Annotated in this window: 55 protein-coding genes and 1 tRNA gene (2 of these 56 cut by a window edge); 17 read left to right on the top strand and 39 right to left on the bottom strand. The window is 68.1% G+C overall.

What is annotated here, in order from left to right; genetic code table 11:
* The 16 genes from ADE01S_RS10975 to ADE01S_RS10900 form a co-directional block, all read right to left on the bottom strand.
* A protein-coding gene (locus ADE01S_RS10975) for a class II glutamine amidotransferase (protein ID WP_062681725.1) crosses the window boundary here: on the bottom strand, window positions 1-298 show its 5' end (the start). It extends 557 nt beyond the left edge of the window; the window shows 298 of its 855 coding nt (coding positions 1-298); the start codon lies at window positions 296-298; its stop codon lies off the left edge, out of view.
* A gap of 132 nt (window positions 299-430) precedes the next feature.
* Window positions 431-2,494, bottom strand: coding sequence for a UvrD-helicase domain-containing protein (locus ADE01S_RS10970; RefSeq protein ID WP_062681724.1), 2,064 nt, complete (start codon window positions 2,492-2,494; stop codon window positions 431-433).
* 206 nt (window positions 2,495-2,700) lie between these two features.
* Window positions 2,701-4,788, bottom strand: a complete 2,088-nt coding sequence (locus ADE01S_RS10965) for a primosomal protein N' (RefSeq protein WP_062681723.1) — start codon at window positions 4,786-4,788, stop codon at window positions 2,701-2,703.
* A gap of 303 nt (window positions 4,789-5,091) precedes the next feature.
* A complete protein-coding gene (gene hemE / locus ADE01S_RS10960) occupies window positions 5,092-6,165 on the bottom strand; it encodes a uroporphyrinogen decarboxylase (protein ID WP_062681722.1) in 1,074 nt (357 codons plus the stop codon).
* A gap of 151 nt (window positions 6,166-6,316) precedes the next feature.
* Entirely contained in the window at window positions 6,317-7,204 is an 888-nt protein-coding gene (locus tag ADE01S_RS10955) for a hypothetical protein (RefSeq protein ID WP_228468393.1), read from the bottom strand.
* 178 nt (window positions 7,205-7,382) lie between these two features.
* Window positions 7,383-7,808 carry a F0F1 ATP synthase subunit epsilon gene (locus ADE01S_RS10950; protein WP_062681720.1) on the bottom strand — a complete coding sequence of 142 codons (426 nt, stop codon included), beginning with the start codon at window positions 7,806-7,808 and terminating at the stop codon, window positions 7,383-7,385.
* A 9-nt stretch (window positions 7,809-7,817) separates the two neighbouring features.
* Window positions 7,818-9,218: a F0F1 ATP synthase subunit beta gene (gene atpD, locus ADE01S_RS10945; protein ID WP_013391133.1), complete on the bottom strand. Its 1,401-nt coding sequence runs from the start codon at window positions 9,216-9,218 to the stop codon at window positions 7,818-7,820.
* A 37-nt stretch (window positions 9,219-9,255) separates the two neighbouring features.
* Window positions 9,256-10,161, bottom strand: a complete 906-nt coding sequence (gene atpG / locus ADE01S_RS10940; protein WP_062681719.1) for a F0F1 ATP synthase subunit gamma — start codon at window positions 10,159-10,161, stop codon at window positions 9,256-9,258.
* A gap of 98 nt (window positions 10,162-10,259) precedes the next feature.
* Window positions 10,260-11,801, bottom strand: coding sequence for a F0F1 ATP synthase subunit alpha (atpA, locus tag ADE01S_RS10935; protein ID WP_054455187.1), 1,542 nt, complete (start codon window positions 11,799-11,801; stop codon window positions 10,260-10,262).
* 28 nt (window positions 11,802-11,829) lie between these two features.
* Window positions 11,830-12,369 carry a F0F1 ATP synthase subunit delta gene (locus ADE01S_RS10930; RefSeq protein WP_062681718.1) on the bottom strand — a complete coding sequence of 180 codons (540 nt, stop codon included), beginning with the start codon at window positions 12,367-12,369 and terminating at the stop codon, window positions 11,830-11,832.
* 12 nt (window positions 12,370-12,381) lie between these two features.
* A complete protein-coding gene (locus tag ADE01S_RS10925; RefSeq protein ID WP_013391129.1) occupies window positions 12,382-12,852 on the bottom strand; it encodes a F0F1 ATP synthase subunit B in 471 nt (156 codons plus the stop codon).
* A gap of 144 nt (window positions 12,853-12,996) precedes the next feature.
* Entirely contained in the window at window positions 12,997-13,239 is a 243-nt protein-coding gene (gene atpE, locus ADE01S_RS10920) for a F0F1 ATP synthase subunit C (RefSeq protein ID WP_003815363.1), read from the bottom strand.
* A 119-nt stretch (window positions 13,240-13,358) separates the two neighbouring features.
* Window positions 13,359-14,240, bottom strand: coding sequence for a F0F1 ATP synthase subunit A (gene atpB, locus ADE01S_RS10915; protein ID WP_062681717.1), 882 nt, complete (start codon window positions 14,238-14,240; stop codon window positions 13,359-13,361).
* A gap of 83 nt (window positions 14,241-14,323) precedes the next feature.
* Window positions 14,324-14,791, bottom strand: a complete 468-nt coding sequence (locus ADE01S_RS10910; protein WP_062681784.1) for an ATP synthase subunit I — start codon at window positions 14,789-14,791, stop codon at window positions 14,324-14,326.
* A 302-nt stretch (window positions 14,792-15,093) separates the two neighbouring features.
* Window positions 15,094-16,638: a DUF1254 domain-containing protein gene (locus ADE01S_RS10905; RefSeq protein WP_062681716.1), complete on the bottom strand. Its 1,545-nt coding sequence runs from the start codon at window positions 16,636-16,638 to the stop codon at window positions 15,094-15,096.
* A 317-nt stretch (window positions 16,639-16,955) separates the two neighbouring features.
* Window positions 16,956-17,732 (bottom strand): enoyl-CoA hydratase, encoded by a 777-nt coding sequence (locus ADE01S_RS10900; RefSeq protein WP_062681715.1) that lies wholly within the window; start codon window positions 17,730-17,732, stop codon window positions 16,956-16,958.
* 38 nt (window positions 17,733-17,770) lie between these two features.
* On the opposite strand from ADE01S_RS10900, the gene ADE01S_RS10895 reads away from it, so the two are divergent.
* Window positions 17,771-19,543, top strand: a complete 1,773-nt coding sequence (locus ADE01S_RS10895) for a M61 family metallopeptidase (RefSeq protein ID WP_062681714.1) — start codon at window positions 17,771-17,773, stop codon at window positions 19,541-19,543.
* 24 nt (window positions 19,544-19,567) lie between these two features.
* Here ADE01S_RS10895 and ADE01S_RS10890 read toward each other — a convergent pair whose 3' ends face one another.
* The gene (locus tag ADE01S_RS10890) at window positions 19,568-20,455 is read right to left on the bottom strand and encodes a LysR substrate-binding domain-containing protein (RefSeq protein WP_062681713.1); all 888 of its coding nucleotides are present in this window, start codon (window positions 20,453-20,455) and stop codon (window positions 19,568-19,570) included.
* A 119-nt stretch (window positions 20,456-20,574) separates the two neighbouring features.
* Between ADE01S_RS10890 and ADE01S_RS10885 the strand changes: the two genes are divergently transcribed.
* Both ADE01S_RS10885 and ADE01S_RS10880 read left to right on the top strand, forming a co-directional pair.
* On the top strand, window positions 20,575-21,534 hold the full coding sequence (locus tag ADE01S_RS10885; RefSeq protein WP_062681712.1) for a Bug family tripartite tricarboxylate transporter substrate binding protein: 960 nt from the start codon (window positions 20,575-20,577) through the stop codon (window positions 21,532-21,534).
* Between the two features lie 82 nt (window positions 21,535-21,616).
* Window positions 21,617-22,378, top strand: a complete 762-nt coding sequence (locus ADE01S_RS10880) for a maleate cis-trans isomerase family protein (protein WP_062681711.1) — start codon at window positions 21,617-21,619, stop codon at window positions 22,376-22,378.
* 22 nt (window positions 22,379-22,400) lie between these two features.
* On the opposite strand, the gene ADE01S_RS10875 is transcribed toward ADE01S_RS10880, so the two are convergent.
* Window positions 22,401-23,315: a LysR family transcriptional regulator gene (locus ADE01S_RS10875; RefSeq protein WP_062681710.1), complete on the bottom strand. Its 915-nt coding sequence runs from the start codon at window positions 23,313-23,315 to the stop codon at window positions 22,401-22,403.
* Window positions 23,316-23,415: 100 nt separating this feature from the next.
* On the opposite strand from ADE01S_RS10875, the gene pcaD reads away from it, so the two are divergent.
* On the top strand, window positions 23,416-24,213 hold the full coding sequence (gene pcaD / locus ADE01S_RS10870) for a 3-oxoadipate enol-lactonase (protein WP_062681709.1): 798 nt from the start codon (window positions 23,416-23,418) through the stop codon (window positions 24,211-24,213).
* 4 nt (window positions 24,214-24,217) lie between these two features.
* Here the strand turns inward: pcaD and ADE01S_RS10865 are convergent, their stop codons facing one another.
* The 5 genes from ADE01S_RS10865 to ADE01S_RS10845 form a co-directional block, all read right to left on the bottom strand.
* Window positions 24,218-25,180 (bottom strand): Bug family tripartite tricarboxylate transporter substrate binding protein, encoded by a 963-nt coding sequence (locus tag ADE01S_RS10865; protein WP_062681708.1) that lies wholly within the window; start codon window positions 25,178-25,180, stop codon window positions 24,218-24,220.
* A gap of 35 nt (window positions 25,181-25,215) precedes the next feature.
* Window positions 25,216-25,914: a 3-oxoacid CoA-transferase subunit B gene (locus ADE01S_RS10860; protein ID WP_062681707.1), complete on the bottom strand. Its 699-nt coding sequence runs from the start codon at window positions 25,912-25,914 to the stop codon at window positions 25,216-25,218.
* 1 nt (window position 25,915) lies between these two features.
* A complete protein-coding gene (locus ADE01S_RS10855; RefSeq protein ID WP_062681706.1) occupies window positions 25,916-26,581 on the bottom strand; it encodes a 3-oxoacid CoA-transferase subunit A in 666 nt (221 codons plus the stop codon).
* The gene (locus ADE01S_RS10850) at window positions 26,582-27,550 is read right to left on the bottom strand and encodes a Bug family tripartite tricarboxylate transporter substrate binding protein (RefSeq protein WP_062681705.1); all 969 of its coding nucleotides are present in this window, start codon (window positions 27,548-27,550) and stop codon (window positions 26,582-26,584) included.
* 133 nt (window positions 27,551-27,683) lie between these two features.
* Window positions 27,684-28,586 carry an NAD(P)/FAD-dependent oxidoreductase gene (locus ADE01S_RS10845; RefSeq protein WP_062681704.1) on the bottom strand — a complete coding sequence of 301 codons (903 nt, stop codon included), beginning with the start codon at window positions 28,584-28,586 and terminating at the stop codon, window positions 27,684-27,686.
* Window positions 28,587-28,710: 124 nt separating this feature from the next.
* On the opposite strand from ADE01S_RS10845, the gene folB reads away from it, so the two are divergent.
* Window positions 28,711-29,070: a dihydroneopterin aldolase gene (gene folB, locus ADE01S_RS10840; RefSeq protein WP_062681703.1), complete on the top strand. Its 360-nt coding sequence runs from the start codon at window positions 28,711-28,713 to the stop codon at window positions 29,068-29,070.
* Between the two features lie 2 nt (window positions 29,071-29,072).
* The gene (gene ttcA, locus ADE01S_RS10835; RefSeq protein ID WP_062681702.1) at window positions 29,073-30,044 is read left to right on the top strand and encodes a tRNA 2-thiocytidine(32) synthetase TtcA; all 972 of its coding nucleotides are present in this window, start codon (window positions 29,073-29,075) and stop codon (window positions 30,042-30,044) included.
* Window positions 30,045-30,228: 184 nt separating this feature from the next.
* Here the strand turns inward: ttcA and ADE01S_RS10830 are convergent, their stop codons facing one another.
* The 5 genes from ADE01S_RS10830 to apaG form a co-directional block, all read right to left on the bottom strand.
* Complete coding sequence (locus ADE01S_RS10830; RefSeq protein WP_062681701.1) at window positions 30,229-31,185, bottom strand: D-2-hydroxyacid dehydrogenase family protein; 957 nt, start codon at window positions 31,183-31,185, stop codon at window positions 30,229-30,231.
* Between the two features lie 64 nt (window positions 31,186-31,249).
* Complete coding sequence (locus ADE01S_RS10825; RefSeq protein ID WP_062681700.1) at window positions 31,250-32,047, bottom strand: DsbC family protein; 798 nt, start codon at window positions 32,045-32,047, stop codon at window positions 31,250-31,252.
* A 132-nt stretch (window positions 32,048-32,179) separates the two neighbouring features.
* A complete protein-coding gene (locus tag ADE01S_RS10820; protein ID WP_062681699.1) occupies window positions 32,180-33,349 on the bottom strand; it encodes a UbiH/UbiF family hydroxylase in 1,170 nt (389 codons plus the stop codon).
* A complete protein-coding gene (gene mltA, locus ADE01S_RS10815) occupies window positions 33,346-34,650 on the bottom strand; it encodes a murein transglycosylase A (RefSeq protein WP_062681698.1) in 1,305 nt (434 codons plus the stop codon). The genes ADE01S_RS10820 and mltA overlap by 4 nt, the downstream gene beginning before the upstream one ends.
* A 36-nt stretch (window positions 34,651-34,686) precedes the next feature.
* The gene (gene apaG / locus ADE01S_RS10810) at window positions 34,687-35,061 is read right to left on the bottom strand and encodes a Co2+/Mg2+ efflux facilitator ApaG/CorD (RefSeq protein WP_039882644.1); all 375 of its coding nucleotides are present in this window, start codon (window positions 35,059-35,061) and stop codon (window positions 34,687-34,689) included.
* Window positions 35,062-35,151: 90 nt separating this feature from the next.
* On the opposite strand from apaG, the gene rpe reads away from it, so the two are divergent.
* The 6 genes from rpe (at window position 35,152) to trpC (ending at window position 40,871) form a co-directional block, all read left to right on the top strand.
* Window positions 35,152-35,880: a ribulose-phosphate 3-epimerase gene (rpe, locus tag ADE01S_RS10805; RefSeq protein ID WP_062681697.1), complete on the top strand. Its 729-nt coding sequence runs from the start codon at window positions 35,152-35,154 to the stop codon at window positions 35,878-35,880.
* A gap of 14 nt (window positions 35,881-35,894) precedes the next feature.
* Window positions 35,895-36,602 carry a phosphoglycolate phosphatase gene (locus ADE01S_RS10800; RefSeq protein ID WP_062681696.1) on the top strand — a complete coding sequence of 236 codons (708 nt, stop codon included), beginning with the start codon at window positions 35,895-35,897 and terminating at the stop codon, window positions 36,600-36,602.
* A 290-nt stretch (window positions 36,603-36,892) separates the two neighbouring features.
* The gene (trpE, locus tag ADE01S_RS10795; protein ID WP_062681695.1) at window positions 36,893-38,413 is read left to right on the top strand and encodes an anthranilate synthase component I; all 1,521 of its coding nucleotides are present in this window, start codon (window positions 36,893-36,895) and stop codon (window positions 38,411-38,413) included.
* A gap of 62 nt (window positions 38,414-38,475) precedes the next feature.
* The gene (locus ADE01S_RS10790; RefSeq protein ID WP_062681694.1) at window positions 38,476-39,042 is read left to right on the top strand and encodes an aminodeoxychorismate/anthranilate synthase component II; all 567 of its coding nucleotides are present in this window, start codon (window positions 38,476-38,478) and stop codon (window positions 39,040-39,042) included.
* 12 nt (window positions 39,043-39,054) lie between these two features.
* Window positions 39,055-40,086 (top strand): anthranilate phosphoribosyltransferase, encoded by a 1,032-nt coding sequence (gene trpD, locus ADE01S_RS10785; RefSeq protein WP_062681693.1) that lies wholly within the window; start codon window positions 39,055-39,057, stop codon window positions 40,084-40,086.
* Window positions 40,083-40,871, top strand: a complete 789-nt coding sequence (gene trpC, locus ADE01S_RS10780; RefSeq protein ID WP_062681692.1) for an indole-3-glycerol phosphate synthase TrpC — start codon at window positions 40,083-40,085, stop codon at window positions 40,869-40,871. The genes trpD and trpC overlap by 4 nt, the downstream gene beginning before the upstream one ends.
* 10 nt (window positions 40,872-40,881) lie before the next feature.
* Here the strand turns inward: trpC and ADE01S_RS10775 are convergent, their stop codons facing one another.
* Window positions 40,882-42,768: a sigma-54-dependent Fis family transcriptional regulator gene (locus ADE01S_RS10775; protein WP_062681691.1), complete on the bottom strand. Its 1,887-nt coding sequence runs from the start codon at window positions 42,766-42,768 to the stop codon at window positions 40,882-40,884.
* A gap of 217 nt (window positions 42,769-42,985) precedes the next feature.
* Between ADE01S_RS10775 and adh the strand changes: the two genes are divergently transcribed.
* Window positions 42,986-44,515 carry an aldehyde dehydrogenase gene (gene adh / locus ADE01S_RS10770; protein ID WP_062681690.1) on the top strand — a complete coding sequence of 510 codons (1,530 nt, stop codon included), beginning with the start codon at window positions 42,986-42,988 and terminating at the stop codon, window positions 44,513-44,515.
* Between the two features lie 57 nt (window positions 44,516-44,572).
* Window positions 44,573-44,950: a DUF779 domain-containing protein gene (locus ADE01S_RS10765; protein ID WP_062681689.1), complete on the top strand. Its 378-nt coding sequence runs from the start codon at window positions 44,573-44,575 to the stop codon at window positions 44,948-44,950.
* A gap of 12 nt (window positions 44,951-44,962) precedes the next feature.
* On the opposite strand, the gene ADE01S_RS31790 is transcribed toward ADE01S_RS10765, so the two are convergent.
* From ADE01S_RS31790 to ADE01S_RS10755, 3 genes are all read right to left on the bottom strand, one after another.
* Complete coding sequence (locus tag ADE01S_RS31790) at window positions 44,963-45,121, bottom strand: hypothetical protein (protein WP_165695660.1); 159 nt, start codon at window positions 45,119-45,121, stop codon at window positions 44,963-44,965.
* A gap of 44 nt (window positions 45,122-45,165) precedes the next feature.
* Complete coding sequence (locus tag ADE01S_RS10760) at window positions 45,166-45,822, bottom strand: 2-hydroxychromene-2-carboxylate isomerase (RefSeq protein ID WP_062681688.1); 657 nt, start codon at window positions 45,820-45,822, stop codon at window positions 45,166-45,168.
* Window positions 45,823-45,886: 64 nt separating this feature from the next.
* A complete protein-coding gene (locus ADE01S_RS10755; RefSeq protein WP_087881488.1) occupies window positions 45,887-46,096 on the bottom strand; it encodes a DUF2917 domain-containing protein in 210 nt (69 codons plus the stop codon).
* A 171-nt stretch (window positions 46,097-46,267) separates the two neighbouring features.
* On the opposite strand from ADE01S_RS10755, the gene ADE01S_RS10750 reads away from it, so the two are divergent.
* Window positions 46,268-47,185 carry a LysR substrate-binding domain-containing protein gene (locus ADE01S_RS10750; RefSeq protein WP_062681686.1) on the top strand — a complete coding sequence of 306 codons (918 nt, stop codon included), beginning with the start codon at window positions 46,268-46,270 and terminating at the stop codon, window positions 47,183-47,185.
* A gap of 22 nt (window positions 47,186-47,207) precedes the next feature.
* Here ADE01S_RS10750 and selD read toward each other — a convergent pair whose 3' ends face one another.
* Complete coding sequence (gene selD / locus ADE01S_RS10745) at window positions 47,208-48,269, bottom strand: selenide, water dikinase SelD (protein WP_062681685.1); 1,062 nt, start codon at window positions 48,267-48,269, stop codon at window positions 47,208-47,210.
* 139 nt (window positions 48,270-48,408) lie between these two features.
* Between selD and ADE01S_RS10740 the strand changes: the two genes are divergently transcribed.
* On the top strand, window positions 48,409-49,503 hold the full coding sequence (locus ADE01S_RS10740; protein WP_062681684.1) for a transglutaminase-like domain-containing protein: 1,095 nt from the start codon (window positions 48,409-48,411) through the stop codon (window positions 49,501-49,503).
* Between the two features lie 17 nt (window positions 49,504-49,520).
* The gene (locus ADE01S_RS10735) at window positions 49,521-50,060 is read left to right on the top strand and encodes a TlpA disulfide reductase family protein (protein ID WP_062681683.1); all 540 of its coding nucleotides are present in this window, start codon (window positions 49,521-49,523) and stop codon (window positions 50,058-50,060) included.
* A gap of 28 nt (window positions 50,061-50,088) precedes the next feature.
* Here the strand turns inward: ADE01S_RS10735 and ADE01S_RS10730 are convergent.
* The 6 genes from ADE01S_RS10730 to fdxH form a co-directional block, all read right to left on the bottom strand.
* Window positions 50,089-50,184, bottom strand: a tRNA-Sec gene (locus ADE01S_RS10730).
* 12 nt (window positions 50,185-50,196) lie between these two features.
* Entirely contained in the window at window positions 50,197-52,143 is a 1,947-nt protein-coding gene (gene selB / locus ADE01S_RS10725) for a selenocysteine-specific translation elongation factor (RefSeq protein WP_062681682.1), read from the bottom strand.
* Window positions 52,140-53,561: an L-seryl-tRNA(Sec) selenium transferase gene (gene selA / locus ADE01S_RS10720; protein WP_062681681.1), complete on the bottom strand. Its 1,422-nt coding sequence runs from the start codon at window positions 53,559-53,561 to the stop codon at window positions 52,140-52,142. Before selA ends, selB begins: the two co-directional genes overlap by 4 nt.
* Window positions 53,562-53,563: 2 nt before the next feature.
* Window positions 53,564-54,499: a formate dehydrogenase accessory protein FdhE gene (gene fdhE / locus ADE01S_RS10715; RefSeq protein WP_062681680.1), complete on the bottom strand. Its 936-nt coding sequence runs from the start codon at window positions 54,497-54,499 to the stop codon at window positions 53,564-53,566.
* 96 nt (window positions 54,500-54,595) lie between these two features.
* Window positions 54,596-55,228, bottom strand: a complete 633-nt coding sequence (locus ADE01S_RS10710) for a formate dehydrogenase subunit gamma (protein ID WP_062681679.1) — start codon at window positions 55,226-55,228, stop codon at window positions 54,596-54,598.
* Window positions 55,221-55,609, bottom strand: partial view of a formate dehydrogenase subunit beta gene (fdxH, locus tag ADE01S_RS10705; RefSeq protein ID WP_062681678.1) — the final stretch only. The gene runs 511 nt beyond the window's last position; 389 of the gene's 900 nt are visible here — the last part of the coding sequence; the start codon falls outside the window, past its right edge — the gene reads right to left on this strand; the stop codon is at window positions 55,221-55,223. The genes ADE01S_RS10710 and fdxH overlap by 8 nt, the downstream gene beginning before the upstream one ends.

Genomic DNA, 55,609 nt, shown 5'->3' with positions numbered 1-55,609 from the left:
CGGGCGTGTCCGTGGCGGCGCGGATATGCGCCACGAACAGCGGCGCATGGATCGCGCGCGCCGCCTCGCGCAGGTTGCGGTCGTTCCAGGCGGGATGCACGCTGCGGTAGCGAAATGGCGGCTCCAGCGGCTGGCCCTCATGCTGGCGACCGTACCAGCCCAGGCCAAAGCCATCGCCGTTGGTGGTGGTGGCGCCCAGGCGCGCGTGCAGGCTCTGGTCGATCAGGGAGTGCTTGGCCTTGAACAGCACGCTCTCCATCTGGATGGGACTACCGCTATAGGCTAGCCAACGGCACATGACGCGCTCCTTCTTTCCGGCGTGGATCCCGCGCGCAAACCGCGGGACGCGCAGCCCAGTGTAGGAGCAGCCCGCGATGTTCCACAAGCGTCCCGGGGCCGGCTCCGGGCGGCCGCGCCGCCATGCTGGCCCTTATTTCTTCAGCAACGCCTTCAGCATGGCCATGCGCTCCTTCGGATTCATGGCGGCCGTGGCCTCGTCCTCCTGGATGCGGACGTCGCCCAGGCCCATTTCCTCGATGAAGCGCGAGGGCTCGCGCACCAGGTCCTCGCGCGCGCGACGGCGGCGCTTGCACCAGCTCAGGTTCAGGCTGCGCTGCGCGCGCGTGATGCCCACGTACATCAGCCGGCGCTCTTCCTGGATGCGCGTGGCCAGGTTCTCGGCCGCGCGCGCCGGATCGCCGACTTCGTCGTCCTTGCCCAGGTGCGGCAGCAGGCCTTCCTCGACGCCCGCCAGGTACACGTGCGGGTACTCCAGCCCCTTGGAGGCGTGCAGCGTGGACATCTTCACCGCGTCGGGCTCTTCTTCCTCGCCCCGCTCCAGCATGGTGACCAGCGCCACGTGCTGCACCAGCTCGAAGAGCGTCATGTCGTCTTCCTCGGCCTTGCGCTTGAGCCAGCCGGTCAGTTCCAGCACGTTCTGCCAGCGCGTCTGCGCGGGCCGTTCCTCGAACAGCTCGTACAGGTGGCGCTCGTACTGGATGGCCTCCAGCAGGTCGTCCAGCAGCACGCCGGCGGGCTCGGCGGGCGCCGCGTCCTTGCCGGAGGCCGCGCCGCGCCCCGCGCGCCACTGCATGCGGCGGATGAACTCGGCGAAAGTGCGCAGCGGCTCCAGCTGGCGCGGCGCCAACAGGCTTTCGAGGCCGGTCTCGGCCACCGCCGCCAGCAGCGAGAGCTCGCGAGTGGCGGCGTACTGGCCCAGGACCTGCAGCGTGGCCTGCCCGATGCCGCGCTTGGGCGTGGTGGCCGCGCGGATGAACGCGGGATCGTCTTCGTCGTTGGCGAGCAGGCGCAGATAGGACAGCACGTCGCGCACTTCGGCCTTGTCGAAAAAGCTCTGGCCGCCCGAGATCGTGTAGGGAATCTTGAGGTTGCGCAGCGCCTGTTCCAGGATGCGCGACTGGTGATTGCTGCGGTACAGGATGGCGAAATCCTTCCACTGCGCCTGTCGCTCGAAGCGCGAGGCCGACACCTTCATCGCGATGGACTCCGCCTCGTGCTCCTCGCCGTCCATCGCCGACACCAGGATGGGTTCGCCCACGCCCAGGTCGGACCACAGCTTCTTGTCGAACAGCTTGGGGTTCTTCTCGATCACCTGGTTGGCGGCCGCGAGGATGCGCTGGACCGAGCGGTAGTTCTGCTCCAGCTTGATCAGCTTGATGTTGGGGTAGTCGGTCGTCAGCTTCGCCAGGTTCTCGATGGTTGCGCCGCGCCAGGCGTAGATGGCCTGGTCGTCGTCGCCCACCGCGGTGAACATGGCGCGCGATCCCGTCAGCAGCTGCACCAGCCGGTATTGGCACACGTTGGTGTCCTGGTATTCGTCCACCAGCAGGTAGCGCACGCGGTTCTGCCAGCGGGTGCGCACCTCTTCGTTGTTGGCCAGCAGCAGCGCGGGAATGCGGATCAGGTCGTCGAAGTCCACCGCCTGGTAGGCCGCCAGCGTGGCCGCGTAGCTGCGGTACACGTTGGCCGCTTCCACGTCGCCCGGCGTGATCGCCTCGCGCGCGGCGTCGTCCGGCTCCAGCAGCGCGTTCTTCCACAGCGAGATGATGCCCTGCACGTGGCGCAGCCGCGCCTTGTCCGTGGTGCCCAGCAGTTCCTGGATGATGGCCATGGCGTCGTCGGCGTCCAGGATGGAGAACGTGGGCTTCAGCCCGGCATTGCGCGCCTCTTCGCGCAGCATCTTCACGCCCAGCGAATGGAAGGTGCTGATGATCAGGCCCTTGGACAGCTTGCGGTCCACCAGGGTCTTCACGCGCTCGTCCATTTCGCGCGCGGCCTTGTTGGTGAAGGTCAGCGCTACCACGTTGCGGCCCATGTAGCCGCATTCGCGCAGCAGGTACGCGATCTTCTGCGTGATCACCCGCGTCTTGCCGCTGCCGGCGCCGGCCAGCACCAGACAGGGGCCGTCCAGGTACAGCACCGCCTCCCTTTGCGCGGGATTCATGCCTTGGCCTATGGGTTCGCTTGCGGACATTTGGGTCGGGTCGTCATGCATCGCGGCGGCCGCACAAGACGGGCGCGGCCGACAAGCGCGAGGCCTTTCGGCCGCCCGTCAGCGGGCCGGTAACGCGAGTGAAAATGGGGACGGGCGCAGCCGCCGCAACGGGCCTGCCGCGCCAGCGCGATAGAGGAGAAAGATCATAGAACAATCGGGCCGAAGGCGCATCGGCGCCGCCGTCGTCAGATCTCCAGCGGATCGACCTCCAGCTGCCAGCGCACCCGGGCCTCGTTGGCCAGGTAGGGCAGATGGTGCGACCACGAGGCCAGGAAGGCCTGCAGGGCCGGCCGGCTGCTGCTTTCGGCCAGCAGCTGGGCACGCTCGATGTTGGCCACGCGCACCACCCGCAAGGGCACGGGGTCGTACAGCATGATGGCGTCCAGGCCCGGGAAATCGGCCGCCCATTCGCCTTCGGGCAGGACCCGCGCGCGCTCCAGGAACTCCTGGGCCACCTTGAGTTCGCGCGCCTCGGCGGTCAGCAGCGCCTGGTAGACGAAAGGCGGCAAACCGGTGCTTTCGCGCTCGTGCAGCGCATGGCGGGCGAAACCCGCGTAGTCGTGCCGCAGCAGCGCCTGGTAGACCGGCTGCTCGGGATAGCCGGTCTGGATCAGCACCTCGCCGTTGCCCTGGTGGCGGCCGGCGCGGCCGGCCACCTGCATCAATTGCGCGAACAGGCGCTCAGGCGCCCGGAAATCGTGCGCGAACAGCATCGAGTCCGCGTTCAGCACCCCGACCAGGCCCAGCCGCGCGAAGTCGTGGCCTTTGGCCACCATCTGCGTGCCCACCAGGATGTCCACCTCGCCGGCATGCACGGACGCGAACAACGCCTCGGCGCTGCCCTTCTTGCGCGTGCTGTCGGCATCGATGCGCAGGATGCGGGCCTCGGGGAACAGCTCCGCCAGGTGCTCTTCCACGCGCTGCGTGCCGCGCCCCATGGGCGCCAGGTCCTGGTCGCCGCATTCGGGGCAGGCGCGCGGCACCGGCGCCTGATAGCCGCAATGGTGGCATTGCAGGCGGTGCCCGCGGCCTTCGGTGCGATGCAGGACAGTGAACGCCGTGCAGCGCGGGCAATTGCTCACCCACGCGCAGGACTGGCAATGCAGCACCGGCGAATAACCGCGCCGGTTCAGGAAGATCAGCGACTGCTCCTTGCGCTCCAGACGCTGGCCGATGGCGTCCAGCAGTTGCGGCGACATGCCGTGCTTCATCTGCAGCCGGCGCGTGTCCACCAAGCGCATCGAGGGCAGGCTGCTGGCGCGCGCGCGCGCCGGCAGGGTCAGCCGCAGGTAGCGGCCGCGCTCGGCATGCTGCCAGGTCTCCAGGGACGGCGTGGCGGAACCGAGCACCACCGGGATGCCCTGGTCGTGCGCGCGCCACACGGCGAGGTCGCGCGCGGAGTAGCGCAAGCCGTCCTGCTGTTTGTAGGACGCGTCGTGCTCTTCGTCCACCACGATCAGGCCCAGCTCGCTCATCGGCGCGAACACCGACATGCGCGTGCCCAGCAGCATGCGCGCCTGGCCGCGCTGGGCGCGGGTCCAGGCCTGCAGGCGTTCGCCGTCGGACAGACCGCTATGCATGACGGCCAGCCCGTCCGGCCCGACCAGCGCCTCCAGGCGAGCGCGAAGCGCGCCTTCCAGCTGCGGGGTCAGGTTGATTTCCGGCACCATGAGCAGCACCTGGCGGCCGGCGGCCAGCACGCTTTCGGCCGTCCGCAGGTACACCTCCGTCTTGCCGCTGCCCGTCACGCCGTGCAGCAGCACCGGCTTGAAGCCGTCCAGCGCGCCGATGGTGTCCACGGCGGCGCGCTGCGCGTCGTTGAGCGCCGGCGGCTCGTCGGCGGCGGCCGGCGCGCGCGCGGCCTTGCGCTTGCGTCCGTCCAGCCGCGCCACCGGTCCGCCCGCCGAGCGCTTGCCCTGGTAGGCCGTGGGCTTGCGCAGGGGGGGCGGCAGCGTGGGCAGCATCACCTCCCCCAGCGGGCGCTGGTAATACTCCGCCGCGAAGCGGGCCAAGCGCAGCCAGCCTTCGTCGAAGGGCGGCAGGTCGTCCAGCACCTCTTCGATCGGCCGTATCTGCTTGGGGTCGTATGACGGCTCGGCCGGATTTTCCACCACGACGCCGATCAGCTTGCGGCGCCCGAAAGGCACGATGACCCGCAGGCCGACCGCCACGGGCGCCTCGCTCCGGTAGTCGAAGGGGCCGGGCAAAGGCACGTCCAGCGCCACCCGCACCCAGCAGACCGGTGGAGTCAGGGTTGCCTGCGCGTCAGACATGGGGGATTGGACGGTGCATAAGGAAGGATGAGGGAAAGGATGAGGCCGGCCGAGGCTTCCGGCCCCGTCCCCGCCTGTGGATAACTTTGGGGAAAAGGCTGAAGCAACATCGGAAATTGGAATAAGGCAAGATTTCGCGAACATGTGAAATCTTGTTCAAAATTCAATTTTTCCGTTTAAAAACAGCTATTTATGCAATCTTTCAAGATTGTAAACTAGCTTCTAAAGGGTTTTCCCCGAGAGCAATCTTGCTGTGCACAAGTGCGCGCTGCTTCGGCCCTGAGGGCCGAAGCGTTCACTTACTTACCCTCGCAGCGAACGGCTGTGTTGGTGGACTTCATCAACCAATTCGGCTACGGCTTCCGGCGGAGTGAAGCGCGAAATGCCATGGCCCAGGTTGAAGACATGGCCGCCCTTGCCCACCGGGCCGAAGGCGTCCAGCACGCGGCGCGCCTCCGCGCGGATGGCGGACGCGCCGCCGAACAGGGCCATCGGATCGAGGTTGCCCTGGAAGGCCACCGCGTCCCCGGTGCGGCGCCGGGCCGCGGCCAAGTCCACCGTCCAGTCCAGTCCCACGGCGTCGCAGCCGCAAGCGGCGATTTCCTCCAGCCACTGGCCGCCGCCCTTGGTGAAGACGATGACCGGCACGCGCCGGCCTTCGTTCTCGCGCTTCAGGCCGGCCACGACCTTCCGGGTGTAGGCCAGCGAGAATTGCTGGAACAGACCGTCGGCCAGCACGCCGCCCCAGCTGTCGAACAGCATCACGGCCTGGGCGCCCGCGTCGATCTGCGCGTTCAGGTATTGCAGCGTCGCTTCGGCGTTGATCTCCAGGATGCGATGCAGCAGGTCGGGACGCCCATACAGCATGGTCTTGATGAGGCGGTAGTCATCGCTGCCCTGCCCCTCGACCATGTAGCAGGCGATGGTCCAGGGGCTGCCGGCGAAGCCGATCAGCGGCACCTTGCCGTCCAGCTCGCGCCGGATCACGCCCACGGCGTCGAAGACATAGCGCAGCTTGTCCATGTCGGGCACCGCCAGGCGCGCCACGTCTTCTTCCGTGCGCACCGGGCGGGCGAAGCGCGGCCCCTCGCCTTCGGCGAAGTCCAGGCCCAGGCCCATGGCATGGGGCACGGTCAGGATGTCGGAGAACAGGATGGCCGCGTCCAGGTCGAAGCGCTCCAGCGGCTGGAGCGTGACTTCCGCGGCGTAGTCCGGATTCTGAGCGAGGCCCATGAACGAGCCTGCGCGGGCCCGCGTCGCGCGGTACTCAGGCAGGTAGCGTCCCGCCTGGCGCATCAGCCAGATGGGGGTGTAGGGCACAGGCTCGCGCAGGAGCGAGCGCAAGAACACATCGTTCTTCAAGACGGAAGCAGACACGACTATCCTCGATGATCGGAAGCCGTGATTTTACTTCCCTTGGCGGGCCAGGCGCTGGAACCGCCCGCGGCCGGCTTGCCGGGGCGCAAACCGGGAGATCGCGGCGGCGTGCCTGGGGCCCCGGGCGCCGCGCCAGGATGCGCCCAGCCCTTCAGCCGTCTCGTTCCTGGGCCGCCTGCCGGTAGGGCGCCGCCTCGATGCCGTGCTTGCGCATCAGCGCCCAGAATGCCCGCCGGTGCTTGCAGCAGGCCCGCGCCGCCTGCGCCACGTTGCCGGCGTGGCGCGACAGCGCGAGGCGGATGTAGTCGCGCTCGAAACCCTCCACCACCCTCGCCTTCGCCATCCGGAAGGATTCCTGCAGGCCGCGCTGATGCTGGTGGCGCAGGCCGGACAGGGCCTGCTCGACCACGTCCGCCGGCACGCGGGGACGGGACCCGCCGTGCTGGGCATGGCCGGCGACGGCGGGCCGACCCGCGGCGGGGGAGTTCGCGCTTGGAAAGTTCGGCCCAGCAGGGGCCGGCCCCGGATAGCCCGACCCCGAATAATTCGGCGCGGGTTCCCGCAGCGCCGCCAGCCGGGCATCGCGCCACGCGGCGGGCCGCGCCAGCCGGCCCAGGCGCACGCGCAGGCTCTCCAGGCACGCGGGCTGCATCATGAAATCCCAGGCGCCCAGGCCCAGCAGGTCTTCGATGGCGGGCGCCTTCACGTCGTGGACCAGCAGCAGCACGGGCGTGCTCAGCACCGCGCCGGCCTGCTGCAGCGCCATGCGGGTCCAGGAGAGCGATGCCGGCGCCACCGGCAGGATGCAGGCGTCGTAGCGTTTGAGCGCCACCGCCAGCCTCGCAAGCGCCCGCACGTCCGCCCCTTCCGGGGCCTCGGGCGCCGCGATGCCGGGCGCGGCCGCGAGGCGCGGCGGATCGAGCGGCACCAGGTGCAGCCGCAGGCGCGTGACGCGCACGGGATGCCGGTCGACCCAGCCGCTCATCGCGGCCTCGTGACCCGGCGCCAGCAGAACTCCGCAATCCAGGACGTCTCGCACGCCTTCTCCCCCGCTTGATTGACCCAAGCCGAAGGCTACCGGCGCGGCGCATGCGCCGCTATTCGTACTGAACGCATTGCGGCCCGCGCGGCGAGGGGCGCCTCGCGCCGAAAAAAAAAGCGGCCCCGGAGGGCCGCCTTTTCGTATCCGGGGCTCAGGCCCCGGACGAGCGTAGCGCTTAGTGCGAACGTCCGCCTTGGCGCAGCTTGCGCGCCGCGATGGCCTGTGCGGCCAGCATGGCGAGCTCGGCTTCGACGACGGCGATGTCCGCCTTGTCCTTGGCGTTCGCCAGGGCCTCTTCGGCCTTCTTGCGAGCTTCCAGGGCGCGGGCTTCGTCCAGGTCGGCGGCACGGATGGCCGTATCGGCCAGAACCGTCACGCTGCCCGGCTGCACTTCCAGAATGCCCCCGGCGACGAAGACGTTTTCCTCGCCCTGGTCGGCACGAACGATCTTGACCGTCCCGGGGCGTATGCGCGAAATCAGCGGGGTGTGGCCGGGCAGAATGCCCAGTTCACCCGCCTCGCCAGGCAGCACCACGAACTTCGCCTCACCGGAGAAGATCGCTTCCTCTGCGCTGACGACATCCACATGCAGGGTAGCCATATCGGTTCCTTATTGCAGTTTCTTGGCCTTCTCGAAGGCCTCGTCGATCGAGCCGACCATGTAGAAGGCCTGTTCCGGCAGCGCATCGCACTCGCCGTTCACGATCATCTTGAAACCACGGATGGTTTCGGCCAGCGGAACGTACTTGCCGGGCGAGCCGGTAAACACTTCGGCAACGTGGAACGGCTGCGACAGGAAGCGCTGGATCTTACGAGCGCGGGCCACGGCCTGCTTGTCTTCCGGCGACAGTTCGTCCATGCCCAGAATCGCGATGATGTCGCGCAGTTCCTTGTAGCGCTGCAGCGTTTGCTGCACGCCACGGGCCACGGCGTAGTGCTCTTCGCCGACGACCTGCGGGTCGAGCTGGCGGCTGGACGAGTCCAGCGGATCCACGGCCGGGTAGATACCCAGGGCGGCGATGTCACGCGACAGCACGACGGTGGAGTCCAAGTGCTGGAAGGTCGTGGCAGGCGACGGGTCGGTCAAGTCGTCCGCAGGGACGTACACGGCCTGGATCGAGGTGATCGAGCCGGTCTTGGTCGAGGTGATGCGCTCTTGCAGCTTGCCCATTTCTTCGGCCAGCGTGGGCTGGTAGCCCACTGCCGACGGCATACGGCCCAGCAGCGCGGACACTTCCGTACCGGCCAGGGTGTAGCGGTAGATGTTGTCCACGAAGAACAGGATGTCGCGGCCTTCGTCGCGGAACTTCTCGGCCATGGTCAGGCCGGTCAGCGCCACGCGCAGACGGTTGCCCGGGGGTTCGTTCATCTGACCGAACACCATCGCAACCTTGTCCAGAACGTTCGACTCTTCCATTTCGTGGTAGAAGTCGTTGCCTTCGCGGGTACGCTCGCCCACGCCGGCGAACACCGACAAGCCGCTGTGCTGCTTGGCGATGTTGTTGATCAGTTCCATCATGTTGACGGTCTTGCCCACGCCGGCGCCGCCGAACAGGCCGACCTTGCCGCCCTTGGCGAACGGGCAGACCAGGTCAATAACCTTGATGCCGGTTTCCAGCAGTTCCACCGACGGCGACAGTTCGTCGAAACGGGGAGCCGGCTGGTGAATGCCACGCTTTTCTTCGTGCTGGATCGGGCCGGCTTCGTCGATGGGACGACCCAGCACGTCCATGATGCGGCCCAGCGTGCCGGTGCCGACCGGCACCGAGATCGGCGCGCCCGTACCGGTGACCTTCATACCGCGGCGCAGGCCGTCGCTGGAGCCCAGCGCGATGGTACGCACCACGCCGTCGCCCAGCTGTTGCTGCACTTCCAGCGTCAGACCCTTTTCGGCGAACGAGGAACCCTCGTCGGCCAGAGTAAGCGCTTCGTAGATCTTGGGCATGTGATCGCGGGGGAACTGAATATCCACCACGGCGCCGATGCACTGAACGATGGTTCCGTTGCTCATGTCGATTCCTTGATATTTTGACGGGATACTGCCCGGTTTACACCGCGGCAGCGCCCCCTACGATTTCCGAAATTTCCTTGGTGATCGCGGCCTGACGGGTCTTGTTGTAGACCAGCTGCAGATCGCCGATGACCTTCTTGGCGTTGTCCGACGCCGCCTTCATGGCGACCATCCGGGCCGACTGCTCCGAAGCCATGTTCTCAGCCACGGCTTGGTACAGCAGGCCTTCAACGTAACGCTGCAGCAGGTCGTCGATCACGCTACGGGCGTCGGGTTCGTAGATGTAATCCCAGCTGTATTCCGACTTCACTTCCGAGGTCTTGGCCAGGCTCTCGGCGCCCGTCTGGTACGGATCATCCAAACCACTGGCCAGGGGCAGCAGACGCAGGAACAGCGGCTCCTGCTTCATCGTGTTGACGAAGCGGGTCGAAGCCACGTACAGCGCGTCGATGCGGCCGTCCAGGTAGGCGTCCAGCTGCACCTTGATCGCGCCCAGGAGGCGGTCGAGTTGCGGCTTGTCGCCCAGTTGCACTTCCTGGGAGACCAGTTTGGCGCCGATGCGGGTCAGCACGCCCACGCCCTTGTTACCGAAAGCGGTCGCTTGCACGGCGACGCCGTTCTTCTCGAACTCTTTCAGTTTGCCCAGCGTCACACGGGTGATGTTGGTGTTCAAGCCGCCGCACAAACCCTTGTCGGTCGTCACCATGACCACGCCGACCGCCTTGATTTCGCGTTCGACCAGGTACGGGTGGCTGTACTCGGGGTTGGCCTGCATCAGGTGCGCAGCCATCTCGCGCACCTTGGTGGCGTACGGACGACCTGCACGCATCCGTTCCTGCGCCTTGCGCATCTTGGATGCGGCGACCATTTCCATCGCCTTGGTGATCTTGCGCGTGTTTTGCACGCTCTTGATCTTGGTTCGGATTTCCTTAATTCCGGGCATTGCGCTTTCCTGTGAAGACTGGCCGATGGGTTCCGCTCGCGCCTCAACCATCCGGGAAGGATGGGTGAGGCGTCGCGGACGCCTAACCCATCACTTTCTTAAAAAGCACCGTGCTTCTTGAATTCCTGGATGGCGGCGGCCAATTCGGCTTCGTCATCCTTGGACAGTTCCTTGGTGTCTTCGATGCGCTGGATCAGGGCCGCATGCTTGGCCTTCAGTTGATCCTTCAGCGACTTCTCGAACGACAGCACTTGGGCCACGTCCACTTCATCCAGGTAGCCGTTGTTGACCGTGTACAGCGTGACGGCCAGTTCCCACACTTGCAGCGGCTGGTATTGCGGCTGCTTGAGCAGTTCGACCACGCGCTTGCCGCGTTCCAGCTGGCGACGGGTGGCGTCGTCCAGGTCGGAAGCGAACTGCGCGAAGGCGGCCAGTTCACGGTACTGCGCCAAGTCGGTACGGATACCGCCGGACAGCTTCTTGACGACCTTGGTCTGGGCAGCGCCACCCACGCGCGACACCGAGATACCGGCGTTGATGGCGGGACGGACACCGGCGTTGAACAGGTCGGTTTCCAGGAAGATCTGGCCGTCGGTGATCGAGATCACGTTGGTCGGAACGAAGGCCGACACGTCGCCTGCCTGGGTTTCGATGATCGGCAGCGCGGTCAGCGAGCCGGTCTTGCCCTTGACGGCGCCGTTGGTGAACTTCTCGACGTACTCTTCGTTGACGCGAGCGGCACGCTCCAGCAGGCGCGAGTGCAGGTAGAACACGTCGCCCGGGTAGGCTTCGCGGCCCGGCGGACGGCGCAGCAGCAGCGAGACCTGGCGGTAGGCCCAGGCTTGCTTGGTCAGGTCGTCATAGACGATCAGGGCGTCTTCGCCGCGATCGCGGAAGTATTCGCCCATCGTGCAACCGGCGTAGGCGGCCAGGTACTGCATGGCGGCCGAGTCGGAGGCCGAAGCGGCCACGACGATGGTGTATTCCATGGCGCCGTGCTCTTCGAGCTTGCGGACCACGTTGTTGATCGTGGAAGCCTTCTGGCCGATGGCGACGTACACGCAGGTGACGCCCTTGCCCTTCTGGCTGATGATCGTGTCGACAGCGACGGCGGTCTTGCCGGTCTGGCGGTCGCCAATGATCAGTTCGCGCTGGCCGCGGCCGATGGGAACCATCGAGTCGATAGCCTTGATGCCGGTTTGCAGCGGCTGCGACACCGAGCGGCGGGCGATAACGCCGGGAGCCACTTTCTCGATGATGTCGGTGGCCTTGGCATTGACCGGGCCCTTGCCGTCGATCGGCTCGCCCAGCGTGTTGACCACGCGGCCTTTCAGTTCGGGACCGACCGGCACTTCGAGAATGCGGCCGGTCGTCTTGACCTGGTCGCCTTCGGAAACGCCGGTGTAGTCGCCGAGAATAACGGCGCCGACGGAATCACGCTCAAGGTTGAGCGCCAGACCGAAAACGTTGTTGGGGAATTCGAGCATTTCGCCCTGCATCACGTCGGACAAACCGTGGATGCGGGTAATACCGTCGGTCACGGACACGACGGTGCCCTGAGTACGGACATCAGCCGAAGCGCCCAGGCCCTCGATGCGGCTCTTGAGCAGTTCGCTGATCTCGGAGGGATTGAGTTGCATATTGACTCCTGGAATCCTGTTAGTTGCCTTAAGCGGCGAGCTGATCGCGCATGCGGGCCAACTGGGCTTGTACGGAAGTATCGAGCACCTGGTCACCGACCGCCACGCGCACGCCGCCAATCAACGACGGATCGACGGTGACGCTGGGCTTGAGCTTGAGGCCAAATTTTTGTTCGAGCGCGGCGACCAGTTCTTTGACCTGGGCATCGCTCATCTCGAACGCGCTGGTGATTTCCGCCTGCGCCGTGCCGTCGTGACGATTCCGCAGCGTCGCGAATTGCGTGGCGATGTCCGGCATCAGCAGCAGCCGGTCGTTTTCGACCAGCAACTCGATGAAATTGCGGGCGGCTTGAGGCAGTTCCGCCTTGATCAGGCCGGTAAACAGCTCGACGCGCTGCTTGTCGCCCAGACGCGGATCGGCCATGGCCTCGCGCACGTCGGGGTTGGAGGCGACCTGCGACATTTCGCCGACCAGGTCGGACCAGGCCGGCAAGCCGGCCTTGTCGTCGCGCGCCGCGCTGAAGAGCGCCTCAGCGTAGGGCCGGGCAACAGTGGAAAGTTCAGCCATGGCGGTCCCGGATTAAAGCTGCGCGCGGAGCTGGTTCAGCAGCTCGGCGTGTGCGCGGGCGTCAACCTCGCGCTTGAGGATCTGTTCAGCACCCTTCACGGCCAGCGCGGCCACGTCGTCGCGCAGCAGGTCGCGGGCGCGCTGGACTTCCTGCGCGGCGTCCTGGGCAGCCTGCGCCACAATGCGGGCGCGTTCGGCTTCCGCTTCGCGGCGGGCCTGCTCGATCAGGGAGGCGGCTTGCTTTTCGGCCTCGATGATGCGGGCGTGGTTTTCGGACTTGGCAGAAGCCTCGATCAGACTGACGCGCGCCTGGGCCTGGGCCAGATCGGCCTTGCCCTTCTCGGCGGCGGCAAGGCCGTCGGCGATTTTTTGGCGGCGCTCGTCCATCGCCTTCGTCAGAGGAGGCCACACGAATTTCATCGTGAACCAGCCCAGAACGAAGAACACGAGCATCTGGAAAATGATCGTCGCGTTCAGATTCACGGTCGTTCCTTTAACACCTTTCGGCTCCGGCCGCACCCGGGAAGGGACGTTACGGAGCACTCGATACTTTGCTGGGCGGCGATGGGCGGTAAGCCTGCACCGCCGCCAGCGTCATGACCCGCCTTTTCGCCGGCGGGCGGTGCCTTAGCCGACGAACGGGTTGGCGAAGGCGAACAGCATGGCGATACCCACGCCGATCAGGAATGCCGCGTCGATCAGGCCAGCCAGCAGGAACATCTTCGTTTGCAGAGCGTTCATCAGCTCAGGCTGACGAGCCGAGGCTTCCAGATACTTGCCGCCCATCAGTGCGATGCCGATGCAAGCGCCGATAGCGCCCAGACCGATGATAAGACCGCAAGCGAGGGCAACGAAAGCGACGTTGGTCATGACAACTCCTTGGTTAGAAATCTGAAGTCAAAAATTGAAAAATAAGGGGTACAGCTCAATGCAAGATAATCTTGCTATCCCGCGCTGGCCGGGTGGCCAGCGCGGGAAATTCGGGGGGATCAGTGGCCTTCGTGAGCCTGGCCGAGATACACCAGCGTCAGCATCATGAAGATGAAGGCCTGCAGCAGGACGATCAGGATGTGGAAGATCGCCCAGATGGAGCCGGCCAGGATGTGGCCGATGCCCAAGCCGATGCTGGCGCCGTTGAAGCCGGTCCAGGCGCCGCCCAGGAGGGCGATCAGCATGAAAATCAGTTCGCCGGCGAACATGTTGCCGAACAACCGCATGCCCAGCGAGACGGACTTGGCGGCGTATTCGATCAGGTTCAGCAGCAGGTTGAACGGGGCCAGGACCAGGGCGCCGATGCCGTGCGCGTGGAACGGGGCGGTGAACAGTTCCTTGACGAAGCCGCCCGGGTGCTTGATCTTGATGCCGTAGTAGAACATCAGCAGCAGCACGCCCAGCGACATGCCCATCGGCACGTTCAGGTCGGCGGTCGGCAGAATGCGGTGGTAGTAGAGCGGATCACCGTGCTCGGCACCCAGGCCGGTCAGGCGCCAGATGGACGGCAGCAGGTCGACCGGCAGCAAGTCCAGCGCGTTCATCAGGATGATCCAGAGGAACACGGTCAGGGCCAGCGGAGCGATGAACAGGCGGCTCTTGGCATTGTGGACGATGCCCTTGGCCTGGTCGTCGACCATGTCGACGATCATTTCCACGAAAGCCTGGAAACGCCCCGGCACGCCGCTGGTGGCGCGGCGCGCGGCGCGCCACAGGAAGAAGATGACGATCAGACCCATCAGGCCGGACCAGAACAACGAGTCGTAATTGATGATGTCGAACTGAGCAATAGCGCTCTGTTTCTCGCCCGTATTGTTCAGATGCACCAGGTGATGCTGAATATACGCAGACTGAGGCGACACGTCGCTGGCAGCAGCCATTTGAATCCTACCTATTTGCTGTATGCCCGACCCTTGCGAATCGGACGATTCCACGATTTCGTTTGCCGCGAACCCGCTCGGCGCTAAGACAACTTGCGGAACATCAGGAGCAAGAGATAACCCTTCAATGTGAGTATCAGGCCGAGCAGCGCGGCAGGCCATACGAGGCTGTCCTGCGCCACACGCGAAAGCAGCCACAACAGCACCGCCGTTGCGAACAACTTGATCAACTCACCAGAGAGAAAGGTAAAGGGACTGGCTTTACCGGCCCGTACACTGACAGCCAGGCGCAATGCGAACAACGCATTGGGTATGAAATACGCTCCCGCCCCCGCCAGCGCCGACCAACCCGCCGCCGCCCCTCCGACAACCCCCGCTATTACCGCTGCTGCGAGCCCCATGGCGCCTTGCGCAGCCAATGCCAACAGGAGCCCGCGGCTTGCTTGAGCATTCAGCGCCGCGCGATCCGCGTCACTGAGTACCAGAACCTTTTCCGCTTCGCCTTGGTCGAACACTTCCCTACCTCGGCTCTCAACCGGACCCTGCGGCATGCTTTGCTGCACGGAGTTCTGTTGCATCAAACTTCCTCGCTTTGCTTCTTGCCCCTGTCAGAACCGGCGCATCCCGCCGCCACGTGTTCTTATCCCGCAAGCGTCAAACCCGCAGAGTATAGCGTGATTCTTTTTGCCCGAGCAAATGAACTTTCGGCCGCTTGTAAGGTGTAAACAACGCCCGGCCGAAGGACGAAAATTAGGGACGCGAACGGCCTGGAAAACCGTCGGCGCCCCTGCCCCGCCCGCGCGGCGAAGGCCGCCTCCCCAGGAGGCGACCTCCATCCCGTGGACGACGAAGCTCAGTCCTCCTTGACCGGCGGCGGCGCCCACTGGCCGTCCAGCGCCGTGTCCTGCGGCCAGTACAGCCGCATGCTCAACAGGAAGGGCGCGTCGGCGGCCGGCGTGGCCAGCCAGTTCGGGCGCTTGCGTTCGCCCGGATCGCGCCGCTGGATGTAGATGTCCAGCGAGCCGTCCGCGTTGTACTTCAGGTTGTCGGTGCTGCGCAGCACGTAGCGGTTGGCCGGATTGTCGGGAAATCCGTACTGCGCGTCATAGACGTGCAGGGACCAGAACGCGTTGGCCGGCGGCAACTGCCCCTTGTCGAAGTGCAGGACGTAGTCCTCGCCGGCTTCCAGCGCGCGTCCCTTGGCGTCCGACATCGTCACCGGATACAGCACGTCCTCCGGCGTGGGCGCGCCCAGGCCCGCGTAGGCGATGGCCGCGCGGCGCGCATAGTCGGTGCCGTAGGTCCCGATGCCGGAGAGCACGGTGTTCCAGCCATTGAGCGGCGTGCCCAGGCGCGACACGCCGTCGGCGATGCGGCGGCCGGCCAGCGGCTGGGCATCGGTCAGCGCCTGCTGCACGGCCGGGCTCAGGCTGCCGTACGAGAAGGGCCGCTGGCCGTCCAGGCCGATGCGGCGCATGCGGTCCAGGATGGGCGTGTCGTTGGCATGCGGCGGATTGTTGCGCAGCACGTCGAAGAACAGCGCGAAGAAAGTCGCGGCGTCCATGGCGGCGGCCTGCTCGGCCGGCGTGCCGTCGGGCAGCGCCGGCATCGGCGCCCGCAATCCGCTGCCGATCGGGGCCGTGCCCACGCCGGGCCCGGTTTGCGGGTAGGCGCCGTCGGCGTTGCGGCTGCGGGCGGGCCGCGCGGCGGGCGCGGCCAGCGGGCTGGCGGTCATGCCGGCCTGGATCTGGTTGACCGCCGCGTAGTCCTGCGGGCCGGCCGTCTGGGTCCAGCCGATGAGCCAGCCGGTGGCCGTCGGGCTGTGGATCACGTCCATGCCGGCGGGCACGCTGCCCTGCCAGCCAGGGCCGACGATGACGAACGATTGGGCGGCCTTGCCGTTGGTGCGCGCGCCTCGCGAGGCGAACACGTCGCTCCACATGTCCAGCGCCGACAGCACCGAATAGCGGTCGCCCGTGGCCGGCAGGTTCACCACCAGCGGCGCCTGGGACACGTCGAACCACAGGCTGGAGTACAGCGCGTCCGCGCTGGGCCAGGGCGTGTCCCGGGCGCGCGGATCCGGGAAGGAAGCCTTGTGGCCGAACTGGTTCATGGGCGCCTTGCCGTCCAGCGGGCTCTGCACCGCCGTGGCCTTGCGGCGGGCCAGTTCCATCAGCACCATGGGATACGCGTAGACGTAGGCATCGATGGCCGTGTCGCGCAGTTCCTGCTCGCTCATGGCCGGCGCGGGCGCCGAGGCTGCCGGATAGGGAGTTTCCGACACGAGGCGCAGGGAGGGGCGCGGGGACTGAGCCTGGGCGGCGGTGACGAAGCAGGCGCTCAGCGCGCCGGCGAGTACAGCGGAAGACCACCGGCGGGTAGCGATAGGTATACGCATGCAAGGCTCCTTCTTGGTGTTGTTTGCAGGCGAGCCGCCGCGCGGGACTTGCCAGTTCGGACAAGCCTCTCTGGCGCGGCACCTCAAGATGACGCCTACTCAGGATAGGACCGAACCCGGCTACATGGTGCTGACCAAGCGTTTCAAGGCGCAACGCCGCGAAAACGCTGGAATCGGAATGAAAAACGCGCCCAGGCGGGCGCGTCGGACCAGAAATGCCCCAGGCGGCGCGAGCCTGGCTCGCCTGCCGCCCGATGGGGGCTTCTCTCCCGGGGCAAAAAAGGGCGTCCTCGCCGTCGGCGCGGACGTAACCGGAATTAACGGTGTTTGAAATCCGGTTTGCGTTTTTCGGTGAAGGCGGCCATGCCTTCTTTCTGGTCTTCGGTGGCGAACAGCGAATGGAACACGCGACGCTCGAACAGCAGGCCTTCGTTCAGCGAACCCTCGAAAGCGCGGTTGACGCATTCCTTGGCCATCATGACCGACGGCAGGGACATGGACGCGATGATGGTGGCCGCGTCCATGGCTTCTTCCATGAGCTTGTCGGCGGGCACCACGCGCGACACGAGGCCGGCGCGCTCGGCTTCCTCGGCGCCCATCATGCGGGCGGTCAACGCCAGGTCCATGGCCTTGGCCTTGCCCACCGCGCGCGGCAGGCGCTGGGTGCCGCCCGCGCCCGGGATCACGCCCAGCTTGATCTCGGGCTGGCCGAACTTGGCCGTGTCGGCGGCGATGATGATGTCGCACATCATGGCCAGTTCGCAGCCGCCGCCCAGGGCGTAGCCGGCCACGGCGGCGATCACGGGCTTGCGGATGCGCTTGAGCGTTTCCCAGTTGCGGGTGATGTACTCGCTGCCGTACACGTCCATGTACGACCAGTCTTTCATCGCGCCGATGTCGGCGCCCGCGGCGAAGGCCTTTTCGCTGCCGGTGATGACCACCGCGCCGACATCGGGGTTCGCTTCGAAGGCCAGCAGGGCCGCGCCGAGCTCATCCATCAGTTGATCGTTCAGCGCGTTGAGCGCCTTGGGACGGTTGAGCGTCAACAGGCCGACGCGGCCCCGGGTTTCGACCAGCACAAACGACTCGCTCATTGCATGTCTCCGAAGATGTATGAAAGTAAGATATGGCTATGGAAAAAGACCAAGCCCCGCCGCTACTTTACCGCCTCGCGCCCCACGATCCGGCCGGACACCGCTACCGGATAACCCTAACCATACCGGCCCCCTCCCCCGGCGGCCAGCGCCTGTCCCTCCCCGCCTGGATCCCGGGCAGCTACCTGATCCGCGATTTCTCGCGCCAGATCGAGTCGCTGGCGGCCTACTCGGGCACGCGGCGCGTGGCGGTCGACAAGACCGACAACCACACCTGGCAGGCCGCGCCCTGCGACGGTCCGCTGCGGGTGGAGTACGTGGTCTACGCCTGGGACCTGTCGGTGCGCGGCGCGCACCTGGACGAGACCCACGGTTTTTTCAACGGCACCAGCGTATTCCTGCGCGTGCACGGCCAGGACCATCTGCCCTGCCTGGTCGACCTGGCGCCGCCGCGCGGCATCGACGGCTGGAAGGTCTACACCAGCCTGCCGGAAGCCCGCGGCCGTCCGGGAGCGGCCCGGCGGCACGGCTTCGGCCTGTACCTGGCGCCCGACTACGACGCGCTGATCGACCACCCGGTGGAAATGGGCACGCCCCAGGTGTCGAGCTTCACGGCGCACGGCGCCGAGCACGAACTGGTGTTCACCGGCGTCGCGCCCAACCTGGACCTGGCCCGCATCACCGAAGACGTGCGCAAGATCTGCGAAACGCAGATCGCGTTCTTCGAGCCCCGCACCCGCCGCGCGCCCTTCCTGGACAGCGCCGACCGCTACGTCTTCATGACGATGGTGACGGGCGACGGCTACGGCGGGCTGGAACACCGCGCGAGCACGGCGCTGATGACCGCCCGCAAGGACCTGCCCGTTCTCGGCCAGCAGGGCCAGGGCGAAGGCTACCGCGGCTTTCTCGGCCTGGTCAGCCATGAGTACTTCCACACCTGGAACGTCAAGCGGATCAAGCCGGAAGCCTTCGCGCCCTACGACCTGTCGCGGCCCGACCTGACCCGGCTGCTGTGGGTATTCGAAGGCTTCACCTCCTATTACGACGACCTGCTGCTGCTGCGCTCGGGCGCCATCACCCGCCCCGACTACCTGCGCTTGCTGGCCAAGACCATCTCCAGCGTGGCGCGCACGCCCGGCCGCGACAAGCAATCGGTGGCGGAAAGCTCCTTCGACGCCTGGACCCGCTACTACAAGCAGGACGAGAACTCCCCCAACGCCCTGGTCAGCTACTACACCAAGGGCGCGCTGGTGGCGCTCGGGCTGGACCTGCTGATCCGTCGCGACAGCGCCGGCGCGCATTCGCTCGACGACGTCATGCGCCTGCTGTGGGAGCGCTACGGACGCGATTTCTACCAAGGCAAGCCTGACGGGCTGCCCGAAGACGGCCTGCCCGCGCTGATCCAGGAAGCCACCGGCGTCGATACGCGCCGCTTCATCGCGCGGCATGCCTACGGCACGGCCGACGTGCCGCTGGCCGAACTGCTGGCGCCGCAAGGCGTCACGCTGCAATGGAAAGCCGCGGCCAACATCCCCTCGCTGGACGCGCGCACCCGCAAGCAAGGCGATTCGCTGATGCTGGCCACCGTGCTGGAAGGCGGCGCCGCCCACAAGGGCGGCCTGTCCGCCGGCGACGTGCTGGTGGCCATCGACGGCCTGCGCGTGGACGCGCCGGCCGGACTGGACCTGCTGCTGGCGCAATACCGGGCCGGCGACCGGGTGACGGTGCACGTGTTCCGCCGCGACGAGCTGCGCGCATTCCGCGTGAAACTGGCCGCGCCGGACACCTCGGAGTGCATGCTCACGGCGTAAGACGCTGGGCGCGGGCCCGCGGCCTCAGGCCTCGCCGTCCCCCATCTGCGCCGCCGTCTGAAGAAAGGTATCGAGCGCGCGCCGCCTGCCCTGGCGGCGCGTCACCGCATAGACCGTGGCGCGCGCAATGGCGGCGGGCAGGCCGCAGACCGCAACGCGGTCGCCCAGATGGCGGCAGGTCGAGCGCGGCACCAACGCCACGCCCAGCCCCGCCGCGACCAGCGCCAGTTGCGCCGGCACCTCGGCCACCGTCTGCGCCACGGACAGCGGCATGCCGGCGCGCGCGCAGATCTCCGCCAGATGGCGCGCAAAGCCCGACGTATCCTGCCGCAGCATGACGAACGGATCCCCGGCCAGGTCGCTCAGTTCCAGGCGCTTGCGGCCGGCCAGCGGATGCCGCCGGGGCAAGGCCGCCACCACCGGATCGGGCCAGAGCGGCATGGACTGCAGTTCTTCATCGTCGACCGCGGTGCGCGAAATACTCACGTCGATACGATGCCCGCGCAGCGCTTCCAGCTGCGCCGCCGGGTTCATTTCATTGAGCAGCACCGACACCTGCGGATGCTCGGCCGTATAGCGCGCGATCAGCGCGGGCACCGGCCCCAGGAAATGCGAGCCCGACAGCCCGACCTCGATCCTTCCCGCCAGCCCCTGGTCCACCGCCCGGGCGCGCACGGTGGCGTCCTTCAGGCTCGCCAGCAGAGCGCGCACGTCGTTCAGGAAGGCCTCGCCCGCCTCGGTCAGCGCCACGCGCCGGTTGTTGCGGTCGAACAGCCTGACGTCCAGCTCGCGCTCCAGCTGGGCGATCTGCAGGCTGAGCGGCGGCTGCGAAATATGCAGGCGCGCCGCGGCCCGGGTGAAGTTCAGCTCTTCCGCCAGGACGGCGAAGTAGCGGAGTTGACGGATTTCCATGGCGGGCAGTTATTTGGGAAAGATATGAAACCAGACAAAAACTATATTGGAAACTATTGTTCCCGGCGAGCAGAATAAGGCCCTGCCATAGAGCAAACGACAATAACCGGAGACCTGCCATGCAGAAACTGTTCGCCGCCGCCTTGCTTTCCGGGGCGGCATTCGGCGCCCACGCCGCCGACGATTTCCCCAACCGCACCCTGTCCCTCGTGGTGCCCAATCCGCCCGGCGGGCTGGTGGACACGTCCGCCCGCATCGTGGCCGAACCGCTGGCCGCCGCGCTGGGCAAGCCGGTCGTGGTCGAGAACAAGGACGGCGGCAGCGGCAACATCGCGTACCAATACGTCGCGCGCGCCAAGCCCGACGGCTACACCTTGCTGGTGTCGTACTCGGCCTATCACGTGGGCAACCCCAACCTCACGGCCAAGCTGCCCTGGGCGCCCAAGGACTTCGTGCCGGTGGGGCTGGTGACGGTATCCAGCAACGTGATCGCCGTGCATCCGTCCATCAAGGCCACCAACATCACGGAGTTCGTGGCCGAGGTCAAGAATTCTCCCGGCCGCTTCAACTACGCCTCGCAGGGCGTGGGGTCGCTGTCCCACCTCGGCACCGAAGTCTTCAAGCAGCAGACCGGCGCGGCGATGTTCCACGTGCCGTACCGCGGCTCGGGCGCCGCGATCCAGGACGTGCTGGCGGGCAACGTGCAGGTCTTCATCACCACGCCGCCCTCGGTGATGGGCCACGTGCAGACCGGCAAGCTGAAGGCCCTGGCCGTGACCAGCCCCAAGCGCCACCCCATGCTGCCCGACGTGCCCACCACCGCCGAGGCCGGCCTGCCCGAGTACCAGCTGGAATCCTGGGTGGCGCTGTTCGCGCCGGCGGGCACGCCGCAGCCCGTCATCGACAAGCTGGCCGCCAGCGTCGAGGCCGCGCTCGCCCAACCCGCCACCGTGCAGCGCGCGCAGGCCGCCGGCATCGAAGCCCGCTTCGAAGGCCCCGAAGCGCTGAACCAGCGCGTCTCCACGGAACTGGCCTACTGGCAGCGCACCGTCGCCGCCGCGGGCATCACCGCCGACTGATCCCCCACCGCATTGCTTCCCGCTCCCCGCGCCGATGGCGCGGGGACGGGACCTCTTTCGCCTTTTTTCCAGGAGCGCCGCCATGACCTCATCTCCCCGCAGCCTGCGCATCGGCCAGATCGTGCCCAGTTCCAACACCACCATGGAGACCGAAATCCCGGCCATGCTGCGCCTGCGCGAAACCATCGCCCCCGAGCGCTTCACCTTCCATTCAAGCCGTATGCGCATGAAGCAGGTGACCGCCGCCGAACTGGCCTCGATGGACCGCGAGTCGGACCGCTGCGCGCAAGAGCTCTCCGACGCGCGCGTGGACGTGCTGGGGTACGCCTGCCTGGTGGCCATCATGAGCCAGGGCCTGGGCTACCACCGCGTTTCCCAGGAGCGCCTGCACCAGGCCACCGTGGACAACGGCGCGCCCGCGCCCGTCATCTCCAGCGCGGGCGCGCTGGTCGAGGGCCTGCACGCCATCGGCGCGCGCAAGGTCGCCATCCTGACCCCCTACATGAAGCCGCTGACCCGCCTGGTCGTGGACTACATCGAGAACGAGGGCATCGAGGTGCACGACAGCCTGTCGCTGGAAATCGCCGACAACCTGCAGGTCGGCGCGCAGGACCCGATGGCGCCCGCCAGCCACGTCGCGCGCCTGGACACCCGCGGCGTGGACGCCGTGGTGCTGTCGGCCTGCGTGCAGATGCCGTCGCTGGCGTCGATCCAGCCCGTGCAGGACCGGCTGGGTCTGCCGGTGGTGACCGCCGCCGCCGCGACGGTCTACCGGATGCTCAAGGTGCTGGACCTGGAAGCGCGCGTGCCCGACGCGGGCGAACTGCTTACCGGCAAGTATTGAGCGCGGGCGCAAGCGCTCTCCCTTATCGCTTGCGCAACGCGCGGCGCAATTCGGGCGCGGCTGCCTGCAGGTATCGCCACAGCCGATTCGATACCGGGCCTTGCGCCCGATCGCAGCGCCGCGCCGCCACCAGCTCCTCCACGCTGCCGGGCAAGTGGGGGTTGGCGATCGAGCGCAGCCGGCCGTCGCGCAGTTCCTCTTCGACGAGAAAGCGCGGCATGTGGCCCCATCCCATGCCTTGCAGGATGATCTCTTTCTTCATCAGCTGATCGGCGACCGTGCACTGGCGCGCGCCCGCGATGGTGAAGTAGTCGCGCGGCGGCGTATGCCTCGCGGTGTCGCGCATGACGCATTGCGTGTACTCGCGCAGATGCGCCGGGCGAACCGCGCGCGGCACGGGCTCGCGCAGGAAACCCGGCGCCACCACGGGCACGAAGGGCACCTTGGCCAGATCGACCCATTCGATCCGCGCATCGCTCTTGTCCACGCGGTGCAGGATGAGGTCGGCCTCGCCGTCGTCCAGGCGTTCCCAGGGGCCCGCGACCGCCTCGAAGTACAGCTCCAGGCGCGTTCCTGGGCAGCTCGCGAAGAAGCGGCTCAACAGCCCCAGCACGTACGGCCGTGGGCAGAAATCGCCGATCACCACGCGCAGCTCGGTTTCCTCTCCCATGGCCAGTTGGCCCGCATGCGCGCGCAAGGCGGTCAGCTCGCGCAGCAACGATTGCGCGCGCTCGTGGAAGGACTGCCCGGCGCCGGTCGGGCGCACGCGGTAGCCGCCGCGGTCCAGCAGCGCGAAGCCCAGCTGCCGTTCGAGTTTCGCCACCGCCGCGAACACCGCCGGATGCGAGCGATGCAGCGACGCGGCCGCGGCCTGGAAGCCGCCCTCGCGCACCACGGCGTCGAAGCATTGCAGGTCATGCAAGGTAAATTCGCTCATGTCAGTTTTTCCAACAATGATTGTGCGAACTTTGTAATTTCTTCCTGAGCGCCGCGCAACTACGATTTGCCTACCCCATCCACCGCGAGGCAGATCCATCATGCAGGACACATCCTTCTTCACCACGGGCGACGGCGCCCGCATCGCCTACCGCTTCGACGGAGACGCCGGCCTGCCCACGCTGTTGCTGTCGAATTCCATCGGCACCACGCTGCGCATGTGGGACGACCAGATCCCGGCGCTCTCGCGCCACTTCCGCGTGCTGCGCTACGACACCCGCGGCCACGGCGCGTCCAGCGTGCCCGCCGGCCCCTACTCCCTGGATCGGCTGGGCCGCGACGTCGTGGAACTGCTGGACGGCCTGGGCATCGCCCGCGCGCATTTCCTCGGGTTGTCGCTGGGCGGCATCATCGGACAATGGCTGGGCGTGCATGCGCCCGAGCGGATCGGCCGCCTCGTCCTGAGCAACTCATCCGCCTACCTGGGGCCCGCGCCGCAATGGGACGAGCGCATCGCCGCCACGCTGCAGGCCAGCGACATGACGGACACCGCCGAGGTCTTCCTGCGGAACTGGTTTCCGCCCGCCCTGCTGGAGGCCGGCGGCCCGGCCGTGGAGAAGTTCCGCGCCATGCTGCTGGGCACCGACAGGCACGGCCTGGCCGGTGCGTTCGCGGCCGTGCGGGACGCCGACCTGCGCCGGACCATCGCCCTGATTCCCAATCCCTCGCTGGTCATCGCCGGCCTGCACGACACGGTCACCGCGGCCAGCCATGGCGAGCAGATGGCCGCCACCATTCCCGGCGCCAGGCTGGTGGTGCTGCCGGCCGTGCACTTGTCGAACATCGAACTGCCCGAGGCATTCGAGGCCGCCGTCCTGGAATTCCTGCTGGCGTCCTGAGCGCTCAGTTCAGCTTGGCGCCGGAGGTTTCGACGGCCTTCTTCCAGGTGACGAGTTCGCGGTCGATGTGGCCGGCGAACTCGGCGGGCGTGGATCCCACGGTCTCGTAGCCGTAGCCCTCCACCTGCTGCTTCAAGGCGGGCACGGCCAGCGCTTCGGCAATGCCGCGGCTCAGCGCATCGACGATGTCCGGCGGCGTGCCCGCCGGCGCCAGCACGCCGTACCAGCCGTTCACCACGAACCCCGGCACGCTTTCGGCCACCGTGGGCACGTCGGGCAGCAAGGCAGAGCGTCGCTCCCCCGTCACGGCGATGGCCTTCAGCTTTCCCGCCCGCACTTGCGGCAGCGACGTGGAGATGCTGTCGAACATCAACGACACTTCGCCGCCCAGGAGCGCCACCACGGCCGGCCCGCTGCCTTTGTAGGGCACGTGCATCATGTCGGCGCCGGTCTGGTTCTTGAACATCTCGGCGGCGAGGTGGCTGGTGTTGCCGTTGCCCGCCGACGCGAAGCTGAGCTTGCCGGGGTGGCTCTTGCCGTAGGCGATCAGTTCGCCCACGGTATCGGCCGGCGTGCTCAAGGGGGCCGCCACCAGCATCGGCAGCGTGGCCACCAGCGACACCGGCGCGAAATCGCGGCGCGTGTCGTAGGGCAGCGACGGATACAGGCTGGGATTGATCGCATGGGCGGCCAGCACCATCAGCAGCGTGTAGCCGTCGGGCCTGGCGCGCGCCAGCTGCGCCGACGCGATCGTGCCGCCCGCGCCCGGCTTGTATTCCAGCACCACGGGCTGGCCCCACTTCTTCTGCAGTTCCGCGCCCAGGGGCCGCGCCAGCATGTCCGCGCTGCCGCCGGGCGGATAGGGGATCAGCAAGGTGATCGGTTTGTCGGGATAGGAAGGCGCGGCCTGCGCGGCGCCCAGACACGCGACGCCCAGCGTTGCCGCGGCCAGCAGGGAACGGATCATCAGGGTCTCCTTGGCCCGGGTTCGGGCTGGAAGCGTCAGACGTAGCGGGGCCTGCCGCCGGCATCCAGCGCGATGCGGCGAATTTCCGCCGGGAAATGCAGCGGCGCCCCGGTGACCGAGCGCAGGAAGGCTGCGTCCACGCCGGCAAGCATCGCGTGGACGCTGAAGCCCGGCGGCGTTACGTCTATCACGGCCAGGTCGGTGTAGATGCGCGTCACCACGCCTTTGCCCGTCAGCGGATACGTGCATACCCGCAGCAGCTTGGGCGTTCCATCGCGGCCGCGATGCTCCATCGTGACCAGCACTTGCCTGGCCCCCACGGCCAGATCCATCGCGCCGCCCACGGCGGGGATGGCGTCGGCGGCGTCGGTCTTCCAGTTGGCCAGATCGCCCCGCTCCGAGACCTGGAAGGCGCCCAGCACCGCGTAGTCCAGGTGGCCGCCGCGCATCATGGCGAAGGACACGGTGTGCTCGGTGATCGACGCGCCGTCCCGCAGCGTGACCGGCTGGCGGCTGGCGTTGATCAGGTCGGTGTCCACATCCTCGCCGCTGGCGGCGGGACCCATGCCCAGGATGCCGTTTTCGCTGTGCAGCAGGATGTCCCGGTCGGACGGCAGGTAGTCGCCCACCAGGGTCGGCATGCCGATGCCCAGATTGACGATGGAGCCGTCGGGGATGTCGCTGGCCAGCAACTGCGCGATCTGCTGCCGGGTCAATCCGATGATTTCTTGCATGTCAGGCCTCCACCCGCACGACGGATTTCACGAAGATGCCCTGCGTCATGATTTGCTCGGGCACGAAGGCGCCCAGCGGCACCACCTCGTCGACCTGGGCGATGGCGTGGCCGGCGGCCATGCACATCACCGGGTTGAAATTGCGCGCGGCGTGCCGGTACATCAGGTTGCCCCAGCGGTCGCCCAGGTGCGCGCGGATCAGCGCGTAGTCGCCGCGCAGCGGATGTTCCAGCACATAGCCCACGCCGTCGATCACTTCCTGGCGGCGGCCTTCGGCCAGTTCCGTGCCGTAGCCGGTAGGCGTATAGAACGGCCCCAGCCCCGCCCCCGCGGCGCGCAGGCGCTCGGCCAGCGTGCCCTGCGGCACGCATTCCAGTTCGACCTCGCCGGCGCGGTAGGCGCGCGCGAAGGCCTCGGAATTGGGCGGACGCGGATGCGAGCAGATGATCTTGCGCACCTGCCTGCGGATCAGCAGCGCGGCGATGCCGCGTTCGAAGGTGCCGGCGTTGTTCGAGATGATGGTGAGATCGCGCCGCCCCAGTTCCGCCAGGCAGTGCAGCAGTTCGTAGGGCACGCCCGCCTCGCCGAAGCCGCCCACCAGCACCGACGCGCCGTCGGGAATCACCGCGACCGCCTCGGCCATGGAAGCTTGAATCTTGTCGATCACTTATTGCTCCTGCACCAGGCCGGCCGCGTCCACGATCTGTTTCCAGCGGGCGCGCTCCTGGTCGATGAATGCCGCGAATTCCGCCGGCGTGTTGCCGCCCGCCTGGCCGCCCATGGCCTTGAAGCGGTCGCTGATGTCGGGGCTGCGCACGACATCGCGCGTGGCGACGTAGAGCTTGTCGACGACGTCCGACGGCGTGCCGGCGGGCGCGACCAGGCCGAACCAGGCGGTGACCACCATGTCCTTCACGCCGGCCTCGGCCATGGTCGGCACGTCCGGCAGTTCCGCCAGGCGCTTGTCGCTGGTGACGGCCAGCGCGCGCAGCTTGCCGGACTGGATGTAGGGCATCGAACTGGGCAGGTTGTCGATCATGAAGGTGAACTGCCTGCCCAGGAGCGCCGCCACCGCGGGCCCGGCGCCCTTATAGGGGATGTGCGTGCCGGCGATGTCCGCGCGTTGCTTGAAGAGTTCGGCCGACAGATGCGGCGACTGGCCCGCGCCGGAGCTGCCGAAAGACACCTTGGACGGATCCCGCTGCGCTTCGGCCCGCAGGTCCGCCACGCTGCGGGCCGGCGAGGCTTCGTTCACCACCAGCACGTTGGGCACCGAGATCACCAGCGTGACCGGCGCGAAGTCGGCCGCCTTGTAGGGCAGCGTCTTGTACAGCGCGTAGTTGATGGCGTTGGGGCCGATGTTGCCCATCAGCAGGGTGTAGCCGTCGGGCTTGGCCCGCGCCAGCGCCTGCGCGCCGATGATGCCGGCCGCGCCCGCGCGGTTCTCCACGATGACCTGCTGGCCCAGCCGGGCGCTCAGCTTGTCCGCGATCAGTCGCGCGGAAATGTCGGTGGTACCGCCCGGCGCGGCCGGGATGATGAGCGTGATCGGCCGTTCAGGCCAGGCGGCTTGGGCGGGGCCGGCGATGGCGGCAGCCATCGCGCCGGCGGCCAGCCAGCGATGCGCGTGCAACATGTCTGTCTCCCACTGCGATCATTGTTCGATCAACTTGTGGCACAGAGTGTGGTCGCCGCGCGGGCAAATGACCATTCTCCAATCTGGAGGAGAGCCTTCGCCTGAGCTTAACGCCGCGGCCGGCCTTTCCCGGTCAGGCGTCGGCCCGTTCCCAGCGACGCTGGATGGCCTTGGCCGCCACCACGCCGTCGGCCATGGAGGTCACCACGCAGGGATGCATGCGATTGGCCACCTCGCCCACGGCGTAGATGTCCGGCACGCTGGTTTCGGCGGTGGCGAAATCGGTGCGGATGTAGCCGCGCTCGTCGCGGGCCAGCCGCAGGCTGTCGGCGAAGCCGGCCTGGGGCTCCCAGCCGTAGAAGACCAGGATCAGGTCGTACCGGCGGCCGTCGACGCTGCGGGCGACGGGATCGACCTTGTACGGCCCGATGTGCACGCCGTCGCGGCCGGCGCGCGTCACCCATTGCTGCTGGGCGCGCACGCTGCGGGCATAGAGGTGCACCGCGCGGGCGCCGCGGTTGCGCACGTAGACGTAATTCTCGAACGCGTTGTCGCCCCCGCCCAGCACCGCCACGGACAGGCCGGAGTAGTCCTGCGCCACGATGGGCGAACCCGGTCCGATGAGCACGCCGGGCCAGGATGCGCCCGGCGGATGGTCCGGCAGGCCCTTGGCGCGCACGCCGGACGCGATGACCAGGGTGCGGGCCCGCGCCAGGGTCTCGGCCCCGTCCGGGCCGGCCAGCGCAGCCTCGATGCCGCCCTTGCAGGGCCGAACGCCGGTGACGCGGGTCTCCAGGCGCAGCGGCACGCCCGCCGCCCGGACGCTGGTATCGATATTGGCGGCCACCTGCTGGCCGGTGACGCCCGGCAGCACCGCGATCCAATCGTCGGCGAACGGGTTGTCGTTGCCCAGCCCTCCCAGCCGGGCGCTGGCCTCGACCAATAGCGGGGACAGGCCCAACCTGGCCAGCCACAGGGCGCAGGAGGCGCCGGCCGGGCCGCCGCCTACAATGACCGAATCGTGCATCTGTTGCATTTCACCCCTTATTGACTGCGCCGGCGCCTCGCGGACGCCCGGACATGGCCGGATTGTAGCCAGCGGGCCGCCCCTCTCCCGCGTCCGCCTTACAATTCCGGGCTACCCCACCCAGGTTTTCATCATGCCTACACGCCGCATCATCCTTTCCGGGCTCGCGCTCGACGCCCGCATCGGTATCCTCGAACACGAGCGCCGCGCCACCCAGCCCCTGCATGTCGACGCCGATTTCGACGTGGACATCCAGCGCGCGGTCGACGACCACGACATCCACAGCGTGCTGGACTACCGGCGCCTGCGCGAGGCCATCGTGGAAGAATGCACGCAGGCGCACGTGAACCTGATCGAAACCCTGTCCGAGCAGGTCGCCGCGCGCCTGCTCGCCGACTTCCAGGAAATCCGCGCGCTGCGCCTGCGCATCAGCAAGCCCATGGCCTTTTCCGACTGCGCGGCCGTAGGCGTGGAAATCCAGATCTCGCGTTGACCATGAACGACATTGCTACCCCCGAGGTGCGCTTTCGCACCGAAGCCGAGGAAAAGCGCCGGCACGAAGGCAACAAGCTGACCAAGCGCCTGGCCCGCGAAACCACGCGCGCCCTGTCCGACTACAACATGATCGGAGAAGGCGACCGCGTGATGGTCTGTCTGTCGGGCGGCAAGGATTCCTATGCCCTGCTGGACATCCTGCTGCAGCTGCAGAAGCGCGCGCCGTTCAAGTTCGAGCTGATCGCGGTCAACCTGGACCAGAAGCAGCCGGGCTTTCCCGACCATATCCTGCCCCAGTACCTGACCGAGCTGGGCGTGCCCTTCCACATCGAGACGCAGGACACGTATTCCATCGTCACGCGCGTGCTGGAAGAAGGCAAGACCATGTGCTCGCTCTGTTCGCGCTTGCGCCGGGGCATCCTGTACCGCGTGGCCTCCGAACTGGGCGCCACCAAGATCGCCCTGGGCCATCACCGCGACGACATCCTGGGCACGTTCTTCCTGAACCTGTTCTATGGCGGCAAGGCCAAGGGCATGCCGCCCAAGCTGGTGTCCGACGACGGCCGCCACACGGTGATCCGCCCCCTGGCCTACGTGCCGGAAACCGACCTGATCGCCTATGCGGAACTCAAGCAGTTCCCCATCATTCCCTGCAATCTCTGCGGCTCGCAGGAGAACCTGAAACGCAAGGAAGTGGGCCGCATGATCAAGGAATGGGACAAGCAGCACCCGGGCCGGTCGTGGAACGTGTTCAATGCGCTCTCGCGCGTGGTGCCCTCGCACCTGATGGACCGCGACCTGTTCGACTTCGTGGGCCTGAAGCCCACTGGCGTGCCGGACGCCAACGGCGACACGGCGTTCGACGCCGAGGACCCGCAGGAAGACTCCGGCGAAGCCTGCGGCGACACGCCGCAAGCGCAGGAGCCGGGCGCAATCGTCGAGAAGAAGGTGGTATTCAAGCGCGCATCGTAGGATGGGTGAAGCGCGAGAGTTCTTAAATAAGAACTCAAATATCCAGCGCGCGAAACCCATGCGGCCGCAATCGCTTGTTTTCCGGCCGGTGCCAGGCACAATCTACCCACGGCCGCATGGGTTTCGCGCGCTGGAGAGCAATGTTCTAGCTCAAGAACTCTCGCGCTCCACCCATCCTACGGGATCACGCGTTCAGCACGCGTATCGGCTTGCCGGCTTTCCATGATTTCACCGCTTCGAGCGAGTTCTGGTAGAAGGCCTCGAAATTCTCGCGGCTGACGTAGCCCAGGTGCGGGGTCAGGATCACGTTGTCCAGGTCGCGCACGGAATCGGTGGGCGACAGCGGTTCTTCGGGATAGACGTCCAGCCCCGCGCCCGCGATACGGAATTTCACCAGCGCGTCCATCAGCGCTTCCTGATCCACCAGGCCGGCGCGCGACGTGTTCACCAGGTAGGCGGTGGGCTTCATCGCGGCCAGCGCGGCGGCGTCGACCACGTGGCGGCTGCGTTCGGAAAGGATCAGGTGCAGGCTGACGACGTCTGACGTGGCGAAGAGCTCGTGCTTGTCCACGCGCTTCACGCCCGCGGCTTCGGCGCGCTCGTCCGTGAGGTTGGGGCTCCAGGCCACCACGTCCATGCCGAAGGCCAGGCCCACTTTCGCCACTGCCTGGCCCAGCTTGCCCAGCCCGAGCACGCCCAGGCGCTTGCCCGCCAGCGGCTCCGGCATGGCCGTCTGCCACATGCCGCGGCGCATGGCCGCGTCTTCGGCGGGCAGGTGCTTGAACAGCCCCAGGATGTGCGCCCATGCCAGTTCGGCCGTGGCGGTGTTGGCATCGGCGCTGCCGGGCGCGCCGCAAACGATGATGCCCTGCTCGGCGCAGGCCTGCATGTCGATGGCGTTGTTGCGCATGCCCGTCGTGATCAGCAGGCGCAGCTTCGGCAGCGCCCGGATGCGCTCGGCCGGGAACGGGGTGCGCTCGCGCATGGCCACGATCACGTCGAACTCCTCCAGCGAGGCTTCCACCTGTTCGGCCGGGATGAAGTTGTTGAAGATCCGCACCTCGGCGTCACCGCCCAGCGAGGTCCAATCCGCATAGCGCCGTGCTACGTCGTGGTAATCGTCGAGTATTGCGATTTTCAAGTGTTGTCTCCGGGTGGCTTGGCGCCTGCGGCGCCAGCCTCCCGGCCGGCGCGCACGGCGCCGGTCAGTTCAAGCGGGCTTTGAGTTGTTCCAGGGGCAGCGCGCCGCTGGTGCGGGTGCCGTCCGCGAAAAACAGGGTGGGCGTGCCCCGCACCATCAATTGCTGGCCCAGGGCCAACAGCTTGTCCTCGGGCACTTCGCAATTGGCCGCGGCGGGCTTCTTGCCCCGCAGCATCCAGTCGTCCCAGGCGGCGCCCTGATCCTTGGCGCACCACACGTCCCGCACCTTGGTCTTGGAATCGGGCGACAGGATGGGATAGAGGAAGGTGTAGACGGTCAGGTTGTCGACGTCTTCGAGCGTCTTGCGCAACTGCTTGCAGTAGCCGCAATTGGGGTCTTCGAAAATCGCGACCTTGCGCGAGCCGTCGCCCTTGACCTGCTTGATGGCCAGGTCCAGCGGCAGCTGGTCGAAGGTCACGGCGCTCAGCCGCTCCTGGGATTCCCGGGTCACGTCGCGGCGCGTCATGGCGTCGATCAGCGGACCTTCCATGACCCAGGTGACCTTTTCATCCGTGTAGATCATGTCCATGCCCAGCTGCACCTCGAACAGCCCATAGGGCGTGCGGCGCACGGCGGTCACGTCCATGCCGGAGAAACGCTGCTTGAAGCGGTCCTTCACGGCGTCGGCCACGGGGTCGGCCGGCGCCACCTGGGTCGTCGAATAGCTTTTGGCGCCCTGGGCGGGCTGCCCCAGCGATTGCGTTGAGACGGATTTGCCGTCCTGCGCCATCGCGCCGGCCGACACGCCCAGCCCCGCGGCCAGGAAACCAGCCGCCAGCAAGGCGGATATGCGGAAATTCATCAGTACTCCTGTACTTGTCTATTGTGTGCTTCCGGGCAAGCGTAACCGATACGCCCCGGGGCCGCGGCCGGCGAGCACCGTATTCAGGTCAGACGCCCGGCCGCGCCCAAGGTTCCGCCGGGCGTCCCGCCGCTAGTTGCTCGACGCGCCGGCGATCAGGCGACGCTTGACCAGCGGGGCGCGCTCCACCCAATGCATGCCGGCGTTGCGCAGCCAGACCAGCGGCGTCGCCCGGGAGGCGAACAGCTTGTGCAGGCCGTCGGTCGCCAGGCGCATGGCCAGCACCGGCTCGGCCCGCGCGCGCTGGTAGCGGTGCAGGACCCGCAGGTCGCCCGCCTCGCGGTAGGGCTCGCGTCCGGCCACCGTGCGCGCCAGGGCCTCGACGTCGCCCAGGCCCAGGTTCAGGCCCTGGCCCGCCAGCGGATGCAGGCGGTGCGCCGCGTCGCCCGCCAGCGCGATGCCGGGCGCGACCATCTGGGCGCGTTCCAGGGTCAAGGGGAATCCGTGGAGCTTGCTGCGGACCTTCAAGGCCCCCAGGCGGCCCTCCGCGGCGTCCGCCAGCAGGGTCTCCAGGCGAGCGGCCTGCTCGGCCGGCGGCAGTGCCAGCAGGCCCTGGGCGCGCTCGCTGCGCATGGACCAGACCATGGAAACCTGAGGGCCGTCCGCCGTGTCCGGCAGCGGCAGCAGGGCCAGCACGCCGTCGTCGCGGAACCACTGGAAGGCCGTGCCCTGGTGCGGGCGCTCGGCATCCAGGTGGACCACCAGGCCGGTGTCGTCATAGGACTGGGATTCGTGCTTCAGGCCCGCCGCCGTGCGCAGCGGCGACGCCGCGCCGTCGGCGCCGACGAACAGCTCCGCCTGGATGCGGGCGCCGCTTTCCGTTTCGACGGCGCCGCTCTGGTATCCGGTGCAGCGGTCTTCCAGCCAGGGGATGCCGAACATGCGCACGGCCTGGATCAGCACGCGCTCGATCTCGCCGGATTCGACGATCCAGGCCAGTTGCGGCAGCGCCGCCTGCCAGGCGTTGAGATTGACCTGCCCGTCGGCATCGCCATGGATCTCCATGGCGCTGACCGGCATCAGCCGGGCCGCGGGCATGGCGTCCCAGACGCCCAGCTCGGCCAGGAAACGCTGGCTGGCGGGCGAGATGGCGTAGACGCGCGGATGGTAGCGGTCGGGGTCGGCCGCCGGCACGCTGGCGCGCGGCGCCAGCACGGCGACGCGCTGGCCGCGGCGGGCCAGCGCCAGGGCGGTGGACAGGCCGACGATGCCGGCCCCGCAAACGACGATCTGATGGCTCATCTTGCTGTCGGCTCCCCTGCCTGCTTGGGCCACAGCACCCACATCTGGCCGCGCTGCTTCATGCGGCCCGCCTGCTGCCCGGCCTCTTCGCCGTAGCCCCAATAGAAGTCGGCGCGCGCCGCGCCGCGGATGGCCGTGCCCGTGTCCTGGGCGAAGACCAGGCGCTGCAGCGGCCGGTCGGACGCCGGATAGGTGGTGGCCAGATAGACCGGCGCGCCCAGCGGCACGAAGCTCGCGTCCACCGCCACCGAGCGCCCCGGCGCCAGCGGGATGGCATAGGCACCCTTGGGCCCCTGTTCCGGATCGATCACGGGTTCTTCGCGGAAGAACACGACGGCCGGATTGGCATTGAGCATTTCCGGCACGCGCTTGGGATTGCGCTGGGCCCAGGCGCGGATGTTCTGCATCGACGCCTGGTCGGCGGAAAGCTCGCCCCGGTCGATCAGCCAGCGGCCGATGGAAACGTAGGGCTGGCCGTTGTGGTCGGCGTAGGCCACCCGGATGGTCTTGCCGGTATCGGGGCCGTCGGTGAGCTGCACCCGGCCGGAGCCCTGCACCTGCAGGAAGAAATTGTCGACGGGGTCGTCCACCCATACCACCACGGGCGGGCGGCGGCCCGATGAGGACTCGATGGCGGCCCGCGTGTCGTAGGGCACCACGCGCTTGCCGTCCAGCTTGCCGCGCACGCGCTTGCCCGCCAGGTCCGGGTAGACGGACCCCAGGTCGATCGTCAGCAGGTCGGCGGGCACGGCGTACAGCGGCCATTGGTAGTTGCCGGCCTGGCGGCGGGAACCGCGCACCAGGGGCTCGTAGTAGCCCGTGACCGTATTGCTGGCCGGCTTGCCGTCGGCGGCATTCAGGCGCCAGGGCTGGAGATAGGTCTGCAGGAAGCGGCGCACGCCCTCGCTGTCGCCGGCAGCGGGCGCGCGGGCCGGATCCACCGCGGCCGCGCAGACCGGCTGCCAGGCCCGCGGCGTGGCCCGCGCGGGCGCGGCCAGGTTGCCGGAGGTCGGGCGCATCAGCCCGCGGCAATTGCGCAGGAAAAGGGGCCAGAATCGGGAGAGGTCATCGCCGCTCCAGCCGGGCATTTCCGCCCAGGTCCCGGCCTTGAACTTGCCCGCCAGCGCGCGCGGTGGCGTATCGGGCAGGGCCGACAAGGGCGGCACGACCAGCGGGCCGTCGGCCGCGGACGGGCGGCTGCCGGGCGTGCCCGAGCCGCCGGATTCGGGAGGGATGTCTGAGGGCGTGGAGCATGCCGCCAGCAATACCGACAGCACGGACAAACTGAGAATGCGCTTCATGAGCAGAGGAAAAACGTACGACGGGGGCCGGACCATTCAGTGCAGGGTGCGCGGCATGGCCAGGACGAATTCGGAGATCGGCACTTCGAACGGGATGCCGTTCTCGCCGACGCAGTGGTAGGTGCCGCGCATCGTGCCCACCGGCGTGGGCAGGGGACAGCCGCTGGTGTATTCGAAGGTCTCGCCGGGCGCCAGCAGGGGTTGCTGCCCCACGATGCCCAGCCCGCGCACTTCCTGCACGCGCTGGTTGCCGTCGGTGATGATCCAGTGGCGGCTGATCACCTGGGCGGGATGCTCGCCCGTGTTGGTGATGCGGACGGTATAGGCGAACACGAACTGCTGTTCGCCGGGATCGGACTGTTCGGGCACGAAGCGCGGAGAGACAGAGACGCTCAGGTCGTAAGGTTTCACAGTCCTTCCCTGTGTGGCAGGCGCGGTTCCCGGACCCGCCGGACCGGGCCATTCCCGGTACCGCGCCTCAAGCTGCAATAATGGCACATTATGCCTTCACCGACTCCGAACATCATGTCTACCCTATCGGCCTCCACCCGCATCACCCCCAGCATCCTGTCGGCAGACTTCGCCCGCCTGGGCGAGGAAGTCCGCGACGTCGTCGCCGCGGGCGCCGACTGGATCCACGTGGACGTGATGGACAACCACTATGTCCCCAACCTCACCATCGGCCCGATGGTGTGCGCGGCGATCCGTCCCCACGTTTCGGTGCCCATCGACGTGCACCTGATGGTGGAGCCGGTGGACGACCTGGTCCCCATGTTCGCCAAGGCGGGCGCGGACTACATCAGCTTCCATCCGGACGCCAGCCGCCACGTGGACCGCACGCTGTCGCTGATCCGCGAAAACGGCTGCAAGGCCGGCCTGGTGTTCAATCCCGCCACCCCGCTGTCCTACCTGGACTACGTGATGGACAAGATCGACCTGATCCTGATCATGTCGGTGAACCCCGGCTTCGGCGGCCAGAGCTTCATCCCCGCCGCGCTCGCCAAGCTGCGCGAGGCCCGCGCCCGCATCGACGCCTGGACCCAGGCCGGCGGCCAGGAAATCGCCTTGCAGGTCGATGGCGGCGTCAAGATCGACAATATCGCCGAAGTCCGCCGCGCGGGCGCCGACACCTTCGTGGCCGGCTCCGCCATCTTCGGCAAGCCCGACTATGCCGGCATCATCAAGTCCATGCGCGAGCAGATCGCCATCGGCGAAACCACCGCCATCTGAAACCAGGAACCGACATGACCGCTTTTCGCGCCGCGCTGCTGGATCTGGACGGCACGCTCCTCGACTCCATCCCCGACCTGGCCTTCGCGGCCAACGCCATGCGCGTGGAGCTGGGCATGTCCCCGCTGCGCGAAGACGTGGTGGCCACCTTCGTGGGCAAGGGCGTGGACAATCTGGTCCGCCGCAGCCTCGCGGGCAGCCTCGAAGGCCCGGATCCCGAGCCCGCCGAGTTCGACCGCGCCCGCGCGGCCTTCTTCCGGCACTACCACCTGGTCAACGGCGAGAAGGCGACGGTCTACCCCGGCGTGATCGACGGCCTGAAGCACATGCGCGATCAGGGCCTGAAACTCGCCGTGGTCACCAACAAGCCCACCGAGTTCACGCTGCCGCTGCTGCAGCGCACGGGCCTGGCCGGCTTTTTCGACGCCGTGGTCTGCGGCGACACCTGCGCGCGCCGCAAGCCGGATCCCGACCAGGTGCTGCATGCCTGCGACCTGCTCGGCGTGGCCGTGAACGAAGCCGTCACCATCGGCGACTCCCTCAACGACGCCCAGGCCGGGCGCAGCGCCGGCACGCAGGTCCTGGTGGTGCCTTATGGCTACAACGAAGGAAGGGACGTGCGCGAGCTGGATGTCGATGGTATAGTTGACACGCTCGTTGACGCCGCCCAATGGATCGCGATCTGGAATCAAACCCGGAACGCAGCCAGGACAGGCTCCTGAAGCCCCGGACGGATCGCCTGGCAGCACGCGTATCCATACCGAATACCGCACCAACCGCAATACCGACACAGCACAATGAACGTTTCCATCCAGAACCAAATGCTCGGCGCCTCGTGGCGCTGGTGGCGTTTGTCTTCCGGGTGGCGATGATCCCTCCCGGCCCTGGACGCGTATGCCGCCTAGTGCCGTAGCTGTGTAACCACAGAGCCAAGCCCGGAACCAGTAACCTGGACCGGGCTTTTTGTTGTGCGCCTGGTCCGATAGCAGATAAATCGCTTACGAGACCCGACATGACCGAAATCGAATTCAAGGCCCTTGCCGCAGAAGGCTACAACCGCATCCCGCTGGTGGCCGAGACCTACGCCGACCTGGACACCCCGCTGGGCATCTACCTGAAGCTGGCGCACGCCGGCCCCCTGGCCGGCCGCATGACCTGCCTGATGGAATCGGTGGTGGGCGGCGAGCGCTTCGGCCGCTATTCCTTCATCGGCCTGCCGGCCCGCACGGTGATCCGCGCCAGCGGCACCCGCACCGAGGTCCTGCACGACGGCAAGGTCGCCGAAACCCATGACGGCGACCCGCTGGCCTTCATCGAGCAGTACCAGAGCCGCTTCAAGGTCGCCCTGCGCCCGGGCATGCCGCGCTTCTGCGGCGGCCTGGCCGGCTACTTCGGCTATGACACGGTGCGTCACATCGAACCCTGCCTGGGCCCCGCGGTCAAGCCCTTCCCCGCCGGCATGGAAGGCGGCACGCCCGACCTGATGCTGATGCACGTGGACGAGCTGGTCATCGTGGACAACCTGGCCGGCCGCATCTATCTGATGGTCTACGCGGACCCCGGGCAGCCCGAGGCCTACAGCCGCGCGCAGCAGCGCCTGCACGACCTGCGCGCCCGCCTGCGCCGCCCGGTCGAGATCCCCTACAGCCACGCCAGCATGCAGACCGAAGAGCGGCGCGACTTCAAGAAGGAAGACTATCTGGCCGCCGTGCGGCGCGCCAAGGAACACATCGCCGCCGGCGACCTGATGCAGGTGCAGATCGGCCAGGTCATCGCCAAACCCTTCCGCGACTCCCCCCTCTCCCTCTACCGCGCCCTGCGGTCCCTCAATCCCTCCCCTTACATGTACTTCTGGAATTTCGGCGACTTCCAGGTCGTGGGCGCGTCGCCCGAAATCCTGGTGCGCCAGGAACGCGTGGTGGACGAGGGCGTGACGAAATCGCAGATCACCATCCGTCCGCTGGCCGGCACCCGCAAGCGCGGCGCCACGCCGGAAGAGGACGCCGCCCTGGCCGCCGAGCTCAAGGCCGACCCCAAGGAAGTGGCCGAGCACGTGATGCTGATCGACCTGGCGCGCAACGACGTGGGCCGCGTGGCCGAGGTGGGCTCGGTGAAGGTCAGCGACACCATGGTCATCGAGCGCTACTCGCACGTCATGCACCTGGTGTCCAACGTGACGGGCAACCTGAACCCCGGCATGAGCAGCATGGACGTGCTGCGCGCTTCGTTCCCCGCCGGCACGCTGACCGGCGCCCCCAAGGTCGAGGCGATGAAGATCATCGACGAGCTGGAACCCGTGCGCCGCGGCATCTACGGCGGCGCGGCGGGCTACCTGAGCTACGGCGGCGAAATGGACGTGGCCATCGCGATCCGCACCGGCGTCATCAAGGACGGCACGCTGTACGTGCAGGCCGCCGCCGGCATCGTGGCCGACTCCAGCCCCGAAGCCGAATGGGCCGAGACCGAAGCCAAGGCCCGCGCCGTGCTGCGCGCGGCCGAACAGGTGCAGCACGGCCTGGACGAACCCATCTGAGGCCCCCGCGCCCGACCCGGACATTCCAAGCGGCCGCCGGACGGCCCGACAGGAGAAAAACAATGCTGTTGATGATCGACAATTACGACTCTTTCACCTACAACCTGGTGCAATACTTCGGCGAACTGGGCGAAGACGTGCGCGTGGCGCGCAACGACCAGATCACGCTGGAAGAGATCGCCGCCATGAATCCGGACCGCATCTGCGTGTCGCCCGGCCCCTGCTCCCCCGCCGAGGCGGGCATCTCGGTGCCCGTCATCCAGGCCTTCGCGGGCAAGAAGCCCATCCTGGGCGTGTGCCTGGGCCACCAGGCCATCGGCGCGGCCTACGGCGGCGACATCGTGCGCGCGCAGCAGATCATGCACGGCAAGACCGTGCGAATCTCGCACACCGGCACCGACATCTTCGCCGGCCTGCCCACCCCGTACACGGCCATCCGTTACAACTCCCTGACCATCGATCCCGCCACCCTGCCCGACTGCCTGACCGTCACGGCGACCGCGCCCGACGGCGACATCATGGGCGTGGCCCACAAGACCCTGCCGCTGTACGGAGTACAGTTCCATCCCGAGTCCGTGCTCAGCGAGCATGGCCATGCCTTGCTGCGCAATTTCCTGAACCTCGCCTAAGAAGGAAGCATCGTGACTATTTCCCTATCCGACGCGCTGACGCGCTGCATTGAACACCGCGAAATCTTCCACGACGAAATGCTGCATCTGATGCGCATGCTGATGCGCGGCGAGATGTCGCCGCAGATCGCCAGCGCCTTGCTCATGGGCCTGCGCGTGAAAAAGGAGACCATCGGCGAGATCACCGCGGCCGCCGAGGTCATGCGTGAATTCGCCACGCCCGTCGTCACGCCCAACCCGCAGGACCTGCTGGACATGTGCGGCACCGGCGGCGACGGCAGCCACACCTTCAATATCTCCACCACCGCCATGTTCGTGGCGGCGGCGGCCGGCGTGCCGATCGCCAAGCACGGCAACCGCAGCGCCTCGTCCTCCAGCGGCAGCGCCGACGTGCTGGAAGCCCTGGGCGCCAACCTGGTGCTGACGCCCCAGGAAGTGGCCGAGTGCATCCAGGCGACCGGCATCGGCTTCATGTTCGCGCCCGCCCACCACGGCGCCATGAAAAACGTGGCCGCCGTCCGCAAGGAGCTGGCCGTCCGGACGATCTTCAACATCCTCGGCCCGCTGACCAACCCGGCCGGCGCGGCCAACCAGCTCATGGGCGTGTTCCACCCCGACCTCGTCGGCATCCAGGTGCGCGTGCTGGAACGCCTGGGCTCGCGCCACGTGCTGGTGGTGCACGGCAAGGACGGCATGGACGAAGCCTCGCTCGGCGGCGCCACCATGGTCGGGGAACTCAAGGACGGAAAAGTCCTCGAATACGAGATCCATCCCGAAGACTACGGGCTATCCATGATGTCCAACCGGAGCATCAAGGTGTCCAATCGCGAACAATCGCGCGAGCTTGTCATCGAGGCGCTGGAGAATGTCGAGGGCACGGCCCGCGACATTGTCGCGCTCAATGCCGGGCTCGCGATCTATGCCGGCAATAAAGCCGATTCCATTCCCGCAGCCTTAGCGCTAGCATTTGAACTGATTTCCACCGGCGCGGCGCGAGCCAAGCTGGAAGAATTCTGCGCATATACCCGGAAATTCCAGAAATGAACGATATTCTCGCGAAGATCCTCGCCGTCAAGGTCGAGGAAGTCGCCGCCGCCCGCCAGATGCGCAGCGAAGCCGAAGTCCTGCGCGAGGCGCAGGCGCGGCAAGACGTCCGCGGCTTCGCCCAGGCCATCGAAGACAAGATCTCGCAGGGCAAGGCCGGCGTCATCGCCGAAATCAAGAAAGCGTCGCCTTCCAAGGGCGTGCTGCGCGACACCTTCAATCCCGCCGAGATCGCTGCTTCGTACGCGGTGCACGGCGCGGCCTGCCTGTCCGTGCTCACCGACGTGCAGTTCTTCCAGGGTTCCCACGATCACCTGCGCCAGGCCCGCGCGGCCTGCTCGCTGCCGGTCCTGCGCAAGGACTTCGTGATCGACCCCTACCAGATCATCGCCGCGCGCGCGATGGGCGCGGACTGCGTGCTGCTGATCGTGGCCGCGCTCAGCCCCGCGCAACTGCGCGACTATGAAACGCTGGCCATGGAACTGGGCATGGACGTGCTGGTGGAAGTGCACGACGCCAAGGAACTGGACGTCGCCCTGACCATGAAGACCCCGCTGCTCGGCATCAACAACCGAAATCTGCGCACCTTCGAGACCAGCTTGTCGAACACGCTGGACCTACTGCCCCAGATCCCCGCGGGCAAGCGCGTCGTTACCGAAAGCGGCATCCTCAAGCCGGAAGACGTGCAGCTGATGCGCAGCCACAAGGTCAATGCGTTCCTGGTGGGCGAAGCCTTCATGCGCGCCAAGGATCCGGGCGCGGAACTTGCGCGCCTGATCTCCTGAGCGCTGGTCCCTAGTCCGCGCCCTGCCGCGCGCGCGGTGAGGCCATTGCGGCGGCGCGCCGGTACAGGGTGCTGCGATGCAGGCCCAGCGCCCGCGCCGCACGGCTGACGTTGCCGCCATGCGCGGCCAGGGCGGCGCGAATAGCGGCATCCGTCAATCCCTGCAGGCTGGCAGGATCGCCGCTTTCCGGAGACGACGCGGCGGCTTGCGCGCCGCGGATGTCGGCGGGCAGCATGTCGGCGTCGACCACGCCCGCCGGCCCGGCCAGCACGTGCAGCGTGCGCAGCACGGCCACCATCTGCCGGTAGTTGCCGGGCCAGGGATAGGCCTCCAGGATGGCTTCGATGTCGGGCGGCAGCACCGGCCCCGCGCCGTGCGCCGCCCACAGGCCGCGCAGCAGTTCGAGGCGGTCCGGGCGCGCGCGCAGCGGCTCCAGCGTGACGGTGTATTCGGCGATCCGGAAGTACAGGTCGGGCCGCACGGGCGCGTCCTGGCCCTCGTGCGCCAGCGGGCGATGGGTGGCGCAGACGAGCGCGAAATCCACCGGCACCGGGCGCGCCGCGCCCAGCGGCGATACCTCGCGCGTCTGCAGCACGCGCAGCAGGCGCGATTGCAGCATCAGCGGCATGTCGCCGATCTCGTCCAGGAACAGCACGCCGCCATGCGCCTGGCGCAGCAGGCCCTTGCGGCCCTGCCGCCGCGCGCCGGTGAAGGCGCCGTCTTCATAGCCGAACAATTCGGATTCGATCAGGCTTTCGGGCAGCGCGGCGCAGTTCACCGCCACGAAGGGCCCGGCGGCCCGCTTGCCGCGCGCATGCAATTGCCGCGCGAAGACTTCCTTGCCCACGCCGGTTTCGCCCTGCAGCAGAATGGCCACGCCCGCATCCGACAGGTGCACGGCGCGCGCCAGCGCGCCCAGGGTGGCGGCATCGAAATTCGGCGCGGCGGGACGCGTCGCGGCGACGGGCGGCAAGGCCGGCGCCGGCGCCTGGCGGGCGCGGGAACGCGGCCAGCGCAGGCGCGCATGGTAGACCGCGCCGGAGCGCGCCTGCACCCGGCCCGCGGCGTCGGGGCAGCGCTCGATGTCGCCCTCGAACACGTCCGCGTAACGGTAGACGCCCAGCGCGGTCGGGGCCAGGCCCAGGGCCTGCAAGGCGCGGCGGTTCGCGCCGACGAGCCGATCGCCGTCGAAGGCCAGCAGCCCCTCGCCCGGCATGCCCAGGCCGGAATGGTCCGTGTGCAGCCGCAGCACCGCATGCTGTTCATAGGCTTGCTCGAACAGGTTGTGCTCGATCAGGTCGACGGCCGCGCGAACCAGCTCCAGCATTTCGGGACGGATCTCGCGCGCCTGGCTGGACAGGTCCAGCACGCCGACCGTGCGGCCTTCGCTATCGGTAATGGGGACGGCGGCGCAGGTCAGGATGCGGTTCGGTTCGAAATAGTGCTCGGCGCCGTGCACCGCGATAGGCCGGCCCTCCACCAGCGCGGTGCCGATGGCATTGGTGCCGGCCGCGGCCTCGTCCCAGGGCGCGCCGGGCATCAGCGCCACGCGCGAAGCGCGCTGGGCGAAGCCGGTGTCGCCGTCGGTGTCCAGCACCAGGCCCTGGGCATCGGAGAGGATCACCAGGCTGCCGCTGCCGCCCGCCTGGCGGCGCAGCATGGACATGGCGGGATCGGACATCCGGCGCAGCGCCTCGTTGCGCTGCTGGGCCTCGCGCAACTCGCCCTGGGTCATAAGCTCGGCGCGACGCACGCCGCGCATGTCGAAGCCCAGGTCGGCGCAGCGCCGCCACGAGCGCAGGATGGGCTCGGCGACCATGCCGCCGGGCACGGCGCCCTGCTGGTTGAACAGCAGGCGCGCTTGCGTCAGCGCCTGCTGACGGGAATGAGTGGCCATGCATGTCTCCTGGGACAGGCGTTCTGCGACGCCTGTTCTGCGACGATGTCGCAAAACGCGACAGCGGTGTTCCCGCCGCGGCCGCCACGCGGGCTTGAAAATCAACTTTCGCATGCAGGGAGCGGGCTGTCCAGGGGATAAGTCCGGACTGGCACGTTCCTTGCTTGATACGCATCAGGCAGCCGACTGCCGCATTCCCACAATACCGGAGACAAGCATGGACATCGCGACCCGCGTTACCCCCGACACCTATGGCACGCGCCTCGACCTGAAGACCCAGTACGACAATTTCATCGACGGCAAGTGGCAGAAGCCGGCAGACGGCGAATACTTCGACAACGTCACGCCGGTCACGGGCCAGATCCTGACCCGCAACGCCCGCTCCAAGGAGCGCGACATCGAACTGGCGCTGGACGCCGCGCATCGCGCCGCCCCGAAATGGGGGGCCACGCCGGCGGCCGAACGCGCCCGCATGCTGATGCGGATCGCCGACGTCATGGAGGCCAACCTCGAACGCCTGGCCACCGCCGAAACCTGGGATAACGGCAAGCCCATCCGCGAAGCCCGCGCCGCAGACATCCCCCTGGCGATCGACCACTTCCGCTATTTCGCCTCGTGCATCCGCAGCCAGGAAGGCGGGCTGTCCGAGATCGATCACGACACCGTGGCGTACCACTTCAATGAGCCGCTGGGCGTCGTGGGCCAGATCATCCCCTGGAACTTCCCGATCCTGATGGCGGCATGGAAACTGGCGCCCGCCCTGGCCGCCGGCAACTGCGTGGTGCTCAAGCCGGCCGAACAGACGCCGCTGGGCATCCTGCTCCTGATGGAACTGATCGGCGACATCCTGCCTCCGGGCGTGGTGAACGTGGTCACCGGCTTCGGCCTGGAAGCCGGCAAGCCGCTGGCCTCCAGCAAGCGCATCGCGAAGATCGCCTTCACCGGCGAGACCACGACGGGGCGCCTCATCATGCAATACGCCTCGCAGAACATCATCCCCGTCACGCTGGAACTGGGCGGCAAATCGCCCAACATCTTCTTCGCCGACGTGGCCGCCCAAGACGACGATTTCCTCGACAAGGCCGTCGAAGGCTTCGTCATGTTCGCGCTGAACCAGGGCGAAGTCTGCACCTGCCCCAGCCGCGCGCTGATCCAGGAATCGCTCTACGACAAGTTCATGGAGCGCGCGCTGAAGCGCGTCGCCGAAATCAAGCAGGGCAATCCGCTGGACGCGGACACCATGCTGGGCGCGCAGGCCTCGACCGAACAGCTGGAGAAGATCCTGTCCTACCTGGACATCGGCAAGCAGGAAGGCGCCGACGTGCTGGCCGGCGGCTCGCGCGCGCAGATGCAGGGCGCGTTGGAAGGCGGCTACTACGTGCAGCCCACGGTTTTCAAGGGACACAACAAGATGCGCGTGTTCCAGGAGGAAATCTTCGGCCCGGTGGTGGCGGTGACGACCTTCAAGGACGCCGACGACGCGCTCGCCCTGGCCAACGATACGCTCTACGGCCTGGGCGCCGGCGTGTGGTCGCGCGACGCGAACACGTGCTATCGCATGGGACGCGCGATCAAGGCGGGCCGCGTCTGGACCAACTGCTACCACGCCTACCCGGCGCATGCGGCGTTCGGCGGCTACAAGCAATCCGGCATCGGGCGCGAGAATCACAAGATGATGCTCAACCACTATCAGCAGACCAAGAACCTGCTGGTGAGCTACTCGCCCAAGAAGCTGGGTTTCTTCTGATCCGGCAATAGGCTGGCGCCGGGCCGCGAGGCCCGGCGCGCCGCCAAGGAGCCTGACATGCCAGAATCAACGCCGCGCGTCGTCGCCACCGACGAGGCCCGCCGCCTGATCGATACGCTGCGCGCCAAGCACGGCCCGCTGATGTTCCACCAGTCCGGAGGATGCTGCGACGGCAGTTCCCCCATGTGTTATGCGCTGGGGGAATTCATGGTGGGCGGCTCGGACGTGCTGCTGGGCGACCTGGAGGGCTGCCCGTTCTACATGGGCGAGGACCAGTTCGCGTATTGGGAGCACACCCAGCTCATCATCGACGCCGTCCCCGGCCGGGGCGGCGCCTTTTCGCTGGACAGCGCCGAGGGCAAGCGTTTCCTGCTGCGCTCGCGCCTGTACTCTGACGAAGAATGGGCGCGCGTGGCGCCCGTGACCAGAGGGTGAATCGCGGCCGGGCTAGGTCCCGTCCTTCGGATCCCGTTTGCCCGCCGGCGCCGCGCGTTCGGCCAGCTTCCACTGGAACGAGACGCGCCGGATGCGGGCTGCGCGGAATTGCGTAAACGAACGGCCGCCCGGCATGGGCGCGCCGCGATAGGCACTGCTGGCGTTCTTCATTGCTTGAAGTTGCGTTGACGAAAAAACTGGCGTGAAAGCGGCGTTCAGGCGCGGACCGCGGGCGGCGTCCAGGCGCTGGCGGCGGGCGCGGGCCGGCGGGTCCAGTCCAGCGCGTCTTCCAGGCGGTCGTTGCCCCAGAACATCTCGCCGTCCACGAAGAACGTGGGCGCGCCGAACAGGCCCAGGTTGCGGGCGCGGTCCACCTGGCGGCGCAGCGCTTCCTTGGCGGCCTCGGACTTGCCGCGCGCGATCAGGGCGTCCGCGTCCAGCGAGAGGTCCGTCAGCAGCCCGTGCACCACGTCCTCGGCCTGGATGTCCAGGTCGTGCTGGAAATTGGCGCGGAAAACCGCCACGCAGAAATTGCGGCCCCAGGGCTCGTCCTGGCCCAGCAGGGCGATGCGCGCGGGCAGCACGCTCATGCGCGGAAACAGGCGCGGCCGGTTGTAGACCACGCCGTATTTCTCGGCCAGGCGGGCGATGTCGCGCATCATGTAGGCGCCCTTGCCCGGGAAGAGCCGGAACGGCGTGTCGTTCCAGCCCTGGGCCTGGAAGATGGGGCCCAGCAGGAAGGGGCGCAGGTCTACCCGCACCCCGGCTTCGCGGGCCAGGACGTCGATGCGCTCGATGGCCAGATAGCTGTATGGGCTGGCGAAATCGAACCACATCTCGATGCGGGGCGTATCGGGCAGGGACGCAGTCATCACGAACTCCGGAGGGGCCAGGATACCCAGGGCCTGTTAACACTAAAAAAGCCTCGCGCGGGCCCTAGGAAAGTAGCGCGACCTGCGCATCCGGCAGGCCGCTGAGAACGACATCGCGATCGCTGCCGACGGTGACGGAATCACCGGCTTGCAGCACGCTGTCATCGAAGCGGCGGTATTCGGATACCCACAAGGTGCCGGCGTGACACACGATGCGAAGGCCCGATGCGCGCTTGAGCAGCATAGTCGACCCGCCGGCCAAACGGAATGACATTCCCGCAGTGCAACATACCTGGATCATGGCGTTCCTCCCGGGCCGCGGCGGCGGCAATCGCGGCGGATCGCGGGGCTGTCGCCCCGGGACCCGTCGTCTGAGTCCTATTGAACGCCCTCGGAGTACTATTGCTCAAGCGACATTTCTGTCCGGTACGCATGAGTTTTACGAATGCCATATCCGCTGGCCAAACTTCCTCCGCTTGATCTCGTCCGGGGCTTCGTGGCGGTGGGCCGCCGCATGAGCATCACCCTGGCGGCGCAGGACCTGCACGTCACCCAATCCGCCGTGAGCCGCCAGATCCGGGCGCTGGAAGCCCACCTGGGCGTGCCCCTGCTGGTGCGCGGCTTCCGCAGCGTGTCGTTCACCTCCGAAGGCGCCCAGCTGTTCCGCATGGCCGACGTCTGGCTCAGCCAGCTGGGCGACCTGACCGAACAGCTGCGCGCGCCCGAAAGGCGCACCCCCGTGACCATCACCACCACCATCGGCGTGGCCTCGCTGTGGCTCCTGCCGCGCCTGGGCGACTTCCAGGAGGCCCATCCGCATATCGACGTGCGCGTGGCGGCCGACAACCGGCTCATCGACATCGACCGCGAGAACGTGGACATCGCGATCCGCTACAGCCTGCGCGACGGCGTGCCGGACACGGCGGCCTGGCTGTTCGGGGAATCGGTGGTGCCGGTGGCGCATCCTTCGCTCGGCGCGCGCGAACTGGACGCGGAAGAATTGCAGCGCCACGTGCTGCTGGAATTCGACGATCCCACGCGGCCCTGGCTGCAATGGTCGGAATGGCTGAACGCGCGCGGCCTGGGCCGGGTTGCCGCCCGGGGCATGCTGCGCTTCAACCAGTACGACCAGATCGTGCACGCCGCGCTGGCCGGCCACGGCATCGCGCTGGGGCGACTGGCGCTGATCGCGCCGATGCTGGCGGACAAGCGCCTGGAAGCCGTCGGCGGCCAGGCCGCCCGCGCCACCGAGCTGGCCTACTGGCTGGTGCGCAATGCGCGCCGCAGCACGCCGGACGCGGAAGTCGTCATGCAGTGGCTGATGGAACAGGCCGCCGCCACCGCGCGCGACCTGACCGCCTAGGGGCCGGAAAGCCCCGCCGGGATCACTCCACCCGCACCACGGGCTCGCCCGCCGTCATCTCGCCGATGACGGCCGCCTGGTCGAAGCCCTGGCTGCGGAAGAGGTCCAGCACGGCGTCAGCCGTTTCCGGCGCGCAGGACACCAGCAAGCCGCCGGAGGTCTGGGGATCGGTCAGCAAGGCTCGCTGCGTGTCGGTGACCGCATCGCCCAGGCGCACGGATTCGCCGTAGGACGCCCAGTTGCGGCCGGACGCGCCCGTGATGATGCCCTCCCCCGCGTAGGCTTGCACGCCCGGCAGCCAGGGCAGGGACTCCAGCCTCAGGCGCGCGGCCAGCTTCGCGCCGCGCGCCATCTCCAGCGCGTGGCCCAGCAGGCCGAAACCGGTCACGTCGGTGACGGCGTGCACGCCGTCCAGCGCGGCCAGCGCCGGCCCCGGGCGGTTCAGTCGGGTAGTCGTGTCTATCATCACGCGATAGCCGGCTTCGTCCAGGCGGTTCTTCTTCAGCGCCGCCGACAAAATGCCCACGCCCAGGCCCTTGCCGAGGATCAGCACGTCGCCGGCGCGCGCGTCGGCATTGCGCTTCACGCGGGCCGGATGCACCAGGCCCATCGCCGCGAGCCCGTAGATGGGCTCGACGGAGTCGATGCTGTGGCCGCCCGCCACCGGTATGCCGGCGTCCGCGCACACGGACTCGCCGCCGCGCAGGATGTCGGCAATGACGCTGTGCGGCAACACATTGATGGGCATGCCGACGATCGCCAGCGCCATGATCGGCGTGCCGCCCATGGCGTACACGTCGGACAGCGCGTTGGTCGCGGCGATGCGGCCGAAATCGAACGGATCGTCCACGATGGGCATGAAGAAATCCGTGGTGGCGATCAGGGCCTGCTCGTCGTTGAGCCGGTACACCGCCGCGTCGTCGGCGGTTTCGGTGCCGACCATTAGGTTCGGATAGCTGGCGGCCGGGCCGAAGCGGGCCAGCAGGGCCGACAGCACGCCCGGCGCGATCTTGCAGCCGCAGCCGCCGCCGTGCGACAGCGAAGTCAACCGCGGCACCGCCGCGCTAGCTACATCCTGGGTCATCTCGATCTCCGTTCGTCAGGCGAAAAGGATAGCACCGCCGCCGGAATTCGCCCTATGATGTTCCGGCAGCACGCAGCAACGGACGGCCGCCCGTCGCCGGGCGCACCGACAGCCAATCTTCACCGTGAGTGAGGGCTATATGGATCGCCGACACTTCCTCCGTTTCTCGGGCGCCGTGTGCGCCGCCGGCGCGTTGCCCCAGATCGCGCGCGCCGGGAATCCCGTCAGCGCCGGATGGCGCGCCTTCGAACTGACAACCGACATCAGCGTGCAGGATCCCGGCGCCCACACGCGCCTCTGGATCCCCGTTCCCTACGCCGTCGACACCGCCTACCAGCGCGGCGCGCAAAGCGCCTGGCAGGTCGGCGGCGGCGGCGCCGCCCGCCTGGCGCAGGCGCCCGGCTACGGCGTCCAGATGCTGGTCGTGGAATGGCCCGACGCGCAGGCGCCGCGCACCGTCACGATCACCAGCCGCTTCCAGACCCGCAATCGGCGCGTCGACCTGACGCAGCCGCCGCCCGCCGACGCGCCTCGGGAAAGCCCGGCCGCCTTGCGCGAATACCTCAAGCCCACCGCGCTGCTGCCCACCGACGGTATCGTCAAGACCACCGCCGACCGCATCACGCGCGGCCGCCAGGGTGACCTGGCGCGCGCCCGCGCCATCTACGAATGGGTGGTCGAAAATACCTGCAGGACCGCCTCCACCCGGGGCTGCGGCGTGGGCGACGTGCGCTACATGCTCACTGCCAACGACCTCAACGGCAAATGCGCCGACATCAATTCGCTGTTCGTCGCGCTGGCGCGCGCGGCGGGCATCCCCGCGCGCGATGCCTACGGGCTGCGCGTCGCCGACTCGGAGCTGGGCTACAAGAGCCTGGGCAAGTCCGGCGACGTAACCAAGGCCCAGCACTGCCGCGCCGAGTTCTACGCGGCGGGATACGGCTGGGTTCCCGTCGATCCCGCCGACGTGCGCAAGGTCATGCTGGAAGAGCCGCCGGGCGAACTGCCTCTCACCGACGCCAAGGTCCGGGCGGCGCGCGTCATGCTGTTCGGCGCCTGGGAAATGAACTGGGTGGCCTACAACCACGGCCACGACGTGGCGCTGCCGGGCGCGGCGCACGGCCCCGTGCCCTTTCTCATGTATCCCAACGGAGAAACCGCGGACGGTCGCCTCGACAGCCTGGACCCCGACGGCTTCCGCTACCGGCTCAGCGCCCGGCCCGTCTCCATCTGACCAGGCAAAGGCCCGCCATGCTCAGCCGCCGCCAGCTCCTGCAGTCGGGCCTGTCGCTGGCGGCCGCGCCGTGGCTGGCGCGCGCCGCCAGCGACAGCGCGCTCAAGACGGCCACCGGCCCGGACTGGGCCGCCTGGAACGCGCCGACGCCGCCGCTCGTCCTGCCCGACCTGTCCGGGCGCGAGAAAAAGCTCTCGGCGTGGCGCGGCAGCGTCGTCGTCGTGAGTTTCTGGGCCACCTGGTGCGATCCTTGCCGCGACGAAATCCCCGTCATGTCCGCGATGGCCAGGCGCCATCGCGAGGAAGGGCTGCGGCTGGTGGCGGTGAACGTGGGCGAATCGCTCGGCAAGATCACCACCTTCCTGGCCAAGTGGCCGGTGGCGGGAACGGTGCTGCACGATCGGAACAGCGCCGCGTCCAAGCAATGGGCAGCGGTCGGCCTTCCCGCCAACTACCTGGTGGACCGCGGCGGATCCGTCCGATATTGGCACCTGGGCGAACTGGACTGGAAGTCGGATCGGGTGGGCGGCGTGGTGACGCGGATGCTGCGCGCCTAGCGCGCAGCCGGCGCTGCCGGGGAAGAGATGGCGGAAGGCAGCAGGAGTCGAACCTACCTGGGAGCGTCTGACGCCCCCAACTGGGTTTGAAGCCCAGCCGCGCCACCGGGCACGGATGCCTTCCGCGATGGCCCGCCTATGATACCGGCTGCGGCGCCGGTTGCGTCCCCCCATAGGCACTATCGTGACGCAATACGTGCGCATCGCGCACCCGCCGCGTGTAGCCCACGCGGTCGAAGAACTCCAGGATCTGGATCGCCCGCTTTCTTCCCAGCCCCGTCGCGTCGCGGAAGGCCGCCGCGTTCAGCCCCCCGGGCCGCGCCGCGAAGTCCGCCGCCAGCGCGGCCAAGGCGCGCACCTGGTCGCGGTGGTAGTACAGGTCCTTCACGATCTGGGCCACGTCCCCGCGCCGCAGCAACTTGCGCAGCACTTGCCGCATGCGCTCTTCGGGCTCGCCCAGCGTCCGCGCCAGGTCTCGCACCCAGGGCGGATCGAAGGCCCCCGCCGCCAGCAGCGGCAGCACCCGTTCCGCCAGCGCCGCTTCTTCGTCGCCCAGCGTCGCGGCATGGCCGGGCAGGTGCAGCCAGGGGCCGTTGCGCGCGATGCGGCCCGCGCGTTGCAGTTCGTCGAGCGCGGCCTGCCACAGCGCGTCGGGCCCGGCCGGCATCGCCATCCGGCGCAGCCGCGCGCCGTCGGGGCCCGGCTCGTCCGGCGCGCCCTGGTGGAAGGCGGCCAGCGCCTGTTCGATGCGCGCGCGCAGCGCGTCCCAATGCGCCGCCAGGATCAGGGTCCGCGGCGCCTGTTCGGTCCGCGCCTCGATCCACAACGCGCCTTCGGGCGCCTGCACGCTCCGCACGGGCTGCCCGGTCAGGCGTTGCAGCGCCGCGTCGTCCAGCCCGAGCGCGGCCTGTTCCAGCACCGGCCGCAGGCTGCCGCCGTCCAGCATGTCCGACAGGGCCCGCAGCCATTGCAGGCGCGCCGTCGAGCGTCGCTTGCGGTCGGGCGCGTTCGGATCCAGCACGCGGCCGCCGCCGACCGTGCGCGTGGCCTGCGCGTTGCGCACGATGTAGCGATCGCCCGGCATGGCGCAGACGGGCTCGTCGAAAACCAGCTGCACCCAGCCGGACTGCCCCGCGCCGATCGACTCCGCGCTCAGCGGAACCGCGTGCGCCACGTGGCGCGCCGCGCCGATGTGCACGTGCAGGGGCGACCAGGCGCGCACCGGCGCGTCCGCCGACGCCAGCAGCGTGAGCGCCACGTCGACATGGCGCGACGGCAGGAAGCACCGCTCGTCGGCGATCCAGTCCCCCCGCGCGATGGCGTTCTTGTCGATGCCCGCCAGGTTCAGGGCGCAGCGCTGGCCGGCCACGCCGGTCTCGCTGGGCTGGTTCTGCGCATGGATGCCGCGCACGCGCACGCGGCTGCCGGCCGGCATGAGCAGCAGCCCGGCCGCCTCGTCGCCGGCGCGGACCTCGCCGGCATGGGCGGTTCCCGTCACCACCGTGCCATGGCCCGGCAGCGTGAAGACCCGGTCCACCGCGAGCCTGAACAGGCCGTCTCGGCCACGTTGCGGCATGGCCTGCGCCTGCTCGTGCAGATGCGCCTTCAGCGCCGCGGCGCCTTCGTCGCCGGCCGCCGAGGCGCACACGCCGAACACCGGCGCGCCCTGCAGGAACGTGCCGGCCGCCAATGCCGCGATCTCCGCGCGCACCGCTGCCTGGCGCGCGTCGTCGGCGCGGTCGGTCTTGGTCAGGGCCACCGCGCCCCGCGTCACGCCCAGCAGGGCCAGGATGGCGAGGTGCTCGCGCGTCTGGGGCATGACGCCGTCGTCGGCCGCCACGACCAGCAGCCCGAAATCGATTCCGCTGGCGCCGGCCGCCATGGTGTGCACGAGTTTCTCGTGGCCGGGCACGTCGATGAAGCCGAGCACGTCGCCGTTGGCCAGCGGCGCGTAGGCGTAACCCAGTTCGATGGAAATGCCGCGCGCCTTCTCTTCCTTGAGCCTGTCGGTGTCCACGCCCGTCAGGGCGCGCACCAGCGTGGTCTTGCCGTGGTCGATGTGGCCGGCGGTACCGACGATCATGCGAGCGGCTCCGCCAGCTGCGCGACGAAGGCCGCTTCGTGCGCCGCTTCCAGGCAGCGCAGGTCCAGCCACAGGGCGTCGTCCGCGATGCGGCCGATCACGGGCACCGGCAGGCCGCGCAGGCGCGCTTCGAGCTTGTCCAGGTGGCGTCCGGGGCGCCCGCCGCCAGTATGGCGCAGCGCCAGGCCGTAGCTGGGCAGTTGGTCCACCGGCAAGGCGCCGCTGCCGATCTGGCTGAACATGGGCACCGCCTCGACCGCGTAGGCGGGGCCCGCCGCGTGCGCCACCACGCCGCGCAAGCGCTCGGCCTGCGGCTGGATGTCGCGTTGCGGGCGCGTCAGCAGGCGCAGCGTGGTCAGGCGCTGGGCCAGGAACTCGGGCGCGCGGTACAGCGCCAGCACGGGCTCCAGCGCCGCCAGGGTCAGCTTGCCCACGCGCAGCGCGCGCTTGAGCGGGTTCTTCTTGATCTTGCGGATCAGGTCGGCGCGGCCCACCAGCAGCCCGGCCTGGGGGCCGCCCAGCAGCTTGTCGCCGCTGAAGGTGACGAGATCCGCGCCGGCCTCGATGGTTTCGCGCACGGTGTCTTCCCGCGGCAGCCCGAACTGCGTCAGGTCCACCAGCGTGCCGCTGCCGAGGTCCACGGTGGCCGGCAGGCCGCGGGCGTGGGCCAGCGCGGCCACCTCGGCCACGCTCACGCTTTTGGTGAAGCCCGTTACCGCGTAGTTGCTGCAATGCACTTTCATCAGCATGGCCGTTCGGGGGCCGATGGCACTTTCGTAATCGGCGGCATGCGTGCGGTTGGTGGTGCCGACCTCCACCAGCTTGGCGCCAGCCCGCTTCATGATGTCGGGGATGCGGAACGCGCCCCCGATCTCGACCAGCTCGCCGCGCGACACCACGACCTCGCGCCGGTCTGCCAGCGCGTTGAGCATCAGCAGCACGGCGGCGGCATTGTTGTTGACGACGGTGGCGGCTTCGGCCCCGGTCAGTTCGCACAGGAGTTCGTCGATCAGGTCGTCGCGATCACCGCGGCCGCCGCTGTCCAGGTCGAATTCCAGGTTGGCGGGCGCGCTCAGCGCGCGCAGCACCGACGCCACGGCCTCGTCGGGCAGCAGCGCCCGCCCCAGGTTGGTGTGCAACACGGTGCCGGTCAGGTTGTAGACCGCGCGCAGGCGCGGCTGCGCCGCCCGGGCCAGCCCGTCCTCGACGCGCGCCGCGATGGCGCAGGGCTCCAGCTCCGCCTTCGGCAGCGCGCCGGCGAGGGCCCGTTCGCGCAACGCGCCCAGGTCCTTGCGCAAGGCCGCCACCACCTGGCTGCGGCCATGCCCGGCCAGCGCGGCCGCCATGACATCCGCGTTCAGGAGGCGGTCGAGCGAGGGGATATCGGAAACGGCCGCGCCGGCGTCGGATTCGGACATGGTCAGTCCTCCTCCGCCCCGTGCCACAGCAGGGGATTGCCGCTGGCCCGCGAATAGCCGGCCTCGCCCACCAGCACGTCCAGCATCAGGCTGGCCAGGTCGTCCGCCACGGGCTCCACGTTCAGGTCCTTGTCCTGGTAGAAGATCTTGCGGTAGGTGTGGCAATGGTCGCAGGTCTCCGCCTTGACGGCGGGCGAGCGCCCCTCGATGGCCTGGTAGGCCACCGATTCCACGTCTTCGCAATGCGTGCATTTCACGCGCACCATATGCCATTGGGTGGCGCACAGGCTGCAGCACAGGTAGCGGTAGCCCTCGAACTGCCCGCCCACCCGCACCACGCTCGCGACCGGCAGGCTGGCGCATACCGGACAGACGCCAAATGGGCTGACGACGGGCAGGTTTTTTTCGTCGAAGCGGCTGGCGAGGTCGGTCCAGTAGACCTGCAGCGCGGCCATGACGAAGGGCGCCGCGGCGCCATCCACGCCGGCATCCTGCTCGGACAGCACGGCCTCGGCCAGGTCTTCCAGGGCTTCGGGGTCTGCGTCCAGGGCGCGGCGCAGGCTGGCGCAGACCTCGACGGCCTCGGCCGGCACGCCCTCGCCGCCGGCCACCTCGTCGACCAGCCGGCCCAGGATGCCGCGCCACAGCGGGTCGCGCGGCCAGCCCACCGCCTGCAGCGGCGGCATGCCGTGAGCCTGGGCCAGCGAGATGCGGTCCTCGGACGCCGACGGCGCGGCGCAATCCTTCAAGGCGCGCTGCTGGGCATCGGCCAGCCGGGCCATCAGGAGCAGGTAGTCGGCCACCGGGCTGTCCTCGGCCAGTTGCCGCAGGCGCGCGGCACGCGTCGCGAAAACCGAGGCCCGGTCCGGCAAGCTGACACGGGGGATGCGGGTGTGGTCTAGCGCTTCGATCTCGCCGCGCGGAAGAATTCGCTGCAATTGCGTCTCCAGATAAACAAACACGGCTGCCAGCCTCCAGTGAGGAGGATAGCAGCCGTGCGATCAATCCGCCCAGTGCCGGCGGGAGGCCGACCCCTACTCTTTGCGGACCTGCTCGCGGAACCAGGCGCGATGGTGCTTCCACGCCCAGCCCGCGCTGACGTATCCGCGGAGCATGGCGGTCAGCGAGCCCTTGACCCAGATGGCCGCGTAGATGTGCACGATGATCGCGCAAATCAGCACCAGCGCGCTGACCGCGTGCAGCACCGAGGCCGCCCGGATGGCCCACATCGGGAAGTAGAACGAGAAGAACTCGCGCCAGATCACGATGCCGCTGACGAACAGGCCCAGCATGCACAGGACGAGCACGTAGAACAGCAGCTTCTGGCCGGCGTTGTACTTGCCCACCTCGGGCAGTTTTTCCTCGCGGTTCTCGACCACGTCGTTCAACTGCCGCATCCACTGGCGGTCCGCCTTCGTCATGACGTTGTGGCGCCACATATGCCCGGCGAACACGACGAAGCAGACGAACATCACCAGCCCGATGAAGGGGTGCAGGATGCGCGTCCAGGGCCCGCCGCCGAACAGGTTGGTCAACCAGTACATGGAGGGATGGAACAGCGCCAGCCCCGACAGCGCCAGCAGGATGAAGGTCAGTGCGATGATCCAGTGGTTGGTGCGCTCGCCGGGAGAGTAGCGCTTGATCAGGCGATGGCGTTGTTCACTCATGGCGAACCTCCTCTTCGGCCCTGCGTTCGTCTTCCTCGGTGACCTCGTTGCGGCCGACGCGGGCGTAGTGGAAGAAGCCGGCCAGCGCGGTCAGCGCCATGGCGGCCACGCCCAGCGGCTTGGCGATGCCCTTCCACAGCGACACCATCGGGCTGATCTGGGGCTCCTTGGGCAGCCCGTGATACAGGCCCGGCTGGTCGGCATGGTGCAGCACGTACATGACGTGGGTGCCGCCCACGCCTTGCGGATCGTACAGGCCCGCCTGCTCGAAGCCGCGCGACTTCAGGTCCTCGATGCGCTCGGCCGCGTGCTGCTTCATGTCGTCCTTGGTGCCGAAGACGATGGCGCCGGTGGGACAGGCCTTGACGCAGGCCGGCTCCT

It is taken from the genome of Achromobacter denitrificans NBRC 15125 (assembly GCF_001571365.1).
Lineage (GTDB): Bacteria > Pseudomonadota > Gammaproteobacteria > Burkholderiales > Burkholderiaceae_B > Achromobacter > Achromobacter denitrificans.
This window is presented reverse-complemented; position numbering and strand designations above follow the sequence as displayed.

Excerpts from the sequence above, each read along its gene's own strand:
- ADE01S_RS10885 (WP_062681712.1), top strand. The coding sequence starts at position 20,575 with ATGCAGAAACTGTTCGCCGCCGCCTTGCTTTCCGGGGCGGCATTCGGC.
- atpE (WP_003815363.1), bottom strand. The coding sequence starts at position 13,239 with ATGACCAACGTCGCTTTCGTTGCCCTCGCTTGCGGTCTTATCATCGGT.
- atpB (WP_062681717.1), bottom strand. The coding sequence starts at position 14,240 with ATGGCTGCTGCCAGCGACGTGTCGCCTCAGTCTGCGTATATTCAGCAT.
- ttcA (WP_062681702.1), top strand. The coding sequence starts at position 29,073 with ATGAACGACATTGCTACCCCCGAGGTGCGCTTTCGCACCGAAGCCGAG.
- trpE (WP_062681695.1), top strand. The coding sequence starts at position 36,893 with ATGACCGAAATCGAATTCAAGGCCCTTGCCGCAGAAGGCTACAACCGC.
- ADE01S_RS10750 (WP_062681686.1), top strand. The coding sequence starts at position 46,268 with ATGCCATATCCGCTGGCCAAACTTCCTCCGCTTGATCTCGTCCGGGGC.
- pcaD (WP_062681709.1), top strand. The coding sequence starts at position 23,416 with ATGCAGGACACATCCTTCTTCACCACGGGCGACGGCGCCCGCATCGCC.
- ADE01S_RS10820 (WP_062681699.1), bottom strand. The coding sequence starts at position 33,349 with ATGAGCCATCAGATCGTCGTTTGCGGGGCCGGCATCGTCGGCCTGTCC.
- ADE01S_RS10905 (WP_062681716.1), bottom strand. The coding sequence starts at position 16,638 with ATGCGTATACCTATCGCTACCCGCCGGTGGTCTTCCGCTGTACTCGCC.
- ADE01S_RS10755 (WP_087881488.1), bottom strand. The coding sequence starts at position 46,096 with ATGTCATTCCGTTTGGCCGGCGGGTCGACTATGCTGCTCAAGCGCGCA.
- mltA (WP_062681698.1), bottom strand. The coding sequence starts at position 34,650 with ATGAAGCGCATTCTCAGTTTGTCCGTGCTGTCGGTATTGCTGGCGGCA.
- ADE01S_RS10775 (WP_062681691.1), bottom strand. The coding sequence starts at position 42,768 with ATGGCCACTCATTCCCGTCAGCAGGCGCTGACGCAAGCGCGCCTGCTG.
- ADE01S_RS10800 (WP_062681696.1), top strand. The coding sequence starts at position 35,895 with ATGACCGCTTTTCGCGCCGCGCTGCTGGATCTGGACGGCACGCTCCTC.
- ADE01S_RS10850 (WP_062681705.1), bottom strand. The coding sequence starts at position 27,550 with ATGTTGCACGCGCATCGCTGGCTGGCCGCCGGCGCGATGGCTGCCGCC.
- selB (WP_062681682.1), bottom strand. The coding sequence starts at position 52,143 with ATGATCGTCGGTACCGCCGGCCACATCGACCACGGCAAGACCACGCTG.
- ADE01S_RS10825 (WP_062681700.1), bottom strand. The coding sequence starts at position 32,047 with ATGAATTTCCGCATATCCGCCTTGCTGGCGGCTGGTTTCCTGGCCGCG.
- ADE01S_RS10860 (WP_062681707.1), bottom strand. The coding sequence starts at position 25,914 with ATGCAAGAAATCATCGGATTGACCCGGCAGCAGATCGCGCAGTTGCTG.
- ADE01S_RS10970 (WP_062681724.1), bottom strand. The coding sequence starts at position 2,494 with ATGTCCGCAAGCGAACCCATAGGCCAAGGCATGAATCCCGCGCAAAGG.
- ADE01S_RS10790 (WP_062681694.1), top strand. The coding sequence starts at position 38,476 with ATGCTGTTGATGATCGACAATTACGACTCTTTCACCTACAACCTGGTG.
- ADE01S_RS10930 (WP_062681718.1), bottom strand. The coding sequence starts at position 12,369 with ATGGCTGAACTTTCCACTGTTGCCCGGCCCTACGCTGAGGCGCTCTTC.
- ADE01S_RS10900 (WP_062681715.1), bottom strand. The coding sequence starts at position 17,732 with ATGAGCGAGTCGTTTGTGCTGGTCGAAACCCGGGGCCGCGTCGGCCTG.
- ADE01S_RS10740 (WP_062681684.1), top strand. The coding sequence starts at position 48,409 with ATGGATCGCCGACACTTCCTCCGTTTCTCGGGCGCCGTGTGCGCCGCC.
- adh (WP_062681690.1), top strand. The coding sequence starts at position 42,986 with ATGGACATCGCGACCCGCGTTACCCCCGACACCTATGGCACGCGCCTC.
- atpD (WP_013391133.1), bottom strand. The coding sequence starts at position 9,218 with ATGAGCAACGGAACCATCGTTCAGTGCATCGGCGCCGTGGTGGATATT.
- ADE01S_RS10865 (WP_062681708.1), bottom strand. The coding sequence starts at position 25,180 with ATGATCCGTTCCCTGCTGGCCGCGGCAACGCTGGGCGTCGCGTGTCTG.
- selD (WP_062681685.1), bottom strand. The coding sequence starts at position 48,269 with ATGACCCAGGATGTAGCTAGCGCGGCGGTGCCGCGGTTGACTTCGCTG.
- ADE01S_RS10965 (WP_062681723.1), bottom strand. The coding sequence starts at position 4,788 with ATGTCTGACGCGCAGGCAACCCTGACTCCACCGGTCTGCTGGGTGCGG.
- ADE01S_RS10880 (WP_062681711.1), top strand. The coding sequence starts at position 21,617 with ATGACCTCATCTCCCCGCAGCCTGCGCATCGGCCAGATCGTGCCCAGT.
- ADE01S_RS10875 (WP_062681710.1), bottom strand. The coding sequence starts at position 23,315 with ATGAGCGAATTTACCTTGCATGACCTGCAATGCTTCGACGCCGTGGTG.
- ADE01S_RS10710 (WP_062681679.1), bottom strand. The coding sequence starts at position 55,228 with ATGAGTGAACAACGCCATCGCCTGATCAAGCGCTACTCTCCCGGCGAG.
- atpG (WP_062681719.1), bottom strand. The coding sequence starts at position 10,161 with ATGCCCGGAATTAAGGAAATCCGAACCAAGATCAAGAGCGTGCAAAAC.
- ADE01S_RS10765 (WP_062681689.1), top strand. The coding sequence starts at position 44,573 with ATGCCAGAATCAACGCCGCGCGTCGTCGCCACCGACGAGGCCCGCCGC.
- ADE01S_RS10895 (WP_062681714.1), top strand. The coding sequence starts at position 17,771 with ATGGAAAAAGACCAAGCCCCGCCGCTACTTTACCGCCTCGCGCCCCAC.
- trpC (WP_062681692.1), top strand. The coding sequence starts at position 40,083 with ATGAACGATATTCTCGCGAAGATCCTCGCCGTCAAGGTCGAGGAAGTC.
- ADE01S_RS10950 (WP_062681720.1), bottom strand. The coding sequence starts at position 7,808 with ATGGCTACCCTGCATGTGGATGTCGTCAGCGCAGAGGAAGCGATCTTC.
- ADE01S_RS31790 (WP_165695660.1), bottom strand. The coding sequence starts at position 45,121 with ATGAAGAACGCCAGCAGTGCCTATCGCGGCGCGCCCATGCCGGGCGGC.
- folB (WP_062681703.1), top strand. The coding sequence starts at position 28,711 with ATGCCTACACGCCGCATCATCCTTTCCGGGCTCGCGCTCGACGCCCGC.
- ADE01S_RS10890 (WP_062681713.1), bottom strand. The coding sequence starts at position 20,455 with ATGGAAATCCGTCAACTCCGCTACTTCGCCGTCCTGGCGGAAGAGCTG.
- ADE01S_RS10735 (WP_062681683.1), top strand. The coding sequence starts at position 49,521 with ATGCTCAGCCGCCGCCAGCTCCTGCAGTCGGGCCTGTCGCTGGCGGCC.
- ADE01S_RS10910 (WP_062681784.1), bottom strand. The coding sequence starts at position 14,791 with ATGCCGCAGGGTCCGGTTGAGAGCCGAGGTAGGGAAGTGTTCGACCAA.
- ADE01S_RS10760 (WP_062681688.1), bottom strand. The coding sequence starts at position 45,822 with ATGACTGCGTCCCTGCCCGATACGCCCCGCATCGAGATGTGGTTCGAT.
- selA (WP_062681681.1), bottom strand. The coding sequence starts at position 53,561 with ATGTCCGAATCCGACGCCGGCGCGGCCGTTTCCGATATCCCCTCGCTC.
- rpe (WP_062681697.1), top strand. The coding sequence starts at position 35,152 with ATGCCTTCACCGACTCCGAACATCATGTCTACCCTATCGGCCTCCACC.
- ADE01S_RS10845 (WP_062681704.1), bottom strand. The coding sequence starts at position 28,586 with ATGCAACAGATGCACGATTCGGTCATTGTAGGCGGCGGCCCGGCCGGC.
- atpA (WP_054455187.1), bottom strand. The coding sequence starts at position 11,801 with ATGCAACTCAATCCCTCCGAGATCAGCGAACTGCTCAAGAGCCGCATC.